Annotated in this window: 48 protein-coding genes, 1 pseudogene and 1 riboswitch (2 of these 50 running past the window's edge); of the genes and pseudogenes, 20 read left to right on the top strand and 29 right to left on the bottom strand. The window is 71.8% G+C overall.

Features of this window, described 5'->3' with window-relative positions; genetic code table 11:
- Positions 1-944, top strand: partial view of a DNA polymerase gene (locus ACYVKF_RS19560; protein WP_460968651.1) — the 3' portion only. The gene continues 745 nt to the left of window position 1, outside the view; 944 of the gene's 1,689 nt are visible here — the last part of the coding sequence; its start codon lies beyond the left edge, outside the window; its stop codon occupies positions 942-944.
- A gap of 71 nt (positions 945-1,015) precedes the next feature.
- Complete coding sequence (locus tag ACYVKF_RS19565; protein ID WP_460968653.1) at positions 1,016-1,816, top strand: DUF1206 domain-containing protein; 801 nt, start codon at positions 1,016-1,018, stop codon at positions 1,814-1,816.
- A 112-nt stretch (positions 1,817-1,928) separates the two neighbouring features.
- Here ACYVKF_RS19565 and ACYVKF_RS19570 read toward each other — a convergent pair whose 3' ends face one another.
- Positions 1,929-2,852, bottom strand: a complete 924-nt coding sequence (locus ACYVKF_RS19570) for a PAC2 family protein (RefSeq protein ID WP_460968655.1) — start codon at positions 2,850-2,852, stop codon at positions 1,929-1,931.
- 213 nt (positions 2,853-3,065) lie between these two features.
- On the opposite strand from ACYVKF_RS19570, the gene ACYVKF_RS19575 reads away from it, so the two are divergent.
- The gene (locus ACYVKF_RS19575; RefSeq protein WP_056914977.1) at positions 3,066-3,695 is read left to right on the top strand and encodes a TetR-like C-terminal domain-containing protein; all 630 of its coding nucleotides are present in this window, start codon (positions 3,066-3,068) and stop codon (positions 3,693-3,695) included.
- 114 nt (positions 3,696-3,809) lie between these two features.
- Positions 3,810-5,360, top strand: a complete 1,551-nt coding sequence (locus ACYVKF_RS19580) for an MFS transporter (RefSeq protein WP_460968656.1) — start codon at positions 3,810-3,812, stop codon at positions 5,358-5,360.
- Between the two features lie 80 nt (positions 5,361-5,440).
- Here the strand turns inward: ACYVKF_RS19580 and hrpA are convergent, their stop codons facing one another.
- The 8 genes from hrpA to ACYVKF_RS19620 form a co-directional block, all read right to left on the bottom strand.
- Complete coding sequence (gene hrpA / locus ACYVKF_RS19585) at positions 5,441-9,364, bottom strand: ATP-dependent RNA helicase HrpA (protein WP_460968658.1); 3,924 nt, start codon at positions 9,362-9,364, stop codon at positions 5,441-5,443.
- A 283-nt stretch (positions 9,365-9,647) separates the two neighbouring features.
- A complete protein-coding gene (locus tag ACYVKF_RS19590; protein WP_056918110.1) occupies positions 9,648-10,967 on the bottom strand; it encodes a bifunctional o-acetylhomoserine/o-acetylserine sulfhydrylase in 1,320 nt (439 codons plus the stop codon).
- 113 nt (positions 10,968-11,080) lie between these two features.
- A riboswitch (SAM riboswitch) is annotated at positions 11,081-11,193 on the bottom strand.
- Between the two features lie 106 nt (positions 11,194-11,299).
- A complete protein-coding gene (locus tag ACYVKF_RS19595) occupies positions 11,300-13,051 on the bottom strand; it encodes an L-lactate permease (RefSeq protein WP_056918111.1) in 1,752 nt (583 codons plus the stop codon).
- 55 nt (positions 13,052-13,106) lie between these two features.
- Positions 13,107-14,498 carry a (Fe-S)-binding protein gene (locus ACYVKF_RS19600; protein ID WP_460968660.1) on the bottom strand — a complete coding sequence of 464 codons (1,392 nt, stop codon included), beginning with the start codon at positions 14,496-14,498 and terminating at the stop codon, positions 13,107-13,109.
- Complete coding sequence (locus ACYVKF_RS19605; protein WP_460968662.1) at positions 14,498-15,751, bottom strand: FAD-binding oxidoreductase; 1,254 nt, start codon at positions 15,749-15,751, stop codon at positions 14,498-14,500. Before ACYVKF_RS19605 ends, ACYVKF_RS19600 begins: the two co-directional genes overlap by 1 nt.
- Complete coding sequence (locus tag ACYVKF_RS19610; RefSeq protein WP_056914982.1) at positions 15,751-17,208, bottom strand: FAD-linked oxidase C-terminal domain-containing protein; 1,458 nt, start codon at positions 17,206-17,208, stop codon at positions 15,751-15,753. The genes ACYVKF_RS19605 and ACYVKF_RS19610 overlap by 1 nt, the downstream gene beginning before the upstream one ends.
- 77 nt (positions 17,209-17,285) lie before the next feature.
- The gene (locus ACYVKF_RS19615; RefSeq protein ID WP_460968665.1) at positions 17,286-18,575 is read right to left on the bottom strand and encodes a hypothetical protein; all 1,290 of its coding nucleotides are present in this window, start codon (positions 18,573-18,575) and stop codon (positions 17,286-17,288) included.
- On the bottom strand, positions 18,572-18,937 hold the full coding sequence (locus tag ACYVKF_RS19620; protein WP_460968666.1) for a hypothetical protein: 366 nt from the start codon (positions 18,935-18,937) through the stop codon (positions 18,572-18,574). Before ACYVKF_RS19620 ends, ACYVKF_RS19615 begins: the two co-directional genes overlap by 4 nt.
- Before the next feature lie 94 nt (positions 18,938-19,031).
- Between ACYVKF_RS19620 and ACYVKF_RS19625 the strand changes: the two genes are divergently transcribed.
- Complete coding sequence (locus ACYVKF_RS19625; RefSeq protein ID WP_460968668.1) at positions 19,032-19,484, top strand: nitroreductase family deazaflavin-dependent oxidoreductase; 453 nt, start codon at positions 19,032-19,034, stop codon at positions 19,482-19,484.
- Positions 19,485-19,510: 26 nt separating this feature from the next.
- Here the strand turns inward: ACYVKF_RS19625 and ACYVKF_RS19630 are convergent, their stop codons facing one another.
- The 5 genes from ACYVKF_RS19630 to ACYVKF_RS19650 form a co-directional block, all read right to left on the bottom strand.
- Complete coding sequence (locus ACYVKF_RS19630) at positions 19,511-19,951, bottom strand: hypothetical protein (RefSeq protein WP_460968670.1); 441 nt, start codon at positions 19,949-19,951, stop codon at positions 19,511-19,513.
- Positions 19,944-20,309: a hypothetical protein gene (locus ACYVKF_RS19635; protein WP_056914987.1), complete on the bottom strand. Its 366-nt coding sequence runs from the start codon at positions 20,307-20,309 to the stop codon at positions 19,944-19,946. The genes ACYVKF_RS19630 and ACYVKF_RS19635 overlap by 8 nt, the downstream gene beginning before the upstream one ends.
- A gap of 50 nt (positions 20,310-20,359) precedes the next feature.
- Positions 20,360-20,905 carry a hypothetical protein gene (locus ACYVKF_RS19640; protein ID WP_460968672.1) on the bottom strand — a complete coding sequence of 182 codons (546 nt, stop codon included), beginning with the start codon at positions 20,903-20,905 and terminating at the stop codon, positions 20,360-20,362.
- Positions 20,906-20,971: 66 nt separating this feature from the next.
- Complete coding sequence (locus ACYVKF_RS19645) at positions 20,972-22,378, bottom strand: RNA polymerase sigma factor (protein WP_460968674.1); 1,407 nt, start codon at positions 22,376-22,378, stop codon at positions 20,972-20,974.
- Positions 22,379-22,715: 337 nt separating this feature from the next.
- The gene (locus ACYVKF_RS19650) at positions 22,716-24,992 is read right to left on the bottom strand and encodes an MMPL family transporter (RefSeq protein ID WP_460968676.1); all 2,277 of its coding nucleotides are present in this window, start codon (positions 24,990-24,992) and stop codon (positions 22,716-22,718) included.
- A 212-nt stretch (positions 24,993-25,204) separates the two neighbouring features.
- On the opposite strand from ACYVKF_RS19650, the gene ACYVKF_RS19655 reads away from it, so the two are divergent.
- On the top strand, positions 25,205-26,026 hold the full coding sequence (locus tag ACYVKF_RS19655) for a TetR/AcrR family transcriptional regulator (protein WP_460968678.1): 822 nt from the start codon (positions 25,205-25,207) through the stop codon (positions 26,024-26,026).
- 12 nt (positions 26,027-26,038) lie between these two features.
- On the opposite strand, the gene ACYVKF_RS19660 is transcribed toward ACYVKF_RS19655, so the two are convergent.
- The 3 genes from ACYVKF_RS19660 to ACYVKF_RS19670 form a co-directional block, all read right to left on the bottom strand.
- Positions 26,039-28,468 carry an ATP-binding cassette domain-containing protein gene (locus tag ACYVKF_RS19660; protein ID WP_460968681.1) on the bottom strand — a complete coding sequence of 810 codons (2,430 nt, stop codon included), beginning with the start codon at positions 28,466-28,468 and terminating at the stop codon, positions 26,039-26,041.
- A gap of 3 nt (positions 28,469-28,471) precedes the next feature.
- Positions 28,472-28,672: a DUF4177 domain-containing protein gene (locus ACYVKF_RS19665; RefSeq protein WP_056914992.1), complete on the bottom strand. Its 201-nt coding sequence runs from the start codon at positions 28,670-28,672 to the stop codon at positions 28,472-28,474.
- Positions 28,673-28,748: 76 nt separating this feature from the next.
- The gene (locus tag ACYVKF_RS19670) at positions 28,749-29,177 is read right to left on the bottom strand and encodes a hypothetical protein (RefSeq protein WP_460968683.1); all 429 of its coding nucleotides are present in this window, start codon (positions 29,175-29,177) and stop codon (positions 28,749-28,751) included.
- A 167-nt stretch (positions 29,178-29,344) separates the two neighbouring features.
- Between ACYVKF_RS19670 and ACYVKF_RS19675 the strand changes: the two genes are divergently transcribed.
- Positions 29,345-29,533: a hypothetical protein gene (locus tag ACYVKF_RS19675; RefSeq protein WP_056914994.1), complete on the top strand. Its 189-nt coding sequence runs from the start codon at positions 29,345-29,347 to the stop codon at positions 29,531-29,533.
- Between the two features lie 36 nt (positions 29,534-29,569).
- On the opposite strand, the gene ACYVKF_RS19680 is transcribed toward ACYVKF_RS19675, so the two are convergent.
- From ACYVKF_RS19680 to ACYVKF_RS19690, 3 genes are all read right to left on the bottom strand, one after another.
- Positions 29,570-29,896 carry a putative quinol monooxygenase gene (locus ACYVKF_RS19680; RefSeq protein WP_056914995.1) on the bottom strand — a complete coding sequence of 109 codons (327 nt, stop codon included), beginning with the start codon at positions 29,894-29,896 and terminating at the stop codon, positions 29,570-29,572.
- Between the two features lie 81 nt (positions 29,897-29,977).
- Positions 29,978-31,297 (bottom strand): nucleotide disphospho-sugar-binding domain-containing protein, encoded by a 1,320-nt coding sequence (locus ACYVKF_RS19685; protein ID WP_460968685.1) that lies wholly within the window; start codon positions 31,295-31,297, stop codon positions 29,978-29,980.
- Positions 31,294-33,570 carry a glycosyltransferase gene (locus tag ACYVKF_RS19690; RefSeq protein WP_460968686.1) on the bottom strand — a complete coding sequence of 759 codons (2,277 nt, stop codon included), beginning with the start codon at positions 33,568-33,570 and terminating at the stop codon, positions 31,294-31,296. Before ACYVKF_RS19690 ends, ACYVKF_RS19685 begins: the two co-directional genes overlap by 4 nt.
- A gap of 221 nt (positions 33,571-33,791) precedes the next feature.
- Here ACYVKF_RS19690 and ACYVKF_RS19695 point away from each other — a divergent pair, with 221 nt between their 5' ends.
- From ACYVKF_RS19695 to ACYVKF_RS19705, 3 genes are all read left to right on the top strand, one after another.
- Positions 33,792-36,101, top strand: a complete 2,310-nt coding sequence (locus ACYVKF_RS19695; RefSeq protein ID WP_460968688.1) for an FG-GAP-like repeat-containing protein — start codon at positions 33,792-33,794, stop codon at positions 36,099-36,101.
- 69 nt (positions 36,102-36,170) lie between these two features.
- A complete protein-coding gene (locus ACYVKF_RS19700) occupies positions 36,171-36,989 on the top strand; it encodes a matrixin family metalloprotease (RefSeq protein ID WP_460968690.1) in 819 nt (272 codons plus the stop codon).
- Between the two features lie 24 nt (positions 36,990-37,013).
- Complete coding sequence (locus tag ACYVKF_RS19705) at positions 37,014-37,319, top strand: hypothetical protein (RefSeq protein ID WP_460968692.1); 306 nt, start codon at positions 37,014-37,016, stop codon at positions 37,317-37,319.
- A gap of 3 nt (positions 37,320-37,322) precedes the next feature.
- On the opposite strand, the gene ACYVKF_RS19710 is transcribed toward ACYVKF_RS19705, so the two are convergent.
- A complete protein-coding gene (locus ACYVKF_RS19710) occupies positions 37,323-38,198 on the bottom strand; it encodes a LysR family transcriptional regulator (RefSeq protein WP_460968694.1) in 876 nt (291 codons plus the stop codon).
- Positions 38,199-38,443: 245 nt separating this feature from the next.
- Between ACYVKF_RS19710 and ACYVKF_RS19715 the strand changes: the two genes are divergently transcribed.
- The 3 genes from ACYVKF_RS19715 to ACYVKF_RS19725 all read left to right on the top strand — a co-directional run bounded on the left by ACYVKF_RS19715 (position 38,444) and on the right by ACYVKF_RS19725 (position 43,815).
- A complete protein-coding gene (locus ACYVKF_RS19715; protein WP_162246803.1) occupies positions 38,444-39,706 on the top strand; it encodes an MFS transporter in 1,263 nt (420 codons plus the stop codon).
- A 170-nt stretch (positions 39,707-39,876) separates the two neighbouring features.
- The gene (locus ACYVKF_RS19720) at positions 39,877-42,534 is read left to right on the top strand and encodes a glucosidase family protein (RefSeq protein ID WP_460968697.1); all 2,658 of its coding nucleotides are present in this window, start codon (positions 39,877-39,879) and stop codon (positions 42,532-42,534) included.
- Between the two features lie 333 nt (positions 42,535-42,867).
- Positions 42,868-43,815: a LysR family transcriptional regulator gene (locus ACYVKF_RS19725; RefSeq protein ID WP_460968699.1), complete on the top strand. Its 948-nt coding sequence runs from the start codon at positions 42,868-42,870 to the stop codon at positions 43,813-43,815.
- Positions 43,816-43,847: 32 nt separating this feature from the next.
- On the opposite strand, the gene ACYVKF_RS19730 is transcribed toward ACYVKF_RS19725, so the two are convergent.
- Positions 43,848-44,126 carry a hypothetical protein gene (locus ACYVKF_RS19730; protein ID WP_460968701.1) on the bottom strand — a complete coding sequence of 93 codons (279 nt, stop codon included), beginning with the start codon at positions 44,124-44,126 and terminating at the stop codon, positions 43,848-43,850.
- Between the two features lie 126 nt (positions 44,127-44,252).
- Here ACYVKF_RS19730 and ACYVKF_RS19735 point away from each other — a divergent pair, with 126 nt between their 5' ends.
- From ACYVKF_RS19735 to ACYVKF_RS19750, 4 genes are all read left to right on the top strand, one after another.
- Positions 44,253-44,585 carry a TfoX/Sxy family protein gene (locus tag ACYVKF_RS19735; RefSeq protein ID WP_056917170.1) on the top strand — a complete coding sequence of 111 codons (333 nt, stop codon included), beginning with the start codon at positions 44,253-44,255 and terminating at the stop codon, positions 44,583-44,585.
- Between the two features lie 85 nt (positions 44,586-44,670).
- On the top strand, positions 44,671-45,624 hold the full coding sequence (locus ACYVKF_RS19740; protein ID WP_460968703.1) for an NAD-dependent epimerase/dehydratase family protein: 954 nt from the start codon (positions 44,671-44,673) through the stop codon (positions 45,622-45,624).
- Positions 45,621-46,577, top strand: coding sequence for an RNA polymerase sigma factor SigJ (sigJ, locus tag ACYVKF_RS19745; protein ID WP_460968705.1), 957 nt, complete (start codon positions 45,621-45,623; stop codon positions 46,575-46,577). The genes ACYVKF_RS19740 and sigJ overlap by 4 nt, the downstream gene beginning before the upstream one ends.
- A gap of 510 nt (positions 46,578-47,087) precedes the next feature.
- Positions 47,088-47,936: a matrixin family metalloprotease gene (locus ACYVKF_RS19750; RefSeq protein ID WP_460968706.1), complete on the top strand. Its 849-nt coding sequence runs from the start codon at positions 47,088-47,090 to the stop codon at positions 47,934-47,936.
- A 105-nt stretch (positions 47,937-48,041) separates the two neighbouring features.
- On the opposite strand, the gene ACYVKF_RS19755 is transcribed toward ACYVKF_RS19750, so the two are convergent.
- The 5 genes from ACYVKF_RS19755 to ACYVKF_RS19775 all read right to left on the bottom strand — a co-directional run bounded on the left by ACYVKF_RS19755 (position 48,042) and on the right by ACYVKF_RS19775 (position 54,719).
- Positions 48,042-49,052 (bottom strand): aldo/keto reductase family protein, encoded by a 1,011-nt coding sequence (locus ACYVKF_RS19755; protein ID WP_056915008.1) that lies wholly within the window; start codon positions 49,050-49,052, stop codon positions 48,042-48,044.
- 126 nt (positions 49,053-49,178) lie between these two features.
- Positions 49,179-50,474 (bottom strand): HNH endonuclease signature motif containing protein, encoded by a 1,296-nt coding sequence (locus tag ACYVKF_RS19760; protein WP_460968708.1) that lies wholly within the window; start codon positions 50,472-50,474, stop codon positions 49,179-49,181.
- Positions 50,475-50,691: 217 nt separating this feature from the next.
- The gene (locus ACYVKF_RS19765) at positions 50,692-52,848 is read right to left on the bottom strand and encodes an MMPL family transporter (protein WP_460968710.1); all 2,157 of its coding nucleotides are present in this window, start codon (positions 52,846-52,848) and stop codon (positions 50,692-50,694) included.
- Positions 52,849-53,184: 336 nt separating this feature from the next.
- Positions 53,185-54,045, bottom strand: a complete 861-nt coding sequence (locus tag ACYVKF_RS19770; protein WP_460968712.1) for a hypothetical protein — start codon at positions 54,043-54,045, stop codon at positions 53,185-53,187.
- Positions 54,042-54,719: a hypothetical protein gene (locus ACYVKF_RS19775; RefSeq protein ID WP_460968714.1), complete on the bottom strand. Its 678-nt coding sequence runs from the start codon at positions 54,717-54,719 to the stop codon at positions 54,042-54,044. Before ACYVKF_RS19775 ends, ACYVKF_RS19770 begins: the two co-directional genes overlap by 4 nt.
- 103 nt (positions 54,720-54,822) lie before the next feature.
- Between ACYVKF_RS19775 and ACYVKF_RS19780 the strand changes: the two genes are divergently transcribed.
- Entirely contained in the window at positions 54,823-55,587 is a 765-nt protein-coding gene (locus ACYVKF_RS19780; RefSeq protein WP_460968717.1) for a DUF5995 family protein, read from the top strand.
- 43 nt (positions 55,588-55,630) lie between these two features.
- Here ACYVKF_RS19780 and ACYVKF_RS19785 read toward each other — a convergent pair whose 3' ends face one another.
- A complete protein-coding gene (locus tag ACYVKF_RS19785) occupies positions 55,631-56,092 on the bottom strand; it encodes a peptidoglycan-binding domain-containing protein (RefSeq protein ID WP_460968719.1) in 462 nt (153 codons plus the stop codon).
- Positions 56,093-56,225: 133 nt separating this feature from the next.
- Positions 56,226-56,561 (bottom strand): annotated as a pseudogene (locus ACYVKF_RS19790) (aldo/keto reductase); the annotation flags it as partial.
- 508 nt (positions 56,562-57,069) lie between these two features.
- On the opposite strand from ACYVKF_RS19790, the gene ACYVKF_RS19795 reads away from it, so the two are divergent.
- A complete protein-coding gene (locus ACYVKF_RS19795; protein WP_460968721.1) occupies positions 57,070-57,294 on the top strand; it encodes a hypothetical protein in 225 nt (74 codons plus the stop codon).
- On the top strand, positions 57,287-57,497 hold the beginning of the coding sequence (locus ACYVKF_RS19800) for a hypothetical protein (protein ID WP_460968723.1). It continues 1,688 nt past the right edge of the window; the window shows 211 of its 1,899 coding nt (coding positions 1-211); its start codon is at positions 57,287-57,289; its stop codon lies beyond the right edge, outside the window. Before ACYVKF_RS19795 ends, ACYVKF_RS19800 begins: the two co-directional genes overlap by 8 nt.

Raw genomic sequence — 57,497 nt, forward strand, 5'->3', positions numbered from 1 at the left:
GCGAGCTGCTGGCCTCGGTGGGGGTCGTCGTGCCCAACACCCGCAAGTGGGTGCTCGAGCCGTTCCGCGACACCCACCCGGTCGTGGGCGCGCTGCTGGAGTGGCGCAAGGCCGAACGCATCGCCACGACGTACGGCCACACCTGGCTCGACACCCACGTCGGGCCCGACGACAGGCTCCGCGGAGGATGGACCGCGTGCGACGGTGCGGCCGGGCGGATGACCGCCCAGAACGGCCTGCACAACCTCCCCGCAGCCCTGCGCCCCGCCGTGGCGGCGCGCCCCGGACACGTCTTCGTCCGGGCCGACCTCGGGCAGATCGAGCCCCGGGTGCTGGCCGTGGTCGCCGGTGACGCGGCGTTCGCCGCCGCGACCCGGGCGGACGACCTCTACGCCCCGGTCGCCGCCACCCTGGGGGTCGAGCGCCCGGTCGCCAAGATCGCCGTCCTCGCCGCGATGTACGGGCAGCGCAGCGGCGCAGCCGGCGAGGCCCTCAAGGGGCTCGAGCGCGCCTACCCCGTCGCCATGGGCTACCTCGACGACGCGTATGCCGCCGGGGTGCGTCGCGAACCCCTGCGCACCTTCGGGGGCCGGCTGATCCGCCTGGACACGGTCCTGGCCGACGTGCCGGTCGAGGGGGCTGCGGCCCACGACGCGGCGCGCGGCCGGTTCGCCCGCAACGCGGTCATCCAGGGCAGTGCGGCCGAGCTGTTCAAGGCGTGGGCGGCCACGGTCCGTGCGACCACCCGCGACCTCGGTGCGCAGATCGTGCTCTGCCTGCACGACGAGCTGCTCGTCCACGTGCCGCAGGAGCACGCCGAGGAGGCCAGGGCGCGGGTGGTGACCGCCCTCGACGACAGCGCCCGCCGCTGGACCGGGTCGACCCAGGTGCGGTTCGTCGCCGACGCCTCGGTGATCCACCGCTGGTCCGAGGCCAAGGACTGAAGCGTCCGGCCGGTCGAGGCAATCCCTCCGCCGGGCCATCTTCGGCCCCGGTTGGTGGTTAGGTGTCCTCCATGGATGGACACGACGTCAAGCGGGCGGCCTCCCAGGCCTCCGACCACCCGGCCCTCGAGGCCGCTGCGCGGGTGGGCTACGCGACGAGTGGGATGCTGCACCTGCTCATCGGCTGGATCACCCTGCAGATCGCGTTCGGCGGCGGGGGCAAGAACGCCGACCAGAGCGGCGCCCTGTCCTCCCTCGCCGGCAACGGCGCCGGGAGGGCCGCCCTGTGGATCGGTGTGGTCGGGTTCTTCGGGCTGGCCCTCTGGCAGGTCGCCGACGCCATCGTCGGCCACCCCGGTGACGACACCGACGCCTGGGGTGGTCGGGCCAAGGCCGGCGGCAAGGCCGTCGTCTACCTCGCCCTCGCGTGGTCGGCGTTCGGGTTCGCCCGTGGCAAGGAGAGCAGCAGCCGCAAGCAGAGCGTCGACTTCACCGCCAGCCTCCTCGACAAGCCCGGGGGCCGGGTCCTCGTCATCATCATCGGCATCGCCGTCATCGCCGTCGGCGCCTACCACGTCTACAAGGGCGCGAAGAAGAAGTTCCTCGAGGACCTCGTCGACCACCCCGGCACCTGGGTGACCCGTGCCGGACAGGTCGGCTACATCGCCAAGGGTGCGGCCCTGGTCATCGTCGGGTTCCTCTTCGCGGCCGCCGGGTTCCACAGGAAGGCCAAGGAGGCCAGCGGTCTCGACGGGGCCCTGAAGTCGCTGCGGGACGAGGCCTTCGGGACCACCCTGCTGGTCATCATGGCGATCGGGTTCGCCGCCTTCGGTGTCTACAGCTTCGCCCGCGCCAAGCACGCCAAGGTCTGACGCGCCATACCTCCGCGTGTCCGGCTGCTGCCGGGCACCGCGGGTCAGGACCCCCCGCACAGAGCGAGGCCCCCGGCAGGTGCCGGGGGCCTCGTGCGTCCTGTGCCGCGGGTCAGCTCGCGGACGGACCCTCGTCGGAGACGTCGCGCAGGAACTGCTCGAACTCCGCACCGATCTCGTCGGCCGACGGGAGCTCGCTCACGTCGGTGGCGAGCAGGCTCGGCTTCTGGCGTCCCTCGCTGAAGGTGTCGTACTGGCGCTCCAGCGCCGCGATGACCTGCGAGACCTCCTCCGAACCCTCGACCTCACGGGCGATCTCCGCCCGGTTGAGGCCGGCTTGGGCGATGAGGTCGTCGGTCGGCAGGCTGAGGCCCGTCGCCCCGGTGATGGCGTTGAGCGCGGTCACGGCACCATCGGCGAACTCCGCCTGGGCGAGGTAGTGCGGCACGTGGACGGCGAAGCCGATCGCGTCGTGGCCGGACTCCCCGAGGCGCAGCTCGAGCAGCGAGGACAGGCTGCCCGGGACCTCGATCCGCCCGAAGGGGTTGTCCTGGGCGGGCACGAGCCGCGGGTCGGTGGCGTGCGACGTCAGCCCGATCGGGCGGGTGTGCGGCACGGCCATCGGGATGCCGTGGGCGGTGACGACCAGGTCGACCCCGAGCAGGACCACGAGCTGGCGCACGGCCTCGGTGACCCGCTCCCACTGGAAGTCCGGCTCGGGACCGGTGAGCAGCAGGTAGGGGGTGCCGTCGCGGTCGGTGAGCCGGTGCAGGGCCAGGCAGGGGTCCTCGTAGCTCAGCCACCGGTTGGTGTCGAACACCATGGGAGGACGTCGACTGCGGTAGTCGATCAGCTGGTCGGTGTCGAACGCCGCGACGACGGTGGACTCGGCGGTCGCGAGCAGGTGGTCGGTCAGCAGCCGCTGGGTGTGTCCGGCGTCCATGAAGCCGCCGAGGGCGACGACCATGACGGAGGCGCGCAGCTCCTCCGGGTCGGTGTCGGTCTCGAAGTGGTAGAGCTCGGATGGGTTCAGCACGATGACTCCAGCGGTGGGATCTCGGGTGGTTCGCGATCTGGCGTACGGCGTTCCTCGTCGTACGACAGTGCCAACGCCTCAGCATGACAGGGGATTCCGGGCAGCGGCCCCGGTGTTCGGCGGAGAAACCATGAGCAGGTTGCGGGAATGGATCCCGGCGTTCTACTGTTCGGATGAAACGAAACAGTTTCGTATCATCCAAGGACGGCAGACGTGACCACCACCAGCACGACCCCCACCACCGAGGAACCGGCCCGCAGCCGCCCCCGGGTCGAGGGCGAGCGCGAGCGCGAGATCCTCGAGGCGACGCTCGAGGCGCTGGTGGAGCACGGCTACGACCGGCTGAGCTTCGACGCGGTGGCCGCGACGGCCAAGGCGTCGAAGGCGACGCTCTACCGTCGCTGGCCGACCAAGGTCGACCTCGTCGTCGACGCCATGCAGCTCATGCTCGGCGTCGAGGCGGACCGCCACCCCGACACCGGCAGCCTCCGCGGTGACCTCATCGCGCAGGCGTGCGCCAAGGGCGGCCTGTCCGACGACCGCCCGATCAAGGTCTTCGGGTCGCTGATGAACGCCATGCAGCGCGAGCCCGAGCTCCACGACGCCATCATCACGCGCCTCATCGGGCCGAAGATGGCTGCCGCGGTCCGACCCTTCCGCGCTGCCCAGCAGCGCGGGGAGATCGGCGACGACGCCGACCTCGACACGTTGGCGCGCCTGCTGCCGGCGATCTCCATCCACGAGGCGATGCTGACGGGGTCCCACCCCTCGCAGGACCGGCTCGTCACCCTGGTGGACAGCGTCGTCCTCCCGGCCTGCGCAGCGACGCTGCCGCGCGACTGACCGCACCCAGCACCACTCACCACCTCACCCGTACCAGCTCACCCGTACCAGCTCACCCACACGGCTCCCCCGCACTCGGCGGGCGGCACCTCCTCACCACCCAAGGACACACCCATGTCATCCACCTCTGCGATCGAGCACGCCTCGACGCCCGAGAGCACGGAGTCGTCGAAGGCTCCGAAGCGGCTCGGACTCGCCCTGACGGTCATCAGCGCCGCCCAGCTCATGGTCGTCCTCGACGGCACCATCGTGAACATCGCCCTGCCCCACCTTCAGACCGACCTCGGCTTCACGCCGGGCAACCTGTCCTGGGTGGTCAACGCCTACACGCTGGCCTTCGGTGGCCTGCTCCTGCTCGGTGGTCGCCTCGGCGACCTGTTCGGCCGGCGCAAGGTCTTCATGACCGGCGTCATCGTCTTCGCCGTCGCCTCCCTCATCGGAGGCATCGCCCAGACCGAGGCCATCCTGCTCGGCGCGCGCGCCCTGCAGGGTGTCGGTGCGGCGCTCGCCTCCCCCACGGCGCTGGCCCTCATCACCACGACCTTCCCCGCCGGCCAGGCGCGCAACCGCGCCATGGGCGTGTATGCCGCCATGTCCGGTGCCGGCGCGGCCATCGGCCTCATCCTCGGTGGTGCGCTCACCGAGGCGTCGTGGCGCTGGACCTTCTTCATCAACGTGCCGATCGGCCTGCTCGTCGTCTTCCTCGCCCCGCGCGTCCTGCGTGAGTCCGAGCGCGGCCGCGGCAGCCTCGACGTCCCCGGCGGCATCACCGGCACCGCCGGACTGGTCTCGCTCGTCTACGGCCTGACCCACGCCGCCTCCACCTCGTGGACCGACGGCGTCACGATCGGCACGCTCGTCGCCGGTGTCCTGCTGCTGGCCCTGTTCATGGTCATCGAGGTCCGCTCGGAGCACCCGCTGCTGCCGATGCGCATCCTCCAGGACCGCACGCGTGGCGTCTCCTTCATCGTCATGCTCGTCGTCGGTGCCGCGATGTTCTCGATGTTCTACTTCCTGGGCCTCTACATCCAGCAGGTGCTCGGGTACTCCCCGCTCAAGGCCGGCTTCGCGTTCCTGCCGTTCTCGTTCGGCATCGTCATCGCGGCGCAGGTCGCTTCGGGCCTGATGACCCGCGTCGACCCGCGCTTCATCTCGGGCACCGGTGCGCTGCTCGCCTCCGGTGCGATGTTCGGGTTCTCCCGGCTCGAGGTCGACAGCTCCTACGCGGGTCACCTGCTGCCGTTCATCATCCTCATGGCGTTCGGCATGGGCCTGGTCTTCGTCCCGATGACCCTCACGGCCGTGGCCGGGGTGGCGCAGGAGGACTCGGGCGTCGCGTCCGCCGTCCTCAACACGATGCAGCAGGTCGGTGGCTCCCTGGGCCTGGCGACCCTGAGCACCGTCTTCGCCAGCGCGCTCACCGACCGCGCCGGTGTGCTCGGCGCCGAGCTGCAGACCAAGGCGGCCGCGGGTGGCATGTCCCCGGACCAGATCGCGCAGGCGAAGGCGTTCATCGGCCTGCAGGCGCAGACCTACGGCTCGGGCAAGGCCTACCTCGTGGGCGCGACGATGATCCTCGTCGCCGCCGCGATCACGTTCGGGTTCCTCAACGTCAAGCACGAGAAGCTGTCGACCGAGGGCCACGAGAACGTGCACCTCGCCTGACCCGGCCTGACCACGCTGCTCCGGGTGCCCGAGGGTGCGGATCCCCGCACTCCCGGGCACCCGGACGTGGTTGTGGGGGGTCAGGTGTCGAGCGCCGCGATGGCGGCGCGGATCCGCTTCTCCGACACGGGGTATGCCGTCCCGATCCCGTTCGCGAACAGGCTCACCCGGAGCTCCTCGACCATCCACCCCACGTCCCGGACGGGCGTCGAGCGGCGGTCCACGGGCGGCAGGGAGTCGAGCAGGTCGGCATAAGCGATCTCCATGCGGTCCACGACCTCCTGGCTGGCGGCGTCGCGGGCCAGTGCGGCGGGTGACGAGGGGGCCTTCTCGAGCCGCTGGGCCATGGCGCGCAGGTAGCGACGCAGGTGCGGCAGGTGCGCCAGTCCCGTGTCGGCGACGAACCCCTTGTAGACGAGGCTGTCGAGCTGCGCGCGGACGTCGGCCACCAGGGCCGCCGTCGCCGGGGCGGTGAGCCGCTCCAGCGCGGCACGCACCTCACGCGCGGCGCCCAGCACCGGCTCCACCTCGTCGACGACGAGCAGCACGCGCGTCGCGACGTGGGTGCGCACGGTCGCCAGCACGTCCTCGAACGCCTCGGGGCTCCGCACACTGGCAGCCGTGCCGGCGCGCTCCGCCACGAGGGCGTCGACGGCGCACGCGAGGCAGTCCTCGAGCAACGCCGGGACCGAGCCGTGCGGGTTGTCGCCGAGGGTGAGCTTCTGGGTGTTGCTCAGGCGGGCGAGGACGCGCTTCCACGGCGCGGTGGTGTTGAGCAGCAGCAGCCGGCGCACCCCGAGGGCGGTGGCGGCCTGCGCCTCGCGCTCCCCCGCGAGCACCTGGAGGTCGACGCCCTCACCGCGGTCGACGAGGGCGGGGTACCCCTGGACGACCTGCCCGCCGGACCGGGTCTCGAAAGTCGTCGGCAGCTCGCCGAAGTCCCACTGCCGCAGCCCCTTCCGCTCCACCGAGGCACCGGCGCGTGACATCCTGCGCTGGACCTGGCCGGCCAGCTCGTCCTGGAGGGCGGCGAGGTCCTTGCCGCTGCCGAGCACCCGGCCGCGGTCGTCCTCGACGCTGAACGTGATGCGCAGGTGGTCGGCGACCCGCTCGACGCCCCAGTCCTCCGGCGGGATCCGTGTGCCGGTCTGGGCGTGCAGGACCCGGGCCAGCTCCTCGTCGAACCGGCGCCCACCTCCGGGGTGCACAGCGGTCAGGGCGGCGGACGCGTGGTCCGGGGCCGGGACGAAGTGGCGCCGGGTGGCCTTGGGCAGCGCGCGGATCAGGGCGGTCGCGAGGTCGGTGCGCAAACCCGGTACCTGCCAGTCGAACCCCTCGTCCTGCACCTGGTTGAGCACCTGGACGGGGATGTGGACCGTGACGCCGTCGGCCGCGGTGCCCGGCTCGAACTGGTAGGTCACGCCGAGCTCGAGGGCACCCTGGCTCCACGTCCTGGGGTAGTCCTCGGCGGACACCCCGTCCGCCGAGTCGCGGGTGAGGAACTCCTCGGTGAAGGTCAGCAGGTCGGGCGTCTCCTTGCGGGCGTCCTTCCACCAGCGGTCGAAGTGCCGCTGCGAGACGACCTCGGCCGGCACGCGCTGCTCGTAGAAGGTGACGAGGTCCTCGTCGTCGACGACGATGTCCCGACGGCGCGCCCGCTCCTCGAGTTCCGAGAGTCGTTTCAGGAGAGCCTCGTTCGCACGGAAGAACGTGTGGTGGGTCTCCCAGTCGCCCTCCACGAGCGCGTGCCGGATGAACAGCTCGCGCGACTCCTCGGGGTTGATCCGCGCGTAGCTGACCGTGCGGGCGGCGACGAGCGGCACGCCGTACAGGGTGACGCGCTCGGTGGCCTGCGCCGCTCCCTGCTTGCGGGACCAGCGCGGTTCCGAGTAGCTGCGCTTGACCAGGTGCGGCGCCAGCCGCTCGGCCCACACGGGGTCGATGCGCGCGTTGGTGCGGGCCCAGAGGCGGGTCGTCTCGACGAGCTCGGCGGACATGACGAACGTCGGCTGCCGCCGGAACAGCGTCGACCCCGGCGAGATGCCGAACCGTGCACCGCGGGCGCCGAGGTAGTCGCGCTTGGCCTCGTCCCGGAGCCCGACGTGCGACAGCAGCCCGGCGAGGACGGCCTGGTGGATGACGTCCGGGTTGGCGTCCTCGCCCTCGGCCGAGGTGGCCTGCCTCGGGTCGATGCCCACGTCCTGGCAGGCCTTGCGGAGCTGGCTGTGCAGGTCCTGCCACTCGCGGACCCGGAGGTAGTGCAGGAACTCGTTGCGGCACATGCGCCGGAAAGCGCTGTGGCTCAACGCCTTCTGCTGCTCCTTGAGGTAGGCCCACAGCAGGAGGAGCGACATGAAGTCGGAGTGCTCGTCCTTGAACCTCGCGTGCGACTGGTCGGCCTGGGTCTGCTTGTCGGCCGGGCGTTCGCGCGGGTCCTGCATCGACAGGGCCGCGACGATGACGAGCACCTCGCGGGTGCACCCGAGCTTCCCCGCCTCGATGAGCATCCGGCCGAGGCGCGGGTCCACGGGGAGCCGGGCGAGGGAGCGTCCGTACGGCGTGAGCTGCCGCCCGCGGCGCCCCTCGTCCTCGGAGTCGAACGCCTGCAGCTCCTCGAGCAGCCGCACACCGTCGGCGACCTGGCGCGGGTCGGGCGCGTCGACGAACGGGAACCGGCCGACGTCCCCGAGGCCGAGCGAGGTCATCTGGAGGATGACGGACGCCAGGCTGGTGCGCTGGATCTCGGGCTCGGTGAACTCGGGGCGGCTGTCGTAGTCCTCCTCCGAGTAGAGCCTGATGCAGATGCCGTCGGCCACGCGCCCGCACCGGCCCGAGCGCTGGTTGGCACTGGCCTGCGAGATCGGCTCGATCGGCAGCCGCTGCACCTTGGTGCGCTGGCTGTACCGGGAGATGCGCGCGGTTCCCGCGTCCACGACATACCGGATGCCGGGCACCGTCAGGGACGTCTCGGCGACGTTCGTGGCCAGCACGATCCGTCGTCCGCTGGCCCGACCGAAGACCTTGTGCTGCTCCGCGGCGGAGAGACGGGCGTAGAGCGGGAGGACCTCGGTCTGCGGGAGCTTCATCGACGTCAGCGCGTCAGCGGTGTCGCGGATCTCGCGCTCCCCCGAGAGGAACACGAGGATGTCGCCCTCGCGGTTCTCGGTCCACAGCTCCTCGACGGCCTCGCACACCCCGGTCACCTGGTCGCGCTCGGGGTCGTCGGGGCGGTCGGGGTCGACGAGGGGGCGGTAGCGGTGCTCGACGGGGTAGGTGCGCCCCGACACCTCGATGACCGGCGCGGGCTCCCCCGTCCGCGCATCAGCGAAGTGCTCGGCGAAGCGCTGCGGGTCGATGGTCGCCGAGGTGATGACGACCTTGAGGTCGGGCCGGCGCGGCAGCAGCTGCTTGAGGTAGCCGAGGATGAAGTCGATGTTGAGGGACCGCTCGTGCGCCTCGTCGATGATGATCGTGTCGTACTTGCGCAGCATCCGGTCGCGCTGCATCTCGTTGAGCAGGATGCCGTCGGTCATCACCTTGACCAGCGTGCTGTCGCTGCTCTGCTCGGTGAACCGCACCTGGTAGCCGATGGCCGTGCCGAGCTCGACCTCGAGCTCCTCGGCGATGCGCTCCGCCACGGACCTGGCGGCGATCCGCCGCGGCTGGGTGTGGCCGATCAGGCCTGCCTGCCCACGACCGACCTCGAGGCAGATCTTCGGCAGCTGGGTGGTCTTCCCCGACCCGGTCTCCCCCGCCACGATGACGACCTGGTGGTCGCGGATGGCGGCGGCGATGTCGTCCTTGCGGGCGACGACCGGCAGGTTCTCGGGGTACCTCAGCTCCGGGACCGGGGGCGGCACCCGCACCGGTCGGGAACCCCGGCCTTCCCGGTCCCCGCGACGGGGACGGCGTCCCCGAGGCCTGCGGGTGCCCCGGGCCGCACCGTCACCACCTGCGTCCTCCGACCGGACGGCCCCGGGCTCGGTGGCGTCGACGGAAGGCATGCAGGCCAGCATACGGAGGCCGCTGGGCCGTCACCCCGTGCCGCCCCCGCCATCCACGACGCCGTCCCCGCCATCCACGACGCCGTCCCCACCCCCGTCCCTCGAGACGTCGGTGGGCTGGCGCGGGCACCACTCAGCAGAGGGTGCTGCCCTTGGGCCACGGTGCTCCCTGTCCCGTGTGCAGCAACCTCTGCTAGCAGAGGTTGCTGCACACGGCGTCGGGGCGAGGGCTGGGGCGTGGGGTCGGGGCGAGGGGGTTCGTGCTGCGGCTGCGGCGCGCCGGTCAGGCGCCCTTGGCGGAGATGAAGCCCTGCTCGAGGTCGGCGAGGATGTCGTCGATGTGCTCGATACCCACTGCGAGCCGCACCAGACCCGGCGTCACCCCGGCGGCCAGACGGTCGCTGTCGGGGCCCTGCGAGTGCGTCGTGGACGCCGGGTGGATGGCCAGCGACCGCACGTCACCGATGTTGGCGACGTGGCTGTGCAGCTGGAGCGCCTCGACGAACCGCCGACCCGCGTCGACCCCGCCGACGATCTCGAAGGCCAGCACCGCCCCGGCCCCGCGAGGGGTGTACTTCTTCGCCTTCTCGTAGGACTCGTGGTCGGGCAGCGACGCCCAGACGACCTTCTCGACCTGGTCGTGGCCCTGGAGGAACTCGGCGACCTTGTGGGTGTTCTCGAGGTGGCGCTCGATCCGCAGGCTGAGCGTCTCGATCCCCTGGGCGATGAGGAACGCGTTGAACGGCGACGCCGACGGCCCGAGGTCGCGCAACAGCTGGACCCGGGCCTTGAGGATGAACGCGAGGTTGGCCCCGAGGGGGCTGCCGACGCCGAGGTCCCGGGCGAAGACCAGCCCGTGGTAGCTCTCCTCCGGGGTGTTGAAGTTGGGGAACTTCTCCGGGTCGGCGGCGTAGTCGAAGGTGCCGCCGTCGACGATGACACCGGCGATCGAGGTGCCGTGGCCGCCGAGGTACTTGGTCGCCGAGTGCACGACGATGTCGGCGCCCCACTCCAACGGGCGCAGGAGGTAGGGGGTGGCGATCGTGTTGTCCACGATCAGCGGGACCCCGGCCTCGTGGGCGACGGCCGCGACACCTTCGATGTCGAGCACCTCGGACTTGGGGTTCGCGATCGTCTCGCCGAAGAACAGCTTCGTGTTGGGCTGGACCGCGGCCTTCCACGACTCGAGGTCGTTGGGGTCGGCCACGAAGCTCACCTGGATGCCGAACTTGGGCAGCGTGTGCTTGAGCAGGTTGTAGGTGCCGCCGTAGAGCGACGGGCTGGCCACGACGTGGTCGCCGGCCTCGGCGATGTTGAGGATCGCCAGCGTCTCGGCCGCCTGCCCCGAAGCGACGAGGAGGGCCGCGACCCCACCCTCCAACGAGGCGACGCGCTGCTCCACCGCGTCCTGCGTGGGGTTCATGATGCGGGTGTAGATGTTGCCGAACTCCTTGAGCGCGAACAGGTTCGCCGCGTGCTCGGTGTCCTTGAAGACGTAGGACGTCGTCTGGTAGATCGGCAGGGCGCGAGCCCCCGTGGCCGAGTCGGGCTCCTGGCCCACGTGGATCTGGCGGGTCTCGAACGACCAGTTGGCGTTGCTCATGTCACTGACCTTCACTCTCGTGCCGCGTGGGCGGCGTCGGCGTGGTCCGTCACCGAGGGTGGAGTGCTGCAGGTCGCCACCGTCAGAAACGGTGCGGGACACGTGGTTGGGGTCTCCCGCGCTTGCGCACGGCAGGTGCCGTGTGCCTGGTCCTCACCCGGGGCACCCCACCGCGGAGGAGGGTTGCCGGCCAGCGAGCCGGGGCTTTCCGCTGGCACTCATGACCTGTGGAGAGGGTATGCCGCGTCGTCACCGACGCGGCATACCCGTCTCTCATCGCGGACCGGTCGGTCCGCCCGCCACCGAACCTCACGAACGCGTCATGCCGCCCGTCAGGGGAGCATCCAGCCGAGCACCGCGGTCGACTGCAGGAACACGATCACGCACATGAAGGCCAGGAACCCCAGGCTCCAGCCGACGACCTTGCGGAACAGGTCGCCCTCGCGCCCCGACAGACCCACCGCGGCAGCGGCGATGGCGAGGTTCTGCGGCGAGATCATCTTGCCGAGGACCCCGCCGGACGAGTTCGCTGCGGCCATCAGCGCGGGGCTGAGCCCGACGTCCTTGGCCGCCGAGACCTGCAGCGCGCCGAAGAGCGAGTTCGAGGAGGTGTCGGAGCCGGTGACGGCGACACCGAGCCACCCGAGGATCGGCGACAGGATGGCGAACGCCGAGCCCGCACCCGCCATCCACGAACCGAGGCTCGCCGTCTGGCCCGAGGCGTTCATGACGTAGGCCAGGCCGAGCACCGCCATCACGGTGAGGATCGCGGACGCCAGCTGCCGGTAGGTCGCGCCGTAGGCCCGCAGCGCCTTCGCCGGGGAGATGCCGATGGCCGGGATCGTCAGCAGGCCGGAGAGGAGCATGAGGGTGCCGGCGGCGCTGAGCCAGTTGAGCTTGAACGTCGGCAGGGTGGACGCCTTGCCGGAGGCCGTCTGCAGCCCGTCGAGGCCCGGCCACCCGAACGACCGCGTCGGGGCGTCCAGCGCACCCTTGATGCCGGGCAGCTGGGCGAGGATGAACAACGCGATGATGATGAGGTACGGCGCGTAGGCCTTGACCACCTCGCCGGTGCTGTCGACCTTGCCCTCGTCGCGGGCGGCCAGGTCGTGGGCCGAGGTGGAGGGCACGGGTTCGTCGTGCCGACGTACCTCGCCCCGACGCGTGCCCGAGGCGGCGGTCGCACCCGTGGAGCGGGCGGCGCCGCCGGTGCTGCTGCTGCGGGCCCCGACGAGCTCGTCGTCGTCGGTCTCGGTCTCGACGTAGGTGTCCGAGGGCTGCCAGACGCGCAGGAGGACGACGACGGACAGGGCCCCCACGAGGGCCGCGACGATGTCGGTCAGCTGGGTCGACAGGAAGTTGCTCGTGGCGAACTGCGCCACGGCGAAGGCGATCCCGCACGTGAGGGTGGCCGGCAGGGTCGCCCGGACGCCCTTGCCCTTGTCGACGATGTAGACCAGCGCCATCGGCACGAAGACGCCGAGCAGCGGGGTCTGCCGGCCCACGATCTGGGCGAGGTGGTGCTCGGACTCGCCGCTCACGGTGGCGAGCGTCGTGATCGGCACGGCCAGCGCCCCGAACGCGACGGGGGCCGTGTTGGCCACCAGGGCGACGACCGCGGCCTTCATCGGGCGGAACCCCAGGGCGATGAGCATGACGCTGGTGATCGCCACCGGCGTCCCGAACCCGGCCAGCGCCTCGAGCAGCGCCCCGAAGCAGAACGCGATGATGACGGCCTGGATCCGCTGGTCGTCGCTGACCTTGGCGAAGGACCGCCGCAGCACGTCGAAGTGCCCCGTCTCGACGGTCATGTTGTAGACCCAGATGGCGTTGATGACGATCCACAGGATCGGGAAGAAGCCGAAGGCGGCGCCCTCCAGCCCGGCCGACAGGGTCGCGCCGACGGGCATCGAGTACGCGGTCAGCGCCACGACGATCGAGACCGCCAGCGAGATCAGGGCGGCCTTCCACGCGGCCAGGCGCAGCACGCCGAGCAGGACGAACAGGGTCAGCAGCGGCAGCATCGCCACGAGGGCGGTGATGGTCAGCGAGCCGGCGACGGAGTCGAGTTCCGGTCTGTACATGGGTCACCTCGTTGTGAGACGTGTCCTTGCGGACACGGGAGTGGGGCGGGTCGCGTCAGGTCGTGGTCGGCCTCCCGGGGGTGCGTCCGGGCGCCGGGGCGCCGAGGTCGGCGGGTCGTCGTCCGCGGATCGAGGCGTCGAGCACCTCGATGGTGTGGGCGAGGGGCATGGGGGTGCCCGACCGCTCGAGCGCGGAGTGGATCTGCATGAGGCACCCCGGGTTCGCCGTGACGAGCAGGTCCGCACCGGTGCGACGGACGTTGGCCGCCTTGAGGTCGCCGAGCTCCTGGGCGGTGCCGGGGTTGAGCAGGTTGTAGATCCCCGCGCTGCCACAGCACAGCGACCCGTCCGGGACCTCCCGCAGCTCCAGCCCCGGTATGGCGCCGAGCAGCTGCCGCGGCTGGCTGCGGATCCCCTGCGCGTGCCCGAGGTGGCAGGCGTCGTGGTAGGCGACGCTCACCTCGAGCGGGTGCCGGGTGGCCACCGGTCCGACCTCGGCGAGGAACTCGCTGACGTCACGCACCTTCGCCTCGAACGCCTCGGCCCGGGCGGCGTAGGCGGGGTCGTCGGCGAGCAGCGCGGCATACTCCTTCATCGCGGAGCCGCACCCCGCGGAGTTGACGACGACGTGCTCCACGCCGGCCGCCTCGAACGTGTCGACGAGGCTGCGGGCGAAGGCTGCTGCCTCGGGCTCGCGGCCGTTGTGCGCCGAGAGGGCGCCACAGCACCCCTGCCCCGCCGGGGCGAGGACGTCGAAGCCCTCGGCCGCCAGCACCCGCGCCGTGGCGGCGTTGACGCCGGGGAAGAACTCCCGCTGCACGCAGCCGAGGAGCATGCCGACCGTGCCCCGCCTGGCCCCACGCGCCCGGGTGACCTCGGCGACCGGCACCGGGCGGCCGAGGGGTGGGGCGAGCGCCTCCATCGCCGCCAGCTGCGGCGAGATCCGTTGCAGCACACCGGACCTGCGCAACAGACGGGAGAGCCCGGAACGCTGGTGCAGGCGCAGCGGGCCACGCAGGGCACGGAGCCGGCGCGGGTAGGGGAACACGGCGAAGATGGCCGATCGCAGGAGCCGCTGGGCCGGCGGCCTTGTGGTGTTGCGCTCCACCTGCGCCCGCGTCGCGGTGATGAGCTCGTCGTACTTCACGCCGGAGGGGCAGGCGGTCACGCAGCCCATGCAGCCGAGGCAGGCGTCGAAGTGGCCGGCCACCTCGGGCGTCAGGGGTTCGCCCTCGCGCACCTGCGCCATGAGGTGGATGCGTCCGCGCGGCGAGTCCATCTCCTCGCCCCACAGCACGTAGGTGGGGCAGCTCGGCAGGCAGAAGCCGCAGTGCACGCAGTCGGCGAGCAGCTCCGCCGACGGCGGGCGGTGCGCGTCGAACGACCCTGCGTGGTGGGGGTCGATTGGTCCACCGGACCCGGGGGCAGGGTTCGTCGTGCTGGTCATCAGATGCCTCCCACGAAGCGGCCCGGCGCCAGGACGCCGCCGGGGTCGAAGCGCTGCTTGACCGAGCGCATCAGGTCGAGGGCCGTCGCGGGCCCCCAGACGTCGAGGCGGTCGCGGACGGCGTCGGGGGCCTCGAGGACGACGACGGCGCCCCCGAGGGCCGCCGCGGTGGCCCGCAGGTGGTCGACCGCTGCGACCACGGTCGTGGCCTCACCGTCGAGGACGGCGCAGCCGACGCCGACCGCGGGCGAACCCCGGTAGGACGCGAGGACGCCGCAACGCTCCCGGAGGTCGCCGGTGGCGCGCAGCAGTCGCCCCGCCCCGGCGATCTCGTGGGTGACCCGGACCAGGGTGCGGCCGCTTCCTCGGTCCGGGGGCCCCTCGCGTTCCAGGTCCTCACCCCACCACGGCGGCGCGCTGCCCGAGACGTGGGCGCCGTCGCCCAGCTCCCGGGCGACGTTGGCTGCACACTCCTCCGTGGCCTCGGCGTGGCCCTCGAGCAGCGCCGCGACCGTCCCGGTGGCACCGTCCCAGTCGACCTCCACCGCGACCGGCACCTGCTGGCTGTGCACGAGCGACTGGACGGCATCCTGCGCCGCGTCGGGCCCGTCCACGGACACGGTCACCCAGCGCCGCTCCCCCGGGACGGGGTGCAGCCGGAACGCGACCTCGGTGATGACACCGAGCGTGCCGAACGACCCGGTGAGCAGCTTGGCGAGGTCGTACCCCGCCACGTTCTTGACCACCTTGCCGCCGCTCTTGGCGACCACCCCGTCCGCGCGCACGAGCGTCATGCCGATGACGAGGTCGCGAACTGCCCCGTGCCGCAACCGCATCGGGCCACTCGTCCCCGTCGCGACGGTCCCGCCGATGGTGCCACTGCGCGTCGGGTCGATCCCGAGCCGCTGCGCGGAGGCGGCAACGTCCTCCTGCAGCGTGGCCAGGGCCCGCCCCGCACCGGTGACCAGGATGAGGTCCCCGGCCGCGTGCTCGACGAGGCGGTGGAGGCGGGTGGTGTCGAGGACGACGTCCAGCCTCCGGGGCGGGTTCCCCCAGCGCAGCTTGGTCCCGCTCCCCCGCGGCACGACCGCGAGCCCCGACGCCGAGGCCGCGGACATGACGGCCGAGACCTCCGCCGTCGTGGCGGGCGACGCCACCCAGCGCGGCGCCATACCGAGGACCGTGTCGTCGTCGGAGGCCTCGGTGACGTGTCCGTCGCACGCGCGCAGGAGTGCGTCCGGCACGACGCCCATCAGAAGACCTCCGCCACGCCGGACTCGGCCAGCGGGTGGACGCCCTGGTGCCGACCGGGGCGTTCACCGCAGAGGCGAGGCGTCGGGAAGATCTTGCCGGGGTTGGAGATCGACTCGGGGTCGAACGCGCACCGCACGAGCTGCATGGTGTCGAGGTCGTCGTCGGTGAACATGCGCGGCATGAACTTCGCCTTGTCGCTGCCGACCCCGTGCTCGCCCGTGATCGAGCCCCCGTGCTCGATGCAGAGGTCGAGGATGGCGCCGGAGACCTCCTCCGCCCGCTCGCCCTCCCCCGGCTTCGACTCGTCGAACAGCACGAGGGGGTGCAGGTTGCCGTCGCCTGCGTGGAAGACGTTGGCGACACGGACGCCGGACTCCGTCGACAGCTCAGCGATCCGGCGCAGCACCTCCGGCAGCGCGGTCCGCGGGATGACCCCGTCCTGCACGATGTAGTCCGGACTGATCCGGCCCACCGCGGCGAAGGCCGACTTGCGCCCCTTCCAGAACAGCGCGCGCTCGGCGTCGTCCTGCGCGATGCGGATCTCGAAGGCGTCGGCCTCCCGGCAGTGCCGCTCCACCTCGGCGAACACGTGCCGCACGTCGACCGCCGGGCCGTCGATCTCCACGATGAGCACCGCACCCGCACCCGCGGGGTAGTCGCAGTGCACCGCCGCCTCCGCCGCCTCGATCGCCAGCGCGTCCATCATCTCGATGGCCGCCGGGATGACCCCGGCGCCGATGATCGCCGACACGGCGGCCCCGGCCTGGTCGGTCGAGGCGAACGCCGCCAGCAGGGTGCTCACGTCCTCCGGCGTCCGGGTCAGGCGGACGGTCACGCGGGTCGCGACCCCGAGGGTGCCCTCCGAGCCGACGACCGCACCGAGCAGGTCGTAGCCCGTCGGGTCGGGGGCCTTGCCACCGAGCTCCACCACCTCGCCCTGAGGGGTGACGAACTCCAGGCCCGTGACGTGGTTCGTGGTGAAGCCGTACTTGAGGCAGTGCGCTCCCCCGGAGTTCTCCGCGACGTTGCCGCCGATGGAGCAGACCTGCTGGCTCGAGGGGTCGGGGGCGTAGTAGTAGCCCTCCGGGCGGGTGGTGTCGCTGAGCTGGAGGTTGATGACCCCGGGCTCGACGACCGCGCGCTGGTTGGCCCGGTCGACCTCGAGGATCTGTCGCATCCTGCTCAGCACGATGAGGACACCGTCGGCGTGCGGCAGGGCGCCCCCGGACAGCCCGGTCCCCGAGCCGCGGGCCACGAACGGGATGCCCGCCCGGGCGCACTCGGTGACGGCCGCGGCGACGTGCGCGGTGCACTCCGCCAGCACGACGAGGGCCGGGACGACCTTGTAGTGCGTCAGCCCGTCGCACTCGTAGGTGCGCAGCTGCTGCCGGTCGGTGATGACGGCGTGGTCACCCACGAGGGTGCGCAAGCGTCGGGCGAGGACGTCGGTGTCCATGGGGGGATGCCTCACGATTCCACATGGCGGAAACTGGCTTCTGCACCATGGACCCTATTTGCGGCATACAGGACAGGTCAACGGTGTCGGGCACCACTGTCGCGCAGGTCAGCCTGCTCCCGCGCGTCGAGGAGCCGCTCCCTCACCGCATCGCCCCGGTGCACGCCACGCGCCACTCCGTCCGCCGCCACCCCGGCGACGTGCCAGCTCGTCGAGGCGCCCTCTGCCCTCGCCACCGCAGTGAGGTCGTCGACCCAACGGATCTTGGCCCAGGTGGCCGCTCGTACGGCGGCCTGCTCGTGCAGCCACGGGCGCAGGGCCGCTGCCGACCGCGGCGGCCGGGTCCACGGCAGGGGCGCGCGTGGTGCGGGTGCCTCGACCAGCCGCACGCCCTTGCGCGCCAGCCGTTCCCCCGCGAACCCGGCCCCGCGCGCGCCGGACACACCGAGCCGGGCCGAGGGGACGTTCTCCGCGAGCCCCGCAGCCAGGCGGTCCCGGGCGGTGAGCCGCAGGGCGCTGCGCCCCGACCGCGAGCCGGTCGCACCGACGACGGCAGCGTTCGTCGCCCGGGCACCGGTCTTGAGGACCGATCCGGTGTTCCCCAGCACCGCGGCCGCCGTCGCCAGGGCGAGGTGGGTCGGGTCGCCGTCGCCGTACCCGACGAGCACCACCGCATCGGCCGCCACCTGCAGTCCGGCGGACCCTGCTGCCACCGCCGCCAGCGGACGCAGCGGGGGCACGAGGGCGAGGGTCCCTGCGGCACCCGCCACCTCTCCTGCCACGCGGCTGGTGCCCGTCAGCGCGTCGTACAGGCCGCTGTCGGCCAGCCCGGCGTCGAGGAGCCCGCACAGCACCGCAGCGCACCGACGGTCCGCGGCGGTCCAGGCGTCGTGCGCCTCCGCGTGGCGCCGCACCGCGACCTGCACGCGTTCGCCGTGCGTCACCATCTCGGCGCGGTACCTCCCCGCCTGCGCCCGCTGGGCCGGGTCCGCGCTGCCCTCCGCGACCCCCATGAGGTCCCCCGCCCGCAGGAAGGCGTCCCACTCCACCCGGTGGACCCGCTGCGCCCCCGCCACCTCGACCTGCACCCGCTCGAGCTCGTCCGCGAGGCGACGCAGCGCCGACGCGGCCACGGCATACCGACGGGCCACCCGCTCCAGCACCTCGGGGACCGCACCGAGCCTGCGGCCGAAGGCCGCACCGGCCGGGGAGGACCACACGGCGACGCCCGGATCGGCGAGTCCCCGCGCGGTGCGGGCCAGGGCGGCCAGCTGCTCACCCTCGGCGGACAGGGTCGCTGCGATGCCGCGCACCCCGGCGGGGTCGCCAACGACGGGGCCGAGCACCGCTGCCGCAGAGCTGCTCACGTCGTCTGTCCGGCGTCGACCATCCCACCGACGGCCGCCTCGACCTCGACGTAGAGACCGCCGGCCCGGCGGGCCGCGACCGCGAGGTCGTCGAGCGCCCGACCGAGCACGAGGCGCCGGTGCTCGAAGTCACCGAGGACGTCGCCGAGCGCCGCGGTGCTGTGCCCGACCCCCAGGGCCCACCCCCGGTCCGCGACCTCTGCCGCGTGCCACTGCAGGTCGGTGGCGACGTGCGACAGCGCCACGCCCAGCGCGGCGACCTCGGAACCGCTCACCTCGATCCTCGTGGAGACCGGGGCAGGGTGCGAGGTCAGGCGCGAGCTGGGCTGCGGGGTGGCGCCTGTCGACGCTGCCGTCGTCATGGCCCCGAGGGTAGGAGGACCGGAGCGGGTGCCCGGCACGTTGTCCACAGGTCCCGGTCGTGCGGTCGTCCCGCGCGCGTGCTTGCATGGCGTCATGACGATTCAGGGTGAGTACGTCCCCAGTCCCACCGCGTGGGTCCGTGAGCAGGTCGAGAAGATCGAGGAGACCGGCACCACCCGGTCGGTCAGCGTCCAGGACCGCGAGGTGGTCATGCTGACGATGCTCGGCGTCTCCGGCAAGGTGCGCAAGGTGCCGCTCATGCGGGTCGAGCACGACGGCGTGTATGCCGCGGTGGCCAGCAAGGGCGGCGCTCCGGAGCACCCGGCGTGGTACGCCAACGTCCGCAAGAACCCGGTCCTGGACCTCCAGGACGACGACCGCACGTGGACGGTTCGGGCCCGCGAGATCGACGGCGAGGAGCGCGAGCAGTGGTGGGAGCGCTGCGTCGCCGCCTTCCCTCCCTACGCGGAGTACCAGGTCAAGACCGACCGGCTGATCCCGGTGCTGCTGCTCGAGCCCGTCGAGGACCAGCCCGACCAGGGCTAGCCGGTCAGGAACCGGTCGGTCGAGGATCAGCCCGTCGGGTCGCCCGCGGCCCGCTCCTTCGAGGCGGGCCGGCTCGCGGTCCGGCGCAGCCACAGCAGCCCCAGCACCGGCAGCACGAGCGGGACGTAGCCGTACCCGGAGCCGAAGTGGGACCACACCGTCTTGTCGGGGAACGCGTCGGTGGCCAGGTACGACGCCAGACCCACCACCAGCACCCCGGCGAGCTCGATGGTGATGGCCGTCGTGGCGACCCGCCGTGAGGTCCGGTCGCCACGCGCCAGCGCGATCGTGGCCACGACGTAGATGACCGCAGCCAGCGCCGACAGCACGTAGGCCAGGGGGGCGCGGGAGAAGTACTCGGTGATCTGCAGGACCGAGCGGCCGGTCGCGGCGAGGGCCAGCAGGCCGTACACGGCGACGAGCACGATGCCCGGCCCGGAGCGGGTGGAGCGCGGCGCGTCAGCCATGGAGGTTCCAGATCTGTTGGAGGCGGGCGGTCATCACCGCGACGGCGAACGCCGCGACGGCGACGACCCCCATGGACCAGCGGGTCTTCTCCTTGAGCGCCAGGAACACCGCCACCGGGGGAAGGAACGGCAGCGTGATCGCGTATGCCGCGAACGTCGCCGTCTCCGCGTCGTCCCCGGGGACGCTGCCGAGGTGCGCGAGCGCGACGGCGGCCTGGACGAGCACCCCCAGCTCCACCACCGCCGCCACGAGGAGCAGGCGGTCGTCGACGAGGCGGGTGCGGGCGGCATACCAGCCGGCGATCGCGAGCAGGGCCACCGCACCGGCGAGGACGACCACGGTCAGGGGGAAGAGCACGCGGGAAGCCTACGCGAGCAGGACCACCGCCCTGCCGAGGGCGGTCGCGGTCAGGACGCGCTCGTCCGGGACGCGGCCGGGGCGAGCACGAGGTAGGCCTGCGCCGCGAGCAGGACGACGACTGCCACCCACTTCCCTGCGGGCAGCTCGACGCCGTACCGCACCCGGTCGACGACCACGAGGCCCACCTGGAGCATGACGATCCAGCCCATGGTGACGAGGGCGAGCTCGGCGTACTGCAGCGACGAGGCGTAGACCCAGAACAGCACCCCGAACGCGAGGAGCCCCAGCAGCATCGGCCACCACGACCGGTGCTCTGCCCACTCCTTGGCGGCCACCGCGCCGGCGAGGTCGACGGCGGCGAGCGCCACCATCGCCACGGTGGCGACGAGCGCCACCGGCCACCCCTGCGGTGCCTTGATCATCGGCACGAGCTCCACACTGACCATCGTCCCCACCCCCGGGTGCGGCCGACCCGCTGCCGGCCACGTTCCAGTGCAGCGCCCGAGGACCGACCCGGCATCGGTCATCTCACCGAGATCGCCACCGACGCGACGAGCAACCACCCGGGCCGCGCGGGGTGCGACGCCCGGCATGGGTGGTTCCTGGGGGTTCGTCCGGCCGGGGGGTTCGTCCGGCCGGGCGCTCGTCCTGCAGGACCGTCAGGGATTCGTGACGTCCGTCGTCGACGTGGCGCTGGGGCCGGTGGTCGACGACACCGTGGAGTCGCCCGACCCGGTGGCCGGCCCCTTGGTGGGATGCGAGCCCGGGGCCTTCGTCCTCGGCGCCTTGGTCGTCGGTGCCTTGGTCTTGGTCGAGTGGGAGTTCGGCGTGTGGGAGCTCGGGACCCCCGACGTCGCGGTCGAGCCGGTGGACGGCGCCCGTGTGGGCGACCCCGTGCCGTGGGGCACCGAGCCGGTGACGGAGGAGGTCGACGTCGGGCTGGGCGAACCAGTCTTCGTGCCGCCCTTGCCCTTCCCCTTGCCCGGAGCGGTCACCTCGGCGGTCGGCTGGACCGGGGCGACCCCGCCGCCGGGGAGGATCCGGCCGATGCCGTTGGACGGACGGGACGAGGCCGGCGAACCGGGCGCCTTCGGCTTCGGGGCCCCGGACCGCGAGGCTCCAGGGGCCGGCGCCCCGATGGTTTCGTGCATGAGCCGCTGGACCCCCGTGGGAAGGGCACCGACGTAGGCAGCGGCGCTCAGTCCACCGAGCGACATGACCGAGGCCGAGATGGTCGCGATGCCGAGCAGGGCGGTGCGCGAGCGGCCGGCGGCGTTGGCGATGCCGTGCGGCCGTTTGGCCCCCCGACGGGCCGGCGCGTTGCCGACCGTGACGACCCGGGTGCGCGGGACGGACCAGGCCGGAGGCCGCGGGATGCTGCGGAACGCCCCCAGCGCGACGCGTTCGTCGGCGAGCTCCGCGGGAGTGGCCGGCGCGTCCAGCGACCACGTGAGCAGCTCGGCGTCGGCACCCAGGCGCTCGAGCGCGCGAGCCTCGGAGCGGCGCACGCTCTCGGCGTCCGAGCCCACGACGTCGGAGACCGCCCGGACGGGCAGCGCCCCACCGAGGCGCAGGACGAGGATCTCGCCCTGGCCGAGGGGCAGGGCGCGCAGGGCGGTGATGGTGTCGCCGAGACCGCGGTGGGCAGGGTCGGTGTCAGGGGACGCATCGAGCAGGGCGTCGATGTCGAACTCGTCGGCGTCGCTCCGGCGCCGGGCCATCGTCGCGGCCGCAGCCGCTGTCGCCGCCGTGGCCGCGGTGGCGGCGGAGGAGGCGGTGGTGGCCTGCGAGAACGCCCGCCGGTCGATGGGGGTGACCGTGGCCCAGCTCCCCTGCCCCGTCCCCTGCTCGGCGCGCAGGCGCGCGCACGCGAGGATCCAGACCCGCCAGGCGGACTCGTCGCCGGTGAAGCCGATGAGACCACGGATCGCGGTGATCCAGCCTTCGCAGGCCGCGTCGTACGGGTCGTCGGCACCCACGACGCGCAGGTAGCGGATGACCAAGGGGTTGGCGTCGCGCCAGAGCCGGGTGAAGGCTTGCTCATCCCCGGCTTGGGCTTCTCTCAACGTTCCCGTGAACGCGCTCCCCAGCACTCCCCCAGTATCGGTCCCGTCAGCCGGTCCCGGGGTCATCCGTTTGGCCGTGTTCAGGACAAATCCGAGTACCCCCTCGGGTGACGTGCTACAGCCAGCCCGCGGCCGGACGCCGTCGTTCGCCGCCGTTTGCCCGCGGTGGATGGCGGCGAACGGACGGGCGACCGGCGGACCACCGGCGGCCGCTGGGGGCCGACCGGGTGGGCGACCGGGTGGGCGACCGGGTGGGCGACCGGGTGGGCGACCGGGTGGGCAACCTGGTGGGCGACGGACGGCCCGGTGCTCCGCGAGGGGAGCACCGGGCCGCGGCTCAACCGGCCGGCTGCAGGACCGGCGGTTCAGCCGGCTCCGAGGGCCCGGAGGTCCCTGAGGTCCCGGATGTCCCGGTCGCGTCGGTCGCCGCCGCGCGGGTCTCCTCGCGGTGCCCGTGGCGCTCCCACCACCGCGCCAGCGGGGCGGGGGCCCACCAGTTGGCCCGGCCGAGCAGCCGCATGGTGGCCGGGACGAGCAGGGCGCGCACGACCGTGGCGTCGATGAGCACCGCCACGAGCATGCCGACCCCGATCATCTTGAGGAACACGATCCCGCTGGTGGCGAACCCACCGATGACGACCGCGAGCAGCAGCGCCGCACTGGTGATGATGCGCCCCGAGCGCTGCACCCCGGCTGCGACGGCCCGCGTGTTGTCGCCGGTGCGGTCCCACTCCTCCCGGATGCGGCTGAGCAGGAACACCTCGTAGTCCATCGACAACCCGAACAGGATCGCCAGCATGAGGATGGGCTGGGTGACGTCGAGGTACCCCGGGGAGGTGAAGCCGAGCAGCCCGGCGAGGTGCCCCTCCTGGAAGATCCAGGTCACCACACCGAAGCTGGCGCCGATCGACACCGCGTTCATGACGATCGCCTTGAGGGGCAGCACGACCGACCCGAAGGCCACGAACAGCAGCACGAGCATGACCACCGCCACCGTGAGGGCCATCCACGGGAGCCGGGCCCCGATGGAGTCGACGAGGTCGACCGCGTCGGCGGTGGCTCCTCCGACGAGCACCGTGCTGCCCGCCGGTGCCGCGACGGCGCGCAGCTCTCGGACCAGGTCCTGGCTGGCCGCCGACTGGCCGTTGCCCGGCCAGGTCACCCGCAGCAAGGTCCTGGCCTGCCCCTCGTAGGTCGTCCGCCCCGTCGGCTGCACGGCGGTGACGCCGTCGACGCGACCCAGCTGCGCGGCATACGCGGAGACGGCGGTGGGGTCACCACCGGTGACGACGAGGGACGCCGACGAGGTCTCGCCGCCGAAGAGGTCGGCCTGCAGCTCGGCCGCCTGGCGGCTGGGCGAGCTGGCCGGCAGCACCCGCTCGTCGACACTGCCCCAGCGCGCCTGGGTGAACGGACTCCCCAGGGCCAGCAGGCCCACCACGATGACGACGAGGAAGACGACGGGGCGACGCATGACACTGTGGGCGACCCGCGCCCAGGCGCCGTGGACGACCTCGCGGTCGGTGCCGTGGACCTCCTGCAGCGCCTGCGCGTCGGCCCGGTGCGCCCGGGTGCCGCGCCGCCACGGCATCCGGCCCAGCTCGATGCGCGGGCCGAGGACTCCGAGCAGCGCCGGCAGGATGGTCAGGGCAGCTGCCATCGCGACGAGCACCGCGGCGACCCCGCCGTAGCCCATGGAGCGCAGGAAGTTCTGCGGGAAGATGAGCAGCGAGGCGAGGGACGCGGCCACGATGAGGCCGGAGAACAGCACGGTCCGCCCGGCCGTCGCCATGGTGCGGCTGATCGCCGCCACCACGCTGGCACGGCTCTCGTCGGGCTGGGTGGCGAGCTCCTCGCGGAAGCGGCTGACGACGAACAGCGCGTAGTCGATCGCCAGGCCCATCCCGAGCAGGGTGATGACGTTGATGGAGAAGACCGAGACGTCGGTGATGCCGGTGACCAGGCGCACGACGGCGAACGCCCCCATCACGGCGATGCCGCCGACCAGGGTGGGCATCAGGGCCGAGGCGAGGCTTCCGAAGATCAGCAGGCTGAGGACGAAGACGATCGGCATGGAGATCGACTCGGCGCGCGCGATGTCGTGCGAGACCTGCTCGTTGACGTCACCGAAGACGGCCCACTTCCCGCCGACGCTGGTTGCCAGGCCGGGTGCCCGGAGGTCGTCCTTGACCGCCTCCCAGTTGTCGCTCTTGGCGTCCTGGGTCGCCCCGGCAAGGGTGACGACCACCCGGGTGGCGTGCCGGTCACCGCTGACCAGGTCGGGGGCCCTGGTCGACCACCACGTCGTGGTCGCGGCCACGTCGGACCGCGGGAGGGCGCCGAGCGTGCGGGTCACGGCCTGCTCGAACGCCGGGTCCTGCACCGTGAGGGTCGGGCTCGAGTAGACGACGACCAGGTCGGTGTCCCGCCCCGGGAAGGCGGCCTGCTCGAGGACCAGCTCCTTCGCGGAGTCGGTCGCCGGGTCGTCGAACCCCCCGTTCGCGAGGTGGCCGAACACCCCGATGCCGTATGCCGCCGCGGCCAGCACGACGACGATCCCCGCCACGAGGACGGCCCACGACCGTCGGGCGACGAATGCTCCCCAGGACTCCATGCCGACCACTCCTTGCGATGTTGCATCACGAATGTTTACGGCAGTAACAGTGATGGGCGTAAACTAACTTGTCAAGGGTTCATGGTTGACTCTGTGGTGAACAGCCACGACGGGCACGGGTCGGCGACGACAAGGTCGACGGGGCACTGGTCGGCGACGACGAAGGCGACGACCGGCGACGAGTAGCGACGACAGCGAGGAGCAGCGACCAGATGACGACGGCACCGACCCGCCGGGAACGCCAGCGGCAGGCGACCTACGACGAGATCGTCGAGGTCTCGCGGCGGCTCCTGCGCGCCGGAGAGGACGTGTCCATCCGCGCGGTCGCCCAGGAGATGGGGCTGACTCCCCCGGCCCTGTACCGGTACGTCGACAGCCACGCCGAGCTGATGCAGCTCGTCGCCCGGTCGATCTTCGGAGACGTCGTGGCAGCCATGCTCGCGGCCCGGGACGAGCAGCCGGATGACGACCCGGCCGCCCAGATCGTCGCGTCGGCAGGGGCGTTCCGGCGCTGGGCGCTCGGCAACCACGAGGAGTTCCAGCTCGCCTTCGCCTCACCCACGTCCGCCGGGCTGAAGAACCCCGCGACGGGGTCGCCGCAGCCCATCACCTCGCTCGACGACTGCGCCCCCGAGGAGAGCGGCGCCCACCTGTTCGCCGGGTTCTTCAGCGAGATCTTCGGCCGGCTGTGGGTGCGCTACCGGTTCCCGATCCCCACCGACGACGACCTCGACCCCGACGTGGTCTCGGTCCTGCGGGGCGAGATCGCCGCCGGCCAGCCCACCCAGGGGAAGCTGGCGCACGGCGGCCCGGGCGTCGGGCCCCTCGGTGCCCCGACGCCGGGGATGATGTGGATGTTCGAGCGCTCGTGGGCCCGCCTCTACGGCACCGTCACCCTCGAGGTGTTCGGGCACGTCCACCCGGCCTTCATCAGCTCGGGTGCGTTGTTCCGGGCGGCGATGCTCGACATCGCCCGCGAGCTGCACATCGACCACGAGTGGGACCGCCTGCAGGACGTGGTCCGCGACTCGTAGCCGCCGAGCCCCTCAGCCGCCGACGTAGGCGGCGAGGTGCTCCCCGGTGAGCGTGGACCGGCCCGCGACGAGGTCGGCCGGGGTGCCCTCGAAGACGACCCGGCCACCGTCGTGGCCGGCGCCGGGACCGAGGTCGATGATCCAGTCGCCGTGGGCCATGACGGCCTGGTGGTGCTCGATCACGATGACGGACTTGCCCGACTCCACGAGCCGGTCGAGCAGCCCGAGCAGCTGCTCGACGTCGGCGAGGTGCAGGCCGGTCGTGGGTTCGTCGAGGATGTAGACGTCCCCCTTCTCGGCCATCTGCGTGGCCAGCTTCAGGCGCTGGCGCTCACCCCCCGAGAGCGTCGTGAGGGGCTGGCCGAGGGTGAGGTACCCCAGGCCGACGTCGGCGAGCCGCTCGAGCACCTTGTGCGCCGCCGGGGTCCGGGCCTCGCTGTCGTCCCCGCCGAAGAAGCCGAGCGCCTCTGCCACCGGCATCGCGAGCACCTCGGCGATGTTGCGGCCGCCGAGCCGGTACTCGAGGACGGCCGCCTGGAAGCGTCGTCCCTCGCACTCCTCGCAGGTCGACTCCACGGTGGCCATCACCCCGAGCTCGGTGTAGATGACCCCGGCGCCGTTGCAGGCGGGGCAGGCTCCCTCGGAGTTCGAGCTGAACAGGGCCGGCTTGACGCCGTTGGCCTTGGCGAAGGCCTTGCGGATGGGCTCCAGGAGCCCCGTGTAGGTCGCCGGGTTGCTGCGCCGTGAACCGCGGATCGCGCCCTGGTCGACGACGACCACGCCGTCGCGACCGGCGACCGAGCCGTGGATCATCGAGCTCTTGCCGGACCCGGCGACACCGGTGACGACGCAGAGCACCCCCAGCGGGAGGTCGACGTCGACGTCCTTGAGGTTGTGCGCCGACGCCCCCCGCACCTCCAGCACCCCGGTCGACCGGCGGACCGTCTCCTTGAGCCGCACCCGGTCGTCGAGGTGGTGGCCGGTCGTCGTGTCACTGGCGCGGAGCTCCTCGACGGTGCCCTCGAAGCAGACACTCCCACCTGCGGTGCCGGCCCCCGGTCCGAGGTCGACCACGTGGTCGGCGATGGCGATCGTCTCCGGCTTGTGCTCCACGACGAGGACCGTGTTGCCCTTGTCGCGGAGCTGGAGCAGCAGCTGGTTCATCCGGGCGATGTCGTGCGGGTGCAGGCCGATCGTGGGTTCGTCGAAGACGTACGTGACGTCGGTGAGGGACGACCCGAGGTGCCGGATCATCTTGGTGCGCTGGGCCTCCCCGCCGGACAGCGTCCCGGCGGGGCGGTCCAGCGACAGGTAGCCGAGGCCGATCTCGGCGAACGAGTCGAGCAGGTGCTGGAGGTTCGCCAGCAGCGGTGCGACCGAGGGCTCCGAGACGTCGCGCAGCCAGACGGCCAGGTCGCTGATCTGCATGGCGCAGAGCTCGGCGATGTTCTTGCCGTGGATCTTCGAGGACAGCGCCTCCTTCGACAGGCGGGTCCCCTTGCAGTCGGGACACGTCGTGAAGGTGACGGCGCGTTCGACGAACCGCCGCACGTGCGGCTGCATGGCGTCGAGGTCCTTGGACAGCATCGACTTCTGCACCTTGGTCAGGACGCCCTCGTAGGTGAGGTTGACCCCGTCGACCCTGATCTTCTCCGGCTCGCCGTACAGCAGCTTGTCGAGCTGCTTGGGCGTGAACTTCGCCACCGGCTTGTCCATGGGCAGGCCCGCGCCGCTGAAGATCCGGCCGTACCAGCCGTCCATGCTGTAGCCCGGCACGAGCAGGGCGCCGTCGGCCAGCGACTTCGTCTCGTCGTAGATCGCGGTCAGGTCGAAGTCGTTGACCGCCCCCATGCCCTCGCACCGTGAGCACATGCCGCCCTGGTAGACGGCGTCGCGGACGATCGACTTCTCCTCGCGGCCGCCCTTGTCGGTGCGCATCACACCGCTCGCCACCCGCGTGGGCACGTTGAACGCGAACGCCGTCGGCGGCCCGATGTGCGGAGAACCGATGCGGCTGAACAGGATCCGCAGCATCGTGTTGGCATCGGTCGCGGTCCCCACGGTCGAGCGCGGGTTCGCGCCCATCCGCTCCTGGTCGACGATGATCGCGGTCGTCAGGCCGTCGAGCAGGTCGACCTCGGGCCTGGCGAGGTTGGGCATGAACCCCTGCACGAAGGTGCTGTACGTCTCGTTGATCATCCGCTGCGACTCCGCGGCGATGGTGCCGAAGACCAGCGAGCTCTTCCCCGAGCCGGAGACCCCGGTGAACACCGTGAGCCGCCGCTTGGGGAGGTCGACCGTGACGTCCTTGAGGTTGTTCTCCCGCGCCCCCTGGACCCTGATGACGTCGTGGGTGTCGGCGGGATGGGTGCCGGCGGCGTGGGTGCCGTCGTGGGTGTCGGCGGCGCGGGCCGACGGCTGCGTCCCCTGCGTGGCTGCCATCGCTCAGGCGGTCTGGCGCTCGAACGTCACGAGCACGCCCTCGGTCGCCCCCGGCCCGATCCGGCCCTTCACCTCGACGGCGGTCACCGACTTCATCTGCCACCCCTTGGCGGCCCACTCGTTGAGCACCTTCTCCAGCTTGTCGGCCGACATCTTCCCGCCGATGAGGCCTTCGCGGACCTGGACCACCTTGTACTCGTACATGGCGCCAGACTAGTTCGGACCGCCCGCCCCACGGTGGGGTTTCTCCGGCCGGGCGGATTCGGCCGGAGAGGACCGGTCAGGACGCCTCGCGCAGCGGCGGCGGGAGGGCGGCCACGCCGTACGGGGACGCGAGGTGGAAGCCGAGGAGGCGGACGCCATACCGGGCGCAGGCGTCGATCGTGGCCTGGTGCCACGCGCGGTCGAGGTCGCTGGGCAGCAGCCCGCGCCGGCGCCCCCGCCCGACGAGGATCGCCCCGCCCGCCTCCCCCACCATGGGCAGGAGGAGGTCGAGCAGGCGGACCAGGTCGGCCACCGAGGCGTCCTCGGGGAGGTCGCTGAGCACGAGGGGTTGCAGGCCGCGGTCGTCCTCGTCGCACACCATCAGGGCGACCGCACCGCTGCGGCGCTCCTCGATGCCGAGGACGAGGTCGATCACGTCGCCCTGGAGGCCGGCTTCACGCAGCGGCCGGGTGCGGATGTCGTCGGGCAGGTCGTGGTAGCTCATGACGAGATGGTGCCGCGCCACGGACAGGGGGCCGGCGAGTTGTCCACAGGGTCGGGGGTCGGGAAGGCGGCCCGACTCGTCCCTTCCGGGGAGGTTGGTCGTCCGTTCGGCCCAGTCCCGGGGCGTTGGTGTCCGTGCACAGGTCACGCATCAATAACGTCCCGCTCGTGGACAACGACAGCGCAACCTTCCAGCCCCGGGCACACCGTGCAGCCGTCGGCACCCCCGAGCACACCGCTCGCGTGGCCGCCTCGGCCGACCTGCTGGTCAACCGCCTGCTCGCCGTCCGCGCCATCGGCCAGCTCGACGCCGAGCTCCAGGGCCTGGGCACCGAGGAGTCCTGGCTCACCAGCTGAGTCCAGCGGGCGCACCCCATGACGGGCGCCGGGTCGTCAGTCCGTGACGGCCATCTCACCGAGCTCGGACCAGCCGGTCCCCTCGATCGTCGTGTTGACGATGCGCGGCGTGGCCGACAGGTAGGCCGGGAGCTCGCTCGTCGCAGCCTTGAAGTGGTCGGACTGCACGTGCGCCGCGCCCGCCTCGTCGTCGCGGAACGCCTCGACGAGGACGTACTCGTTCGGGTCGTCGAGGCTGCGCGACCAGTCGAACCAGAGGCAGCCCTCCTCGGCGCGGCAGGCCTGCGTGAACGCCCGGCTCAGCTCCGGCCACTGGTCGGCGTGCTCGGGCTTCACGGGGAACTTCGCGGTGATGAAGATCAAGGGTCCTCCTACGGTCGGCGCCAGCCCGGCACGTGCGTCCGGGCCGACGGGGGCGGGGTCGTGTCCACCCTGCCACGGGGGTCACCGGGTCGCACCGGCCACCCCGGTGAGCGCCTGGCGGGCGCGGTGCGCCCCCGAGGAGGTATGCAGCCTGCTCGCCAGCGAGCGGACGCGCAGCGTGGTCTCCGTCGAGCCGAGCAGCTGCTCCACGGCAGTCCGCAGCTCGGCCGGAGTGGCAGTGTTCGGTGCGAGCACCGTTGCCATGCCTGCCGATTCGAGCGCCGCTGCTCCGGAGAACTGGTCGGTCGACAACGGCAGCACGAGCATGGGCACCCCCGCCGACAGTGACTCGGTGACGCTGTTGTTGCCCCCGTGGGTGACCGCGAGCGCAGCCTCGGCGAGGAGAGTGACCTGCGGCAGGACCTCACGGACCAGCCACGACGCCGGGAGCTCCCCGAGCGCCTGCGCCGGGGTCGACCCGTGGGCCAGGGCCACCCGCACGTCGAGGCCACGGAGCGCCTCGACGACCCGGGCGAGGACGTCGCCACGCACCGACAGGAAGCTGCCGAGGCTGACGTAGACCACCGGCTGTCGGCTGGAGGCGAGCCACTCGCGCACCTGCTCGTCCTCGGGCTCGGCCCGGACCGCCGACCCGAGGAACTCGTGCGCGGGCAGGAGCGAGGTGCGGCCGGGGTCGTGGAGCTCCGCCGGGTAGTTGAGGAGGAGAACGTCCCCGGTGACGGCGAACGCATCCACCACCTCGGGCGGCGACCCGTCGGCGGAGAGAGCACGGACGGCGGTGTTCCACTCACGGGTGAAGGCGTCGCGGACGTCCTCGCAGAGAGTGCGCAGGAGTCCGAGCCGGCCCGGGTCGACGTCGAAGGCCTGCGGGAACACCGTCGGGCAGCCGTACACCTCGTCGCCCACGGGCAGGGCGGTTGGATGCCCCAGCACCACGTCGCCGTGCGGCACCCCGGCCGCCGTGAGCGCCAGCCGGGCCGAGAAGGCGAGGTGGTCGACGAGGACGGTGTCCGGGCGCACGCGGTCCACGACGTCGAGCACCGCGCGGCCGACCGGGACCGGCGACCACAGGAGGTCGTCGCCCCGGGCCCGGGCCTGGAACTCCAGGGTCTCCAACGCCCCGCGACGGGTGGCGTCGAAGAACCCGCGCAGGGCGTCGTCCTCACCGGACGGCTGCTCCTCGGCACGGATGACGCCGGGGTTCGAACCGCGTCCGAGCTGGAGGTGGGCGCGCTCGAAGCCGAACCCGCGGACGATCGCATCCGTCGCGGGTCCGGTGGCGACCACCACCCGCTCCCCCTCTTCCGCCCAGGCTGTGGCGAGGGTCGCGAGCGGGTAGAGGTGCGAGGCATAGTCGGGGCTGATGACCAGCAGGGTCACGATGCCTCCCCCGTAGGGGGCACCTGGTGGGCGTCGTCCGGCGCGAGCTCGGCCATGCCGCTCGCACCGGTGTACACGCAGGCCAGGGCGTCCGCCATGGTGGTGATGCTGAACCGGTCGCGCAGGGTCGTCAGGGCCCGGCGCTGCTGCAGGGCAGCCTCCGGGGACGCGGCCAGCTCCAGGGCGCGGCCGATCGCCGCGGCGAGCGCGGCGGGTGACCCGGTGTCCGTCAGGAACCCTGTGACGCCGTCCTCGACGTAGGTCGCGGGGCCGCCCCCGTCGGGGGCGACCACGACGAGGGAGGCCGCCATCGCCTCGAGGATGGCCAGACCGAACTCCTCCTTGAGGCTCGCCGACACGTACACCCCTGCGGGGGCCGCCAGCGAGCCCCGTCCGTGCCGGGTCGCCGCGAGCCATGCAGCCACGGTGGCATGGGGGCGGTGGCCAGGCAGGAGCAGGCCGTGCCGCACAGCTGCGGCACGCGGGACGACGGCCTCGATCCGGGCCAGCTCCGCGGCCTCCTCCGCGGAGGGGTCGTCGAGGTCTCCTCCCACGACCAGCAGGTTGCTGCGGGCCCTGAGGGCAGGGTCGGCGTGCCACGTCTCGACGAGCGTGGCCATGCCCTTGACGCGGTTGAGCCGGCCGACCGTGACGAGCAGGGGCAGCCCGCGTCGGGCGGCAGGGAGCTGCACGAGCAACGCATCCAGCTCCGCGAGCGCCGCCCCGGTGGGGCCACCGCCGGCGTCACCTCCCGCGGTGACGATGGAGCCGCCCGTGGGGCCGGTGGAGCCGGCCGTGGGGCCGGGGCGGGTGGGCGTGGCACCCCGCTTGAGTGCCGCACCGGCATGCTCCACGGCCCTGAAGTCGATGCCCTCGGGCACGACCGTGGCCCGGTGCGCCTCGACGTCCAGGTCGAGTCCGAGCAGGGCACGGCTGTCGCGGCGGAGCTCGGGTCGGGGGAACAGCACGAGCTGCGCAGCCGCCCGCGCGAGGCCACGGACGAGGTGGTCGCGGAAGGCGAGGTGCTCGGTGGCGTCAGCGGCGCCGAACGACGCCCGCGTCAGCTCACCGGAGGCCTCCCGGGACGCCAGCAGGGCATGCGGGTCGGGGGCCACGGTGAAGACCACCGGTATGCCGAGCTCGTTCGCCGCCTCGGCCGCAGCCAAGGACCCGACGTCGGCCATCCGCAGGTGGATCACGTCGACCCGACCCGCCGCGAGCAGCAGCTGACGGACCCCGCGACGCACGGCGACCCGGTGCATCCACGCCTGCCCCATCCCGACCGGCGGGCCCCACAACGGCACCTGGGCGTAGTGGTGCCCCGGTGCGGCGAGGTCGGACGGCACGAGGTCGCCGTCCGGGCGCCCCCGCGAGATGGTCAGGACGCGTTCGACGCTGTCGGACTCGAGCAGGGCGTTGCCGAGGTGGACGAGCAGGGTGGCGATGCCTCCGGTGTCGCCCTTGCCGGCGCTGCTGAGCTCACCGTCGATGTCGGCGTGCAGGAACAGCTGGGCCACCGTCAACCCGGTCACGGTCGAGGGCACGGACGGGTGCGATCCGGTGCGGAGCGCGTGAGCGGAGCCATGGGTACGCGGCCCGGGCCCCCGCCTCGGGCGGGCCGTGAACCGGTCGGCCAGCGCGGCGGTCGCCGCTGCCCGCGTCGACGCGGACTCGCTCTCGTCGTCCACCACACCGAGCAGCACCGACCGCGCAGCCTCACCGGGGACCAGGTCGACGGTCTCGACGAGCCAGGTGCGAGCCCGGTCGTCGAGCGGCGGGACGGTCGGGTCGGGCTCCAGCGGGGCGCGGTCGAGGGCGGACACGAGGGAGGCCAGGACGAGCCCGGGCGACGCTGCGGCCCACACCTCCAGGGTCCGCTGGGCCAGCATGCCGGTGACGCCACCCGCGGACACGAGGTCGACCAGCGGCGGCACGGCGGCCGGCACCGGGGCAGCACGGCGCAGCGCCCAGGCGGCGTGCTCGACCCGGAACGGGTCGCCCGACCCCAGCAACCGCACCAGGTATGCCCCGTCGGCCACCGGGAGGGCAGCGAGCGCGTGCACGGCAGCGAGCGCGACGACGGCGTCGCCGGCGTCGTCGGCCGCGGCCCGGAGCTCCTGACGGGACGAACCCGCGTGGTCGTCGGCGGACGCCGTGGCCACGTCGGCCGCCAGCCGCAGGCCTTCCAGGATGGTCGGTGCAGAGCGCACCGCGTCGAGGGCCTCGCGGACCGCTCGTGCCGGGTGCGTCGAGGGAACCGCGCTGCCACTCACCACTCGACCCTAGGTCGGACCCCGGGGGGTCGCACCCGGAGCAGCGGACCCAGCGGAACCTGACCCGCGGCATACGCGCCACGCCGGGCGAGGCACCGGACACGCCGGTCACGGGTCGTCCGAATGGCTCATCTTTTTGTTCTAGTCCCTGTCGCACGGAGCCGCGGTGCCACTCTTCACTGTCGTCACACCCGCCCCTGCTGACCCCCCGGACTTCCCTGATGCGACTGATCTCTGCTGCCCTCGCCGTTGCCCTCACCCCCGCCTTCGTCGCTCTCCCGACCGTCTCGTTCGCCGCCGCCGACACCCCCCACCCCGTGGCCCCCAAGGTCGTGAGCACCCCCATCTCCGGCATCGACGCCGGGGCCGCCCGCCGCGAGGCGAAGGCGGGTCGTGCCCTGGCCACCGGCCAGGTGTCCGCACGGACCGTCACCTCGGACGCGGCCCGGTCGGTCGCCACCAGCCAGGCCGCACGGGTCACCACCGTCCTCACCGCCGAGCAGGCCCGGCCGCACTTCACGGTGGCCGGGATCTCGTGGGCGGCCGGCACCGACCTGACCGCTGACGACGTCACCGTCCAGGTGCGCGTCAGGGAGGCCTCGGGCTGGACGGCCTGGGACGTCCTCCCCGTCCCCGACGACGGCCCGGAGCCCGGCACCGCCGAGGCGGTCGGGGCCAGGCTGGGCACCACCCCCATCGTCAGCGAGGGCGGCAACGGCATCCAGGTCCGCGTCGACACCCCGCGGGGCCGGTCGCTGCCCGACCTCGAGGTCACGACCATCGACCCGGGCTCCTCCCCCGCGGACGACGACCTCACGCCGAAGGCCCCTGCCGCCTCGGCGTCCGCCGCCGCGGCCCAGCCGACGATCATCACCCGCGCCCAGTGGGGGGCCGACGAGCGGCTGCGCGGCAGCAAGACGTTGAGCAGCACCATCAAGGCGATCACCATCCACCACACGGCGGGCACCAACGACTACACGCCCGAGACGGCCGCCGCGCAGGTGCGTGGCATCTACGCGTACGACACGCAGGGCCTGGGGTGGGCCGACATCGCCTACAACTTCCTCGTCGACAAGTGGGGTCGGGTCTACGAGGGGCGCGCCGGGTCGATCACCGAGCCGGTCCGCGGCGCCCACTCGATGGGCTTCAACACCAACACCATGGGCATCGCGGCGATCGGCAACTACGAGACCACGAGCGCACCCTCGGCGATGGTCGACTCGCTCGCCAAGGTCGCCGGGTGGAAGCTCTCGCAGTACGGCGTGAGCCCCAGCGCCACGACGCAGCTGACCTCCCAGGGTGGCACCGGGGCGAAGTACGCCGCCGGTGTCACCGTCACCCTGCCGACGGTCCACGCCCACCAGAACACGTCCTACACGCTGTGCCCCGGCAAGTACCTCTACCCCAAGATGGACACGATCCGCAGCAAGGCCACGAGCTACGCCTCGGCCTCGGCGCCCGTCTCCAACCCCACCCCGGCCCCCGTCCAGACGAGCAAGCTGTATGACGCGTACGGCAAGCTCACGCTCGCCGCCGGCGCCACCGGCTGGCCGGTCCGCGACCTGCAGCTCGAGCTCAACCGTCGGGGCTACGCGGTGGGGACGGCGGACGGCGCCTTCGGCGCCAAGACCACCACCGGGGTGTCCTCGTTCCAGAAGGCCGCCCAGGTCAAGGTGACCGGCGTGGTGTCGGCCAACGACTGGCGGGCCCTGTCGGGCCTGAGCTACACCAAGGCGCTGGCGCTCTCGGTCCCCGCGCGCGGCGGCTTCAACGCCGACGGCCGGGGCGACGTCCTCGGCCGGACCAGGGCCGGCGACCTCATGCTCTACCCCGTCCTCGGCAGCACCGTCGGCAAGGCCGTGAGGATCGGCGCGGGGTGGGGCGGTTTCGCCCAGGTGCTGTCCCCCGGCGACTGGAACGGCGACCGGTTCTCCGACGTCCTGGCGTTGACCGGGACCGGCGACCTGTGGCTCTACCGCGGCAACGGTCGCGGCGGCATGTGGGCCGGAAGGGTCCTCGTCGGCAGCGGGTTCAAGCCGAGCACCCTCCTCGTCGCCCCCGGCGACTGGACCGGCGACGGCAGGCCGGACCTGTTGGCCCGCAAGACCAACGGCGAGCTCTGGCTGCTCACGGGCAACGGCGTCGGAGGCTTCGCGAGCACGGCCCGGAAGATCGGCACCGGCTGGCAGATCTTCACCGACATCGCCACCCCGGGTGACGTGAACAAGGACGGGAAGCCCGACCTCATCGGCCGCTCCAACACCGGGCTGCTCTACCTGTACCTCGGGACCGGGGCCGGCACGACCGGCACGGGCTACCGTCCCGGGCAGGTCGTCAGCCGTGGCTGGGGCGGGCACGCGGCGATCCTGTCGACCGGCGACCTCACGGGCGACGGCGTCCCCGACCTGCTGGCCCGCACAGGCACCAACGGCACGCTGGTCTACGCGGGCAACGGTCGCGGCGGCCTGCTCCCGGGTCGCACGCTGGCCACGACCTGGGCCGCGACCACCCGGCTGTTCGGGGTGCGCTGACCGGTCCGGTCGGTCGGATCACCCCGAATCCGCCCACACCGCACCATCTGGTCACCGACACTGTCCGGCGTGAGCGTCATCTACCTCGACCCCCACGGGCCACGTCGACCTGCCCGGCGCAGCGATGCCAGCCCTCTCAAGGCCGTGGCGGTGGCCTGCGGCTTCGCCCTGTCGATCATCGTCGGGATCGCCTCGGTGACCGGCGGCGGGTCGCCCCTTGCCAGGCTGATCGGCCAGGGCCCGCGGCCAGCCGCGGACGACCCCCGGGCCTATGCGTTCATGCGCGAGACCGCCGGCGGTGTCCCGGTCACGTGGGACCCGTGCCTGCACATCCGGTTGGTGGTCAACAGCCGCTTCGCCCCGCAGGGAGCCGACGTCCTCCTCGCCGAGGCCGTCGAGCGCGTCAACGCTGCCTCGGGGCTGACCCTCGAGGTCGTCGGTCCCACCAGTGAGGAGCCGGACCCGCAACAGACCCAGCGAGAGCTGGCCCTCGGTCGCCCCGGGGGCTCACGCGCACCCGTGCTCGTGGCGTGGACGACACCGGACGTGATGCCGAAACTCAAGGGTTCGACCATCGGCCTGGGCGGCCCCATCTACCGGTACGGCGACTCGATGGACCGGGCGAAGTACATCGGCGGTGTCGTCACGTTCGACTCCCCCGCCATGGCCCAGGTGCTGCGCGGTCCTGACGGCCACGCGATGGCTCGGGCGATCGTCATGCACGAGCTGGGACACCTCGTCGGCCTGAACCACGTGGACAACACCTCCCAGGTGATGGCCCCGAGCGCCCACCACGGCGTCTACGAGTTCGCCGCCGGCGACCGCGCCGGGCTCGCCAGGCTCGGGTCGGGTGGATGCCCCTATGACACGGGCGAGGCGTCGGGCTAGCGTCGGCCGCGTGAGGAGGGACCGATGGCGATGACCCTGGACGAGGTGGACGACTACGCGACCTCGCTGGCCGGGTGCAAGCGCAAAGGTCACCCCGGCAGGGTCGCCTGGTACGTCGACGACCGCCTCGTCGTGCGCCAGGACGAGCCCGGGACCCTGCTCGTCCGCGTGGACCCGGGGGACCGTGAACAGCTCCTCGAGGCGCACCCGACCACGTTCGGCGTCCCGCCGAGGTGGGAGGCGCACCGCAAGGTGCAGGCACAGCTGGACGGCGACGCCGGCGCCATACGCGAGGCCATCCGGTTGGCGTGGACGTCGCAGCGACGGTGACCGTCAGGGCCCGGTGACCGGCCCCAGCGGAGCGCCGCTGGCGAGGATCGCGGAGGTCAGCGCCTTGGCCGGCTCGGCCGGGGCCGTCCTGGTGGTGAGCAGGACGAGGTCGAGGTGGGGAAGCTTGGGCAGCCCCAGGCTCGGCGGCAGCTCGACGAGGTCGGCGGGCGTGAGCGTGCGGGCCATCACGGCGATGCCGAGGCCGGCACGGACCGCGGCGAGGACCCCGTTGACCCCGCGGACCGTGCAGGTGATCCGGCTCCGGCGCCCAGCCTTCTCGAGCGCCTGGACGCTGACCGCACGGGACAGGCTCGGGGCCTGGTAGACGACGAGCGGCACCGGCTGCTCCGGGTCCAGGCGGGTGCCGTCGGTGCCGACCCACACCAGGTGGTCGCGGCGCACCACCTGGCCGCGCGTGGGGGTCGGGGTACCCGGGCTGCGCTTGACGAACGCGACGTCGAGGTGGCCGGACTCGATGCGCCGGATCAGGCTGTCGTTCTGCAGGACGGCGAGCTCGAGGTCGATGCGCGGGTAGAGCTGGCGGAAGTCGCGCAGGATCCTCGGCAACGGCGTCAGCGCGAGGTCGTCGGTCACGCCGAACCGCAGGCGACCGGCGAGGTGGGACCCCGTGAAGTAGCCGACGGCGCGCTGCTGGGCGGCCAGGACCTCGCGCGCGAAACCGGCCATCGCCTCGCCGTCGGAGGTCAGGGTGACGCTGCGGGTGTCACGCAGGAACAACGGTCGACCCACCGCCTCCTCGAGGCGACGGACGTGCTGGCTGACGGTCGGCTGCCGGATCCCCAGGGACTCGGCGGCGCGGGTGAAGCTGAGGTGCTGGGCCACTGCGAGGAAGGTGCGCAGCTGTTCTGGGTCGTACACGGGTCAGCACTCCTCGGGGCGATCGATCTGTCATTGCGATTCGCAATGGCACTTATACGACTGATTCTGTCCCAGAATATCGCGGGGGCCCCGTCGCAGGGAGCACACTTGAACAGCCACTTCGCCCACCCACGACGCCACCCGAACGCAACTCCCGCCAGGACGACATGAGCTCCGCCGCCTCCGCCCCAGTCCACTTCCCCAAACTCACTCTCCCGCAGGGCTTTTCGCGAACCTTCCCATCGTTGGAGAACCGCAACTTCCGCCTCCTGCTCTCCGGACTCCTCGTCTCCGGCACGGGTGGCTGGATCCAGCGCATCGCCCAGGACTGGCTGGTCCTGACCATCACGGACAGCCCGACCGCCGTCGGCATCGTGACCGCGTTCCAGTTCGCGCCGACGATCCTGCTCGGCCTGCACGGCGGGCTCCTCGCCGACCGGCTGCCCAAGCGCACCCTCCTGCTCGCCACCCAGGTGTCGATGTCGCTGACGGCTGCGGTCCTCGCGGTGCTCACGCTGACGGGCGTCGTGCAGGTGTGGCACGTCTTCGCCCTGGCGTTCGTGCTCGGCGTCATCGCGGCCGTGGACAACCCGACCCGGCAGTCGTTCGTGAGCGAGGTCGTCCAGGGACCGCAGCTGCCCAACGCGATCAGCCTCGTGTCGTGCACGTTCCAGATCGGCGCGATGACCGGCCCGGTGATCGGCGGGGTCCTGATGAGCACCCTGGGGGCGGGCTACGCGTTCGCCGTGAACGCCCTGACCTTCGTCGCGCCCGTCGTCGCGCTCTCCCTGATGCGCGGGACGCCCGCCCGCAGGTCCTTCTCCCCCGCGACGAACACCGACGGCCCCGTCGCGCCGGCTCCGCAGGCGCGTGCCGGCCTCACCTACGCCCTGCAGACGTCGACGGTGCTGTGGCCGATCGTCATGGCCGGCGCGTTCGGCTTCTTCACGATCAGCCTGCCCGTCACCCTCGCCGCCTTCGCCAAGAACGAGTTCCACACCGGCGCAAGCGGACTCGGCCTGCTCAACGCCATGGTGGCGCTCGGTGCCATGGGTGGCGCCCTCACGACGGCCCGGCGGCAGCGACCGCTCCGGCTGCGCACCGTCGGGTATGCCGCGTGGGCCCTCGCCTGCGCCATGCTCCTCGCCGCGGCTGCACCCCAGCAGCTGCTCTTCACCCTGCTCCTCGTGCTGGTGGGCGCCGCGAACCTCGGGTTCCTCACGAAGGCCCAGTCCCTGGTCCAGCTCGCCACCGTTCCCCACCTGCGGGGGCGCGTCGTCGGCCTCTACATGCTCGTCTTCATCGGTTCCGGTGCCGTGGGTGGTCCCGTCGTGGGCTGGATGGCCGAGACGTATGGCGCCCGCGTGGCCCTGCTCGTGTCCGGCGTGGTGCCCGCCCTCGTGACGATCATCGTGTGCCGTCACCTGGCCCACCTCGGGTCGCTGCGGGTCAGCCTGTCCACGATCTCGGTGCGTCTCCCCCGGGTCAGCGTCACCCCGCGCGGCTGAGCGGACGCCCGGGCGCTCGGGCGCCTGTCGTCCGCGTTGCCGCCGGTGTGACCCGGGTGTACGTTCCGACGGTCCGGACAAAGCCGTCCGAAAGACCCGTGGACGACTCGGTCCAGACCACCCAGAGGACGCCGACCGGCGCCGCTCCCCCACTGGGTCGGAGGACGACGATGTCTCGATCACTCATGGCCGCCGCGTGCACGGTGGCCCTCGGAACGACCGTCGTGGCGGCGTCGCTGCCCGCGGTCGCAGCACCCGGACGCACGGCCGCCGCCACCGCGGCGGGAGCCGGCTCCACCACCGGCACGGCCGGCCCGGCAACGGGCTCCCCCACCGAGCTGTCGGTCAGCACCAGGCTGGCCGACCGGCGGGAGGTCTCGGCCGGCACCCGCGCCTACTCGATCGGTTTCGAGGACGGCCGGTTCTATGCCAACGGCTGGCACATCACCGGCGAGATGGGCGGCGTCTGGACGCCACCGCTCAAGCTCGTCGACGGCGTGTGGTTCGGGCTGGACGGCCAGTGGGTCGGCCAGGCCACGAAGTTCACCAGCGGCCGCGGCTACACCCGCTACGACCTCCCCGACACCGCGGGGCTCCAGGTCCGGCGCACCGACTTCGTCCCGGACGGAGTCCGCGGAGCGCTCTTCGGCCTCACCGTCACCAACCCCGGCGCGGCCCGCTCGACCACCCTGTCGGTCGACGCCCACTCCGAGCTGATGGGCCAGTACCCGTGGGGCTTCGACGGGGTGACGCCGAACGCCAGCGACAACCTCCCCGACAAGGGGTCCTACGACGGCAAGAACCTCGTCTTCACCGACGACGGCGCCCTCCCCGGCGCGCCCACCCACCACTACGCCGCCCTCGTCGGGACCGCCGTCACGCCCACCACCGGACAGGTGGGCGACCAGTTCCACGGCGCCCAGGCCGGGCACCGCTGCACCGGCACCGAGCCCGGCGCCCCGGCCGACCCCAAGCCCTCGGCCTGCGACGACGGTCCCTTCGGCCGCGGCACCGGTGGTCGTCTCACCTACTCGCTGAAGCTCCCGGCAGGCGGCTCGACGACCGTCTGGCTCGCCGTCGCCGGCTCCGACCAGGGGTTGGCCACTGCGCGCGGCGAGCTCGCCAAGGCCCTCACCGACCCGGCAGCAGCGCTGGCGAAGAAGCAGGCGAGCAGGGCAGCCCTGTCGCAGATGACCCAGCTCTCGCTCCCCGGCGACCCGCTCGTCCAGGACGCCGTGGAGTGGGGCAAGCAGAACATCGCCGACCTCACCCAGAACGCGACCAACCTGCAGGTGCGGTGGACCAACCAGGGCAAGCAGTTCCCCGCCCCGGCAGGCACCGTCCCCAAGGCGACCTGGATCGGAGCCGGCTTCCCGGACTACCCGTGGATCTTCGGCACCGACGCGGAGTACACCGCCTTCGCCTCGGTCTCGGTGGGCCAGTTCGAGGCCATCAAGGGCCACCTGAGGGCCCTGCGCGACATCTCCGACCTGCTCAACAAGAGGTCCGGCGTCGTGACCCACGAGGTCGTCTCGGACGGGTCGATCTGGTTCGGGCAGGACTCACGCTCGACGAACCCGGACGGCACCACGGCCTACAACTTCAACACGGACGAGACCGTGAAGTTCCCCAGCACCGTCGCCCTGCTGTGGCGCTGGACCGGCGACAACGCCTTCCGCGACGAGATGTACGACTTCTCGGTCCGCAACCTCAAGTACGTCACCAACCAGCTCGACGCCGACCACGACGGCTGGCCGGAGGGGCTCGGCAACGTCGAGCGCGGCGGCATGGGGCCGGAGAAGCTCGACAACACCGTCTACTACATCCGCGGGCTCTACGACCTCGCGGACCTCGCGAAGTCCAGGCACGACGGCACGACCTACGCGTGGGCCAGCAAGCTCGCCCGCCGGATCCACGACCGGTTCGACACGACGTGGTGGTATGCCGCGGCGTCCCAGTACGCCGACTCCCTCGTGGACCCCGGCGACCAGCAGTCCTTCCAGAAGCACTGGATCGGTCAGACGCCGATGGAGGCCGAGCTCACGGTGAACGGGCGCACGGTGGCCGGCCTGGCGCCATACGCCCACGGCACCGCGGCCCTCGCCGGGCGGGAGAACGACTGCTACAGCGGCACCGCTCCCCTCTCGACGGGCCTGTTCCACACCGCGTGCGGTGGTGGCGCGAACGGTCTCGGCGAGAAGATCGTGTTCGGGCTCACGACCTCGATCCAGTCGATCGGTGAGGGCAACTACGGTCGGCTCGGCGCGGGTCAGCAGCAGCGCTACACGCACGCGTTGGCCGACCCGATGTTCGCCGAACCGGCGACGGGCGGCACCCCGGACGAGCAACCCGGGGCCATGCCGGAGATCTTCCCCTCGCCGGACCAGGGCGCCAACATCGACCGCTGCTGGACCTGCCGCTCGATGTTCATGCAGGCCTGGGGCAACTACGGCACTGCGTGGGCAGTCGTCCACCAGTGGCTGGGCGTCCAGCCGGACCTCGGCAGCGGCCGGCTCGTCGTCGTGCCCCAGGTGCCCACCGGGCAGCCCTCGGCGTCGGTGAAGCACCTGCGGCTCGGTGGTGGGTTCGCCGACGTGGCGGCGTCGGTGACCGGCTCCCGCTACACGACCACCCTCGACGTCCCGCGCTCGGTCGGCGCGACGAAGGTCTGGGTCGGCCACACCCTCCCGCAGGGTGCCCGGGTCGCGACCGTCACGCTCGACGGGCACCGCCTGGACAGGTGGACCACCCGCGCCACCCACCGGGGCCTCGAGGTCACCGTCCCCACCAAGCCCGGGAGCCACGTCCTGGTCGTCACCAGCCGCTGAGGAGGTTCCCGAGCCGGGCGCCCGGGTGATCAGGAACGCTGATCACCCGGGCACCGTCGGGGCGGGACGACGGCACGAACCGGTCGTATCTTGGTCGCTGTCGGCGTCGAGGGACGCGGTCACGGTGAACCAGTGTGGAGATCCAGGGGTCGCGGCCCGAAGGTGGGGGGCGGGCGGCGAGGCCGCGTGGTCCGGACCTCGTCCCTCGCGCCGACCCGCGGGCCCGAGGCGCATTTCGCGATTTCCCTTGCCGAGGGTCGGGTGACGGCGTGACCATGGGTGGGCGCGAGCACGGGCTCGGTCACGGGCGCGGTCACGGGTGGGGGTCACGTCATGGAGCTCAGGCACCTCGAGGCCTTTCTCGCCGTGGTCGAGCACAAGGGGTTCCGGCGCGCGGCCGACCACCTGTACCTGAGCCAACCCGCGGTGTCCGCCCGGATCCACGAGCTCGAGCTGACGCTGGGTGTCCCCGTCTTCGCCCGTGGGCAACGGTCGATCGAGCTCACGCCCGCGGGCCAGGCACTCCTCGGCCCGGCCCAGCGGATGCTCGACGCGGCCCGCGCAGCGCGACGTTCTGCCCAGCTCGCCGCGTTCTCCGGTGAGGTCGAGCTGGCGATCATGCCGGGAGGGGCGCTGGAGCTGACCCGCCCCCTGCTCGTCGAGCTCGGTCGGCGCTTTCCCGGCGTCGACTTCCACCTCCGGCCGCTGAGCATGCAGGAGTGGTATCCCGGCATCCTCGCCGAGGTCGACCTGCTCATCACCCGGGAGCCGTTCCCCGTCGCCGAGGCCGTCGTCACCGAGCTGCTGTCCGAGCCCATGGGGGTGGGGGTGCCCTCGGCCTTCGAGGAGAGTCGGGCTCCTCAGCTCACGCTCGACGACGTCGTCTCGTGCGCCCACGTCCGGATGACCGACACCGTCCACCCGCAGATCGTGCGGCACTGGAGCCTCACGTCCATGACGAACGACTTCGAGGTGGAGCGTCGCGGCCCGGGAGCCGACGGGCCGCTGCAGACGCGTGACCGCGTGGAGTCCGGGTTCGGCCTGGCCGTGGCGCCTGCGTCCGTGGCCCGCCTCTACGGGCAGGGTGGCTACCGGTTCGTCCCGCTCGTCGGCGTTCCCGACTCACGCGTCGTGCTGGTCTCCGCGGTCGCCGGCACGAACGAGCTGGTCCGGGCCATCCACCGTGAGGCGGCGGACGTGGTCGCCCGGCTCACCCCGTTGGTGCTCGGCGGCGAGTCGTCCGCCGTCGACCGGGTCGTGGCGGCCGCGATGCAGCTCTAGGACACCCACCGGTCCGGGACCGCACGGTCAGGTCAGAACCACTGGCGCGGGCGCTGCCGCACCTCCTCGCGGCTGGCGAGCAGCCGCCGTCCGAACCGCACGACCGTCCAGCACCACCAGCGGTCGATGTCCTCCTCGGCAAGGTCGGCCCGCGACTCCCAGTACCGGCAGAGCTCGGTGAGCTCGGCGTCGGTCAGCGCGGCACAGCCCTGCACGAACGAGCCGGGGTGCCCCTCGAGGGGATCGACGCAGGACGGACCGTCGTCCACCACCCACGTCTGTGTCGCTGCGATCTGGTTCACCTGGGCCATGCACCGATCGTGGACCCGTGGCGTGGGGTCCGCCTCCGTCGAACGGTGGAGAACAGCACCATTCGGCCCCCGTGGACGTCGGAACTGTGCTGCTGCCACCGTGGACCGGGTGACACCATGGTCGTCATGGCATACGACGAAGGCGTCGCCCAGCGCATCCGCGACCTGGTGGTGGGCGAGCTGGACGTGACGGAGAAGAAGATGTTCGGGGGGTTGGCGTTCCTGGTGAACGGCAACATGTCGGTCGCCGTGAGTGGCAGCGGTGGGCTCATGGCCCGGCTGGATCCCGACGACTCGGACGCCCTCCTCGACGGCGTGGTGGTGACCCCGTTCGAGATGCGCGGCACGCCGATGCGGGGCTGGTTGCGGGTGGCCGAGGCGGGGTACGCCACCGACGAGCAGCTGGGCGAGTGGGTCGACCGGACCGTGGAGTTCGCGCGTACCCTCCCCCACAAGTGAGGCGGGGACGGGCCGCCCTGTCACAACGGCACCTGCTGTCCTGTCTGAGTGGGTACAGGAAGCGATCCACGAGGGAGTGAGCAGGATGAAGGTGTTCGTCGCAGGGGCCACCGGCGCGATCGGGCAGCAGCTGGTGCCGCTGCTGGTCGGAGCCGGCCACGAGGTCCACGGCATGACCCACAGCACGTCGAAGCAGGAGCTGGTCCGTCGGCTGGGCGCCGAACCGGTGGTTGCCGACGCGCTCGACGCCGAACAGGTCGCCGATGCCGTCGGACGCGTCGAGCCCGACGTGATCGTGCACCAGCTGACCTCGATCGGCCCGATGGACCTGCGGCACTTCGACCGGGCCTTCTCGATGACCAACCGGCTGCGTACCGAGGGCACCGACCACCTGCTGGCGGCAGGCCGGGCCGTGGGGGTGGAGCGGTTCGTCGCGCAGAGCTTCTTCGCGGCATACGAACGCGTCGGTGGCCCGGTCAAGACCGAGGAGGACTCGTTCGGCGTGGGCGCTGCCACGGAGATGCGCGAGACGGTTGCGGCGATCAGACACGTCGAGGAGGCCGTGCTCGCGGCGTCCTGGACGACCGGGATCGTGTTGCGGTACGGCGGTTTCTACGGCCCCGGGACCTCGCTCGGACCCGGCGGCGACCAGACCCAGGCCGTGCGCGGACGCAAGTTCCCGGTGGTCGGTGACGGAGGCGGGGTCTGGTCGTTCATCCACGTCGCGGACGCGGCGGAGGCGACCGTGGCTGCCATCGACCGCGGTCGAGCCGGCGTGTACAACATCGTCGACGACGAGCCGGCTCCGGTGCGCGAGTGGTTGCCCGCGCTGGCGCGGACCCTGGGGGCGCGACCGCCGATGCGCGTCCCGCGGTTCGTCGGGCGGCTCGTCACCGGCGAGCTGGGGGTGGCGATGATGACCGAGCTGCGGGGAGCCTCCAACGCCAAGGCCAGGAACGAGCTCGGCTGGCAGCCGGCACACTCGAGCTGGCGTGAGGGGTTCGCCGAGGTGGCGGGTCTCGAGAGGATGCGCGCATGACGTCCGCCGACGATGCCGCCGCCCGGGAGGCTCTGCTCGCCGCCCGGGAGGCTCTGCTCGACGAGCTGCGGCCGACCTCGTTCGGCATCGCCTACCGGATGCTCGGCAGCGTCTCCGAGGCCGAGGACGTCGTGCAGGAGTCGCTGCTCAAGGTGCACCAGTCGCTGGAGGCGGGCGAGGAGATCACGTCACCGCGCGCCTTCGTCGCCACGGTCACCACGAGGCTCGCGATCAACGAGCTGCGGTCGGCTCGGGTGCGCCGCGAACGGTACGTCGGCGAGTGGCTCCCCGAGCCGCTCGTCACGGGCGGTCGTGACGACCCGGCGGCCGTCGCGGAGACCGCCGACGCCCTGTCGCTGGCGATGCTCGTGCTGCTCGAGACGCTCTCCCCCGAGCAACGAGCAGCCCTGCTGCTGCACGACGTCTTCGGCTACGGGTACCCGGAGGTCGCCGACATCGTGGGCACGTCCGAGGTCAACGTGCGCCAGCTCACCAGTCGGGCCCGCCGGCACGTCCGGGACGCTCGCCCTCGCTTCCGGACGACCCGCAGGCAGCACGACGACCTGGCTCGCCGGTTCTTCGCCGCGGCCGGGAGCGGTGACCTCGCCGGCCTGGAGGCCCTGCTCGCCCACGACGTCGAGCTCACCGGTGACGGTGGTGGGAAGGTCCCCGCCCTGGCCAGGTCGCAGCGCGGTCGCAGCCGCGTCGCCCACACCCTGACGAACTGGCTGCACGCCCTCGCCCGCTTCCCGCAGGTGTCGATGCGTCCGGTCGAGGTCAACGGGGAACCCGGCGCGATCTACGTCGACGACCAGCAGCGGGTCCTGGGCGTCTGGTCCCTCGAGTTCGGCGGCGGTCAGATCGTCGGGATCCGCTCGATCGTCAACCCGGACAAGCTCGCCCACCTCGGTCCGGTCGGCGACGTCGCCGCCATCATCCGTTCCGCCCGCTGACCGTCCCCGATCCACGGGTATGCCGCGGAGCCACCTCCGCGGCATACCCGCCTCCCCGCCTTCCGGTCGAAGTGTCCGGATTCTCCAGCGGCCCTCGCCGTCCACCACCTAGCATCGGGCGACGAGTTCGGCTGGGATGTGGGGGCAGGGGCAGTGGGGACCGACGAACCCGTGGAGATGATCCACGTCGCACGGCCGACGCAGTGCGCCTGCGGCGAGCCGCTCCTCGCGGGCGAACGGGCCGGCCAGCTCGGGACGGACCCCACCCCGGTGTGTCTCTGGTGTCTGGCCGACGTGCGGGCGGGTCCGCCCCGGCCACGGCGCCGTCGCGACACGACCGAGTGGCCTGAGCAGCTCGCCCTTCTCTCCCCCGGCCCCTCGGGTGCTTACGCCTCCCCCACGACCACCGTCGTCGCAGAGTGGAGCGGTTCTCCCAAGGGCCCGAGATCCCCGAAGCGACCTCGTCGGCAGAGCGGTGGCGAAGGCCCCAGGACCGCGGTGTCGCTGCTGGTGACCATCGTGATCGTGGGGGTCGTGCTGCTGGGCATCCCCGCCCTGCTGGGCAGGTACTCCTCCGGGGCATCCACCCCGGGTGTCACCCACGGCAGCAGCGGGCTGCCCGCGGCCGCCCCGGTGTCAGGCATGCCCCTGGGCGGCAGCGATGACGCCACCGGTTCTGTGGTCCTGTGGCCACCGGTACCGGCTGACGCGAAGAACACGCCGTTGGGCCGGCCACCGGTCCAGCGATCGGCGTCGACCGACTACGCCTTCCTCAACCGTGTCAGCGACGACGCGAGCCGTCCCGTGGCGTGGGACCCGTGCCGCCCCATCCACCTCGTGGTCAACGCGGCGTCCGCTCCGCCCGGCGCCGACCGTCTGCTGACCGAGGCTGCGAGCCAGGTGAGCCTCGCGACGGGGCTGCAGTTCGTGATCGAGGGACCGACGGACGAGCGGCCGTCGGAGGACCGGCCGACGGTGGACCAGGCGAGGTACGGCAACCGCTGGTCCCCGGTGCTCGTCTCGTGGACCGACCCCGGCGTGGTGCCGCGGCTCAAGGGCACGGTCGTCGGGCTGGCCGGACCGGATGAGGCCAGCTCCGTCGGCGACCAAGACCGGCACTACGTGAGCGGGATCGTGGACTTCGACGGGCCGGCCTTCAACGACATCCTGACCAGCGGTGACGGTTGGGCGAACGCCCGTTCGATCGCCATGCACGAGCTGGGTCACCTCGTCGGGCTGGATCACGTCCCTGCGAAGAGCCAGATCATGTACGAGAGCGACCAGGGTCGGACACAGTTCGGCAAGGGCGACCTCGAGGGCCTGCGGCAGCTCGGGTCGGGTCCCTGCTTCACCCGATGACGCCCCGCTCCAGCACGACCGCGGGGCGACCGGCTCGTCGTGAACCGGCCGCCCCGCGGCATACCTGAGTTGTGTGCTGAGCAGTTGTGGCGCTGAGCCAGGGACTCAGGCGACGCGCGACTGGGGCGCTGTCTCCTTGGTCTTGGCGGCGTCACGCTCGACGATGTCGCCGAGGGCGTCGTCGATCGCCTTGAGCTGACCGGCCTCGAGCTTCACGCCGGCTGCCTTGACGTTCTCGTGCACCTGCTCGGGGCGCGAGGCGCCGACGAGTGCGGCGGCCACGTTGTCGTTCTGGAGGACCCAGGCGACGGCGAGCTGGGCCATCGACAGGCCCGCCTCGTCGGCGATGGGCTTGAGCTTCTGGACGCGGGTGAGCACGTCGTCGTTCATGAACCGCTTGATCATGTCCGCGCCGCCCTTCTCGTCAGCGGCGCGCGAACCCTCCGGCGGCTTCTGGCCGGGCTGGTACTTGCCGGTGAGCACGCCCTGGGCGATGGGGCTCCAGACGATCTGGCTGACCCCGAGCTCCTTGCTCGTGGGGACGACCTCGTCCTCGATGACGCGCCAGAGCATCGAGTACTGGGGCTGGCTCGAGATGAGCTGGATGTTGAGCTCCTTCGCGAGCTTCACACCCTCGCGGATCTGGTCGGCGGTCCACTCGCTGACGCCGATGTAGAGCGCCTTGCCCTGGCGGACGACGTCGGCGAACGCCGTCATCGTCTCCTCGAGCGGCGTCTCGGTGTCGTACCGGTGCGCCTGGTAGAGGTCGACGTAGTCGGTCTGCAGTCGCTGCAGCGAGCCGTTGATCGACTCCATGATGTGCTTGCGGGACAGGCCGGTGTCGTTCTTCCCACCGGGACCGGTCGGCCAGTAGACCTTGGTGAAGATCTCCAGGCTCTCGCGCCGCTCGCCCTTGAGGGCGTCGCCGAGGACGGTCTCCGCCTTGGTGTTGGCGTAGACGTCGGCGGTGTCGAACGTGCTGATGCCCGCGTCGAGAGCCGCGCGCACGCACTGCGTGGCGACGTCGTTCTCGACCTGCGAGCCGTGGGTGAGCCAGTTGCCGTAGGTGATCTCTGAGATCTTGAGACCACTGTTGCCGAGGTATCGGAATTCCATGCTTCAACCGTATGCCGCGCGGCCCGGGCCCGCTCGTCCGGTCCCAGCCCTCGGCTCGTCCCCGGCGTCGGCGGGGCCTGGGCACGGCTGTGGCCCCACCCGGTCAGAGCAGGGTCCGGGGCGCGGTCACGCCGGCTCCTGGGCGGCGCGCTGTGCCAACAGCTGGTCATAGCTGCCGAGCACCAGGTCCCACTCCACCCACTCACCGGCATCGTCACGGACCACGCGCCCGGCCAGGCGCCGGCTGTGCACGGTCGTGTGGTGCCGCTCGCACAACAACGCCGCGTTGCCCAGGTTGGACGACCCGAAGTCGGCCCAGTGCACCAGGTGGTGGGCATCCGTCCAGTGGGGCGGCATCGAGCACCCGGGATAGGTGCAGCCGCCGTCTCTCAGCCACAGTCGCCGCATCTGGGCCGGGGTGAAGAACCGCACCGCCCGACCCTGGTCGAGCACCTCCCCCGCCGATCCCAGCACCATCGGGACCACGGAGGCGTTGCAGGCGAGGCGGCGCACCGTCCCCGGCGCCAGCATCGTCCCCGACTCCGGACCGCCGATCACGACGCCGGCGCCGCGAACTCCGCTGGCCAGGGCGTCCCAGTCCATGGTCACGATCAGCTGGGTCTTCGTGTGGGGCCCCACCCCTTCACCCGCGGCAACCGCTCGACCCACCAACGCCAGGAGCGCCTCGCCCCGCCTCTGGTCCGACCCGCGCAGATCGCGTTCCCCGTCGACAGGCCTGGGTGAGGACAGGGGGCCGAGCGCCGCCTCGAGCACGGCCTTGCCGGCGACATCGAGCACGAGCCGGTACTCAGCGGTCCCGGTGCCGTCCTCCACGGGCTGCGACAAGGCGACGAACCGCCGGGCGACGTCCTGCTGCAGCTGGAGCTCACCGTCCTGGCCGTACCTCGCCAGCAGGGCCGGGCGCACCAGGCGGCAGCCGCGCGGCCCGTGCTCCGCGGCCATGTCGATCAGGCCTTCCAGCACGTGGGGCTCAGCACCATCGGCCAGGCCAGGTCGCAGACGGTCCGCCTCTGCCACCACCACCGCGGCCGAACGGACGGGGAGTCGTCCAGCGTCCACGGCCTCCTTGATCGGCTGGTTGCACGGCTTGGCGAAGGCGACAGCAACAGCGACGAGCTGTCCTGCACCCCCTGCACGCGTCGACGGCGCATGGTGCCGGACCCATTGCGTCACCGTCATCGCCGCGGCACCTCCGGAGGCGTCCCCTCGCCCGATGGCCTCGCTGACGATGGCGACCCTCGCCGCGTCGCACGACGCGCTGAGGGCATCGACCTCACCGAGCAGCTCACCGAGCCCACCGCTGCCCGGGACCTGCCAGAGCGAGTCCGCGATCCCGGTCAGCAGCTCTCTGGCAGCCGCGATGTGTTCGCGTCGCTGCTCGAGCCCCGGGCTTGCTTCCATACAAGAACACTAACCGGTGCCACCGACAGCGCTCCCACTCAGCCGAGACCCAGTCCCGTTGTGCTGCAACACTTTTCGCAGACACACCGACTGGTCATGAGCAATCCCTACGCGCCCTTCCTGTGGACAACCGAGCCGCCACGTCGCTCCTGTGGACAAGCGGTCACGGCAGCCGTGAAGCGTGCCCGGTCAGCAATCCGACTGCCCAGCACTCCGTTCAGCGAGCAGGTTCGAGCGCCGGCGTGCCCTCCTCGGCGGCTTCCCCGGGGCTGGCGGGTTCGGCGGCGTCGAGTGCGGCGTCACGGCGCGACAGCGCGCTGGGCCACCACATGTGCCCCTTGGCGTCGAGGTTGAGCGCAGTCACGAGGACCGAGCGGACCACGAGCGTGTCGAGCAGCACCCCGAGGGCCACCGCGATCCCGATCTCCGCGAAGGAGACCACGGGCAGGGTCCCGAGCACCGCGAAAGTACCTGCGAGGACCAGGCCCGCCGACGTGATCACGCCCCCGGTGGCGGCCAGACCCACCAGGGCGCCGCGACGGGTGCCGATCTCCTTGGCCTCCTCGTGCACGCGGGTCATGAGGAAGATGTTGTAGTCGATACCCAGCGCGACGAGGAACACGAAGACGAACAGCGGCAGGGAGGAATCAGCCCCGGCGAACCCGAGGACGTTCCGGAAGATCAGCGACGAGAGTCCGAGGGCCGCACCGAAGGACAGGACCACGGTGCCGATGAGGATCAGCGGCGCGGTGATCGCCCGAAGCAGCAGGACGAGGATCAGCAGCACCACGCCGAGGATGAGCGGGATGATCCGCAGGTTGTCGTCGGCGGACGCGCGGAGGGTGTCTGCCCGGGTGGCGGTGTCGCCGCCCGCGATCGCGTCGGCACCAGGGACGCCTGCGATGGCCGCACGGATCCGGTCGACGCTCTTCGTCGCGGCATCGGAGTCCGGCGCATCGGAGAGGGTCGCCTGGATGAGCGACCGGCCGCCCTTGGTGACCGGGTCACCGACCGACGAGACGCCCTCCACCCCCTGCAGGGTCGTCCTGACGGCCGCAGCCTGACCGGCGTTCGTGAGGACCAGGACCGGTGAGCCGGCACCCGCTGGGAAGTGCCTCGCCAGAACCTGTTCGCCCACAACGGATTCCGGCGTCCCGTAGAACGCGTCCTTGTTCTGCAGGCCCACCGCGTTGAGCTGGAAGATGCCCAGCGAGGCGACCGCGAGCAGGAGCCAGGTGACGACCCAGGTGCGCCGGGGCGCCCGAGCGATCCGGGCGCCGATGCGGGCCCAGACGCCGTCCCGGGTGTGGTCGACCGAGCCGTACGACGGCCTCACCGGCCAGAAGATCCAGCGACCGCACACGACCAGCAGCGCAGGCAACAGGGTCAGCATGACGAGCAGCCCCACGGCGACGCCGATGGCCGCCACCGGGCCCAGTCCCTTGGTGGAGTTCATCGTCGCGACGAGCAGGCACAGCATGCCGGCGATGACCGTTGCCCCGGAGGCGAGGATCGCCGGGCCGGCACGGTGCAGGGCGAAGGCCATGGCTTCGTGCCGGTCCTCGTGTCGGCGCAGCTCTTCCCGGTAGCGCGCGACGAGCAGCAGCGCATAGTCGGTGCCTGCCCCGAACACGATGACGGTGAGGATGCCAGAGCTCTGCGCGTTGACGGTGAGGGTGTCGTCCTTGGCGAGGAAGTAGATGACGGCCTGCGCGACGAAGAGCGCGGTGCCGGCCGAGACCACGGGGATGAGCCACAGCACCGGGCTGCGATAGGTCAGCAGCAGGATGATGATGACCACGGTCATGGCGCTGTACAGCAGCTTCCCGTCGATGCCCGAGAACGCCTCGGAGGAGTCGGCCGAGAACCCGACCGGTCCGGTCACCTGCATCGACAGGCCGTCGGGGCGGTCCTGGGCGATGGTGCGCAGGTCCTTGACCGTCGCACCGAGCGAGTCCCAGCCCGCGTCGCCCGCGTCGACCGGGACGATGACCTGGATCGCCTTGCCGTCCTTCGACGGGATCGGGCCGACGCTGTCGTTCTTCACCGGCGCCAGGGCGTCGAACTTCGCCACCTGCGCGGTCACGGCCTGCGTGTCCGCTGCGGTGAGCCCGGCCGCCCGCTCGTAGACGATGACCGCAGGGAACTCGTTCTTGCTCTGGAACGCCTCGATCTGCTTGACCACCTGCGTGGACTGCGCGTTCGCCGGGAGCCACGCGACGGCCTCGTTGTTGAGGACGCCCTGCAGCTTGCCGGCCGGGCCGAACGCGGCGGCCAGCACCACCAGCCAGAACCCGACGACGAACCACTTGGTCATCCGTGACGACGGGAACCTGGCGAACCAGCCGACGTCCCCCATCCGCGTCTGCGCCATGCCCGTGCCCTCTCCCTAGCGTTGTCGCACCCCCTGCCGGCGCCGTCCTCGTCAACGGTAGGCCTCGGTTCCGATGGTGGACAACGGTTTTCGTCGCCTCTGGGGGTCCGGCTCAGGGGCCACTCAGGGGTCACCCTGAGACCACTTCGGGCATTTCAGGGCGTATGCCGCGTGGCTACGACAACGGTCGGACGCACCTGCTGCGGACGGCACGCCGTTCGTCGTCGGTGCCGCCCTCGCGGTCCTGCTGGTGGTGCGTCGGCTCGTGCATGACCGCATCGCGGCCTCCGCGACGGGCACCCTGGTGGCGAGAGGGTTCTACCTCGCGATCGCGGTCTACGGCTTCGTGCTGCTGGGCATGGACGTCGCGGACTTTGCCTGACCTCGTGGCAGGTCGCGCACAGCCGAGGCCGCCGACGCCGCGAAGAGTGCGGCGAAGCCGGCGCCCATGACCCAGGTCAACGGCCGGTCAGTGAGGAACTCGTGTCGGGCGCGGACTGCGGCCACGAGGATGAGCGCGAACATCACGAGCTGGACCCGTCGCATCAACCGCACCGTGTCCCAACGGTCGTCGATCAGCACGGCGAGGCCGGCCGCGCCCAGGCAGAACGTCGCCCCGACGACTCGCGCCGTCAATGGCGTGAGCGCCCACGGCCAGACGGTGACTGCCCGTGCCGGGGCTGCGAACATCAGCAGACCGGTCAGCACCGCCAGTCCGCCCACCCCGGCCACGGACCACCGGGCCACCCGACCGAGGCGAGGTGCGTCCGGTGCCGACGGCGCGGCATACCGCTGGTTGGCGAACCAGGCAGCAGCAACGAGGAACGGCGCGGTGAAGTAGAGCCCGGCCCACAGCCAGAACGCGAGCCGGTCATGGACGAACTTGTCCCAGTGGATGATCGTGGCGATGCCGAGCAGCGTGGCGAACAGGGCCACCGAGACGAATCCGGCGCGGACGGCGACCCACCGACGTTCGACGAGGAGGACCCGGAGGAAGAAGTAGCAACCGCCGAGGTAGGCCGACGCGAGCAGCATTGAGGTCATCTGCGCCTGGATCGGCCACGACCACACGCGCGCTGTCTGCCCGGGGAACCCGTAGAGGATCACGAACGCCACCAGCAGGAACGGCGCGATGAAGGCGGAGAGTGCGCGGGTGGTGCCCAGGACACGGTCGTCGAGGGCTCGGTGGCTGCTCACGTCGCCACCTCCTCGAGCCTCGTCACGGCGTCGAGGAGGGCGGAGTAGGAGGCGACGAGCGCACGGCGTTCGGCGGCGAGCCGGGGGTCCGTGAGGTCGCAGCCCGCCGCGACCCACGCATCCGAGAGGTCCATCGCCTCGGCGCGCCACCGGGCGGCTTCCTGCATCGACTCGCGCGGTGCCGAGTAGACGTGGGAGTAGAGGTCGACCAGGGCGTTCTCGAGCTCGGCGCGGGACCCGTCACCATGGGCTGTGTCCTCAACGGCGGTCGTCGCTGCGGCGCTCTCTGCGGTGACGGGCACGTCGCGTTGGCGGTACCGGTGCAGGCGCCACCACTCGACCTCCAGCTCCGAGGCCTTGACGGGGTCGAAGGTCAGGTCCGAGTGCGCCAGGACGAGCCGGTAGAACCCGAGCATCGCGGCCCGGGCAGCGTCCGGATCGTTGTCGGGCACCGGAGCCCACGCCCGATTGGCCTGCAGGACGTACCACGCGGCGACGAGCGTGAGTCGCGGCCCGAGCCCGAACCCGGCACCGACCATCCCGACGAACGAGCGCAGGGCGGTGACCCACTCGCGCCGGTAGTAGCTCGCCCACGCCTGCGTCTCGAGGCGACCCAGCGCGACGGCATCGAAGTCGCGCGGACTGTGGCGACTGAGGCTGTGGCGACCCAGCACGGCGCACCTGGCTTCCCGGCCGGAGTCGTCCGTGGCAGCCGCTGACAACTGCCGGTCCTGAGGCCGATACTAGTCGCGCAGGGCCACCTCGTCAGGGGGTCAGATGCTCCATCCGTTGCCCGGTCGCGACATCACCGCAGTGGTTGCTGCCATGGATGACCGACTCCTCCGGATGCCTCCCGAACGAGCCGCGCAGCGGGTGTTCCTCGAGACGTACCGCCGTACGACGCTGGCTGTGGCTGCTGCGATGGCCGACGCCTGCTTCGAGGACCCGGACTGGGTGGAACGGTGGGACGTGGCGTTCGCCGACCTCTACCTCGCGGCTCTCGATCTCGACCTGTCCGGCAGTCCTGCCGTGCCCCGCCCGTGGGCGCTGGCCTTCGGGGCGCCCGCTTCCCTGCCGGCGCTCCGGCACGTGCTGCTGGGCATCAACGCTCACATCAACTACGACCTGCCCCAGGCATTGCTCGCGGTGATCCCGGACGCGGACTTCGCCTCATCTGTCGTTGTTGCGCGGCGGGCTCGGGACCACGAACGGATCGACGGTGTCCTTTCCTCGCGGGTCGCTGCGGAGGACTCCGAGCTCGGTGCGGTGTCGCCGCCGACCCTTCTCGATCGGGCGCTCCAACCGCTGAACCGGTTGTCCTCCAAGCGATTCCTGCGCGAAGCGCGACAGAAGGTGTGGCACAACACGATGGAACTCCAGCGCGCGCGGGTCCAGGGAGAGGACGCGTATGCCGCTCGGCTGGCTGAGCTCGAAGTGCTCAGTGCCGCGCGGATCGCCGACCTGCTGGCGCCGGGGCAGGTGTTGCTGCGGTTGGCCGTGGCTGGGTTCGGTGTGAGCCTTCCCCCGGCTCATGGGTCCTGAATCCGCCCTGCTTGGTCGTGGCTCGGGTCTTGGTTCCCGCGGATCAGAACGAGAGCATCCCGCTGACCAACGCCTGCCAGGTCATCGGTCCCACGACCCCGTCGACGACGACGGACGGGATGTCGGCGTGGAGCGCCTGCTGGAACCCCCGGACCGCGGCCTCGGTCTTGGGGCCGAAGTTGCCGTCGACCGCGAGTCCCTTGCTGGGGTCGCCCGACAGGTTCCGGAACTGGAACTCCTCCTGGACGCCACGCACTGCGTCGCCGGTGGAACCTCGGCGGACGGTGACGATGAGCGCGGCCCACGTCAGGGGTCCGACGATCCCGTCAACGGTCAGGTGCTTGGCCTGCTGGAACGCCCGGACGGCCTGGTCGGTCAACGATCCGAAGTTCCCGTCGACGCTGACCGCATGACCCGACTGCCGCAACAGGTCCTGCAAGGTGCGGACCGGGTGGTCCTGGTCCCCCTTGCGCACGAGCGGCCACGGACTGAGTGAACCTGGCATGACTGCCTCCCCAACTCGAGCGGGCGCATCCCCCTGATGCCCCTCGATCCACCATCCTCCGGGCAGGACTGGCGGTCAATAACCGGTCGTCGCTCATGCAACGGCCACGACTCCTGGCCGCGATCTAGGCGATCTGCAGTCGCTGCGGCGAGCCGTTGATCGACTCAATGATGTGCTTGCGGGACAAGCCGGATCGTTCTTCCCCGCCTTGGCCGGTCGGCCAGTAGACCTTGGTGAAGATCTCCAGGCTCTCGCGCCGCTCGCCCTTGAGGGCGTCGCCGAGGACGGTCTCCGCCTTGGTGTTGGCGTAGACGTCGGCGGTGTCGAACGTGCTGATGCCCGCGTCGAGAGCCGCGCGCACGCACTGCGTGGCGACGTCGTTCTCGACCTGCGAGCCGTGGGTGAGCCAGTTGCCGTAGGTGATCTCTGAGATCTTGAGACCACTGTTGCCGAGGTATCGGCATTCCATGCTTCAACCGTATGCCGCGCAGCGGGCTCCCGCTCGGCCGGCACCATCCCCCGTGGGCCTCCATGCCGCAATGGCGGGACATCAGCGACCTCCGACACGGACGGGGCGTCGGTCGCTCAAGCTTTGCGGCCCTCCGTGGGACTGGGGCGCAGAGCATGGCGTCCTGCTGCCGTGTAATGCCTTGTGGTGTCGCCGGTACCGAAGACGGTGGGGGCGGCGATGGGTCCAACGAAGCCCGAGGCCAATGACTACACGCCAGTAGGCGACCGGTGCGAACTCGTGCATTGAGGACTTGCACGGTCAACGCTCGATCGACAGAAAGTAGTCCTTTTGGACGATTAGGGACGGGCGCTGCCAAACAGGCACGCCCCACAAGCCAACATAGGTCGCTGGGCGACCCAATCACTCAGTGCATACCCAAAGCCCCTCGACCAAGCGCGGGAGCGCGGTTGCCCACGAGACGCATGTCGGCTATATTTCCGATATCTAGCCGAAGGGTAGTTCCTCCATGGAGAGCAAACACGAACGATTTCGCCGCCTAGCAGCAACTCGGGGCGACCGGCTGATCCGGGAGATTTCGCTGCTCGGCAACCTGTCCAACACAAAGAACTACGAGTTCACTCCGGCGGATGTAGAGGCCCTGTTCGGGCCGATCGTGCGGGAGCTGACCGAGTGCCGGGCACGCTTCGATCCAACGACAGCTTCAAGCCGAAAGGTGCAGTTCAGTGATTGACGAGTATGAATTCCACTTCGAGGAAGCCCGACTATCTGGATATCAGGGCCCGAATAATCCAGCCGAGGAGTACTTCACGGGCCGCGAGCCGAGCGAGGCCGTCGTGAGGGAGTGCATCCAGAACTCCTTGGACGCCCGCTCGGACAGCGACACGCCCGTCCGCGTGCATCTCGAGTTGCGTTTGGTTGCGACCGAGATCATCC

The organism is Pedococcus soli, from assembly GCF_054782575.1.

Bases quoted from the DNA above. Each gene is read 5' to 3' on its own strand.
- ACYVKF_RS19565 (WP_460968653.1), top strand. From the start codon at position 1,016: ATGGATGGACACGACGTCAAGCGGGCGGCCTCCCAGGCCTCCGACCAC.
- ACYVKF_RS19580 (WP_460968656.1), top strand. From the start codon at position 3,810: ATGTCATCCACCTCTGCGATCGAGCACGCCTCGACGCCCGAGAGCACG.
- hrpA (WP_460968658.1), bottom strand. From the start codon at position 9,364: ATGCCTTCCGTCGACGCCACCGAGCCCGGGGCCGTCCGGTCGGAGGAC.
- ACYVKF_RS19590 (WP_056918110.1), bottom strand. From the start codon at position 10,967: ATGAGCAACGCCAACTGGTCGTTCGAGACCCGCCAGATCCACGTGGGC.
- ACYVKF_RS19595 (WP_056918111.1), bottom strand. From the start codon at position 13,051: ATGTACAGACCGGAACTCGACTCCGTCGCCGGCTCGCTGACCATCACC.
- ACYVKF_RS19600 (WP_460968660.1), bottom strand. From the start codon at position 14,498: ATGACCAGCACGACGAACCCTGCCCCCGGGTCCGGTGGACCAATCGAC.
- ACYVKF_RS19605 (WP_460968662.1), bottom strand. From the start codon at position 15,751: ATGGGCGTCGTGCCGGACGCACTCCTGCGCGCGTGCGACGGACACGTC.
- ACYVKF_RS19610 (WP_056914982.1), bottom strand. From the start codon at position 17,208: ATGGACACCGACGTCCTCGCCCGACGCTTGCGCACCCTCGTGGGTGAC.
- ACYVKF_RS19620 (WP_460968666.1), bottom strand. From the start codon at position 18,937: ATGACGACGGCAGCGTCGACAGGCGCCACCCCGCAGCCCAGCTCGCGC.
- ACYVKF_RS19625 (WP_460968668.1), top strand. From the start codon at position 19,032: ATGACGATTCAGGGTGAGTACGTCCCCAGTCCCACCGCGTGGGTCCGT.
- ACYVKF_RS19630 (WP_460968670.1), bottom strand. From the start codon at position 19,951: ATGGCTGACGCGCCGCGCTCCACCCGCTCCGGGCCGGGCATCGTGCTC.
- ACYVKF_RS19640 (WP_460968672.1), bottom strand. From the start codon at position 20,905: ATGCCGGGCGTCGCACCCCGCGCGGCCCGGGTGGTTGCTCGTCGCGTC.
- ACYVKF_RS19650 (WP_460968676.1), bottom strand. From the start codon at position 24,992: ATGGAGTCCTGGGGAGCATTCGTCGCCCGACGGTCGTGGGCCGTCCTC.
- ACYVKF_RS19655 (WP_460968678.1), top strand. From the start codon at position 25,205: ATGACGACGGCACCGACCCGCCGGGAACGCCAGCGGCAGGCGACCTAC.
- ACYVKF_RS19660 (WP_460968681.1), bottom strand. From the start codon at position 28,468: ATGGCAGCCACGCAGGGGACGCAGCCGTCGGCCCGCGCCGCCGACACC.
- ACYVKF_RS19665 (WP_056914992.1), bottom strand. From the start codon at position 28,672: ATGTACGAGTACAAGGTGGTCCAGGTCCGCGAAGGCCTCATCGGCGGG.
- ACYVKF_RS19670 (WP_460968683.1), bottom strand. From the start codon at position 29,177: ATGAGCTACCACGACCTGCCCGACGACATCCGCACCCGGCCGCTGCGT.
- ACYVKF_RS19695 (WP_460968688.1), top strand. From the start codon at position 33,792: ATGCGACTGATCTCTGCTGCCCTCGCCGTTGCCCTCACCCCCGCCTTC.
- ACYVKF_RS19705 (WP_460968692.1), top strand. From the start codon at position 37,014: ATGGCGATGACCCTGGACGAGGTGGACGACTACGCGACCTCGCTGGCC.
- ACYVKF_RS19720 (WP_460968697.1), top strand. From the start codon at position 39,877: ATGTCTCGATCACTCATGGCCGCCGCGTGCACGGTGGCCCTCGGAACG.
- ACYVKF_RS19725 (WP_460968699.1), top strand. From the start codon at position 42,868: ATGGAGCTCAGGCACCTCGAGGCCTTTCTCGCCGTGGTCGAGCACAAG.
- ACYVKF_RS19730 (WP_460968701.1), bottom strand. From the start codon at position 44,126: ATGGCCCAGGTGAACCAGATCGCAGCGACACAGACGTGGGTGGTGGAC.
- ACYVKF_RS19735 (WP_056917170.1), top strand. From the start codon at position 44,253: ATGGCATACGACGAAGGCGTCGCCCAGCGCATCCGCGACCTGGTGGTG.
- ACYVKF_RS19740 (WP_460968703.1), top strand. From the start codon at position 44,671: ATGAAGGTGTTCGTCGCAGGGGCCACCGGCGCGATCGGGCAGCAGCTG.
- sigJ (WP_460968705.1), top strand. From the start codon at position 45,621: ATGACGTCCGCCGACGATGCCGCCGCCCGGGAGGCTCTGCTCGCCGCC.
- ACYVKF_RS19755 (WP_056915008.1), bottom strand. From the start codon at position 49,052: ATGGAATTCCGATACCTCGGCAACAGTGGTCTCAAGATCTCAGAGATC.
- ACYVKF_RS19760 (WP_460968708.1), bottom strand. From the start codon at position 50,474: ATGGAAGCAAGCCCGGGGCTCGAGCAGCGACGCGAACACATCGCGGCT.
- ACYVKF_RS19765 (WP_460968710.1), bottom strand. From the start codon at position 52,848: ATGGCGCAGACGCGGATGGGGGACGTCGGCTGGTTCGCCAGGTTCCCG.
- ACYVKF_RS19780 (WP_460968717.1), top strand. From the start codon at position 54,823: ATGCTCCATCCGTTGCCCGGTCGCGACATCACCGCAGTGGTTGCTGCC.
- ACYVKF_RS19785 (WP_460968719.1), bottom strand. From the start codon at position 56,092: ATGCCAGGTTCACTCAGTCCGTGGCCGCTCGTGCGCAAGGGGGACCAG.
- ACYVKF_RS19795 (WP_460968721.1), top strand. From the start codon at position 57,070: ATGGAGAGCAAACACGAACGATTTCGCCGCCTAGCAGCAACTCGGGGC.